Origin of the sequence: Sediminibacterium sp. (genome assembly GCF_019264485.1) — a bacterium.
Taxonomy (GTDB): Bacteria; Bacteroidota; Bacteroidia; order Chitinophagales; family Chitinophagaceae; genus Sediminibacterium.
On record NZ_JAHVAA010000010.1, the window covers coordinates 1 to 55,516 of the forward strand.

The 55,516-nt window shown below is 41.9% G+C and carries 50 protein-coding genes; 32 read left to right on the top strand and 18 right to left on the bottom strand.

The window, feature by feature from the left end; translation table 11 throughout:
• Window positions 1-85 precede the first annotated feature (85 nt).
• Both KXJ59_RS06005 and KXJ59_RS06010 read left to right on the top strand, forming a co-directional pair.
• On the top strand, window positions 86-1,033 hold the full coding sequence (locus KXJ59_RS06005; RefSeq protein WP_295202136.1) for a pectinesterase family protein: 948 nt from the start codon (window positions 86-88) through the stop codon (window positions 1,031-1,033).
• Window positions 1,034-1,206: 173 nt separating this feature from the next.
• Entirely contained in the window at window positions 1,207-2,832 is a 1,626-nt protein-coding gene (locus KXJ59_RS06010) for a glycoside hydrolase 43 family protein (protein ID WP_295202137.1), read from the top strand.
• Window positions 2,833-2,964: 132 nt separating this feature from the next.
• On the opposite strand, the gene KXJ59_RS06015 is transcribed toward KXJ59_RS06010, so the two are convergent.
• On the bottom strand, window positions 2,965-3,999 hold the full coding sequence (locus tag KXJ59_RS06015; protein WP_295202138.1) for a LacI family DNA-binding transcriptional regulator: 1,035 nt from the start codon (window positions 3,997-3,999) through the stop codon (window positions 2,965-2,967).
• A gap of 326 nt (window positions 4,000-4,325) precedes the next feature.
• On the opposite strand from KXJ59_RS06015, the gene KXJ59_RS06020 reads away from it, so the two are divergent.
• The 13 genes from KXJ59_RS06020 to KXJ59_RS06080 all read left to right on the top strand — a co-directional run bounded on the left by KXJ59_RS06020 (window position 4,326) and on the right by KXJ59_RS06080 (window position 21,964).
• Entirely contained in the window at window positions 4,326-4,487 is a 162-nt protein-coding gene (locus tag KXJ59_RS06020) for a hypothetical protein (RefSeq protein WP_295202140.1), read from the top strand.
• A gap of 42 nt (window positions 4,488-4,529) precedes the next feature.
• On the top strand, window positions 4,530-6,866 hold the full coding sequence (locus tag KXJ59_RS06025; protein ID WP_295202142.1) for a glycosyl hydrolase family 28 protein: 2,337 nt from the start codon (window positions 4,530-4,532) through the stop codon (window positions 6,864-6,866).
• Window positions 6,867-6,870: 4 nt separating this feature from the next.
• The gene (locus KXJ59_RS06030) at window positions 6,871-8,784 is read left to right on the top strand and encodes a glycoside hydrolase family 88 protein (RefSeq protein WP_295202144.1); all 1,914 of its coding nucleotides are present in this window, start codon (window positions 6,871-6,873) and stop codon (window positions 8,782-8,784) included.
• Window position 8,785: 1 nt separating this feature from the next.
• A complete protein-coding gene (gene pelA, locus KXJ59_RS06035) occupies window positions 8,786-10,867 on the top strand; it encodes a pectate lyase (RefSeq protein ID WP_295202146.1) in 2,082 nt (693 codons plus the stop codon).
• 10 nt (window positions 10,868-10,877) lie between these two features.
• A complete protein-coding gene (locus KXJ59_RS06040) occupies window positions 10,878-12,395 on the top strand; it encodes a tagaturonate reductase (RefSeq protein ID WP_295202148.1) in 1,518 nt (505 codons plus the stop codon).
• On the top strand, window positions 12,392-14,050 hold the full coding sequence (locus KXJ59_RS06045; RefSeq protein ID WP_295202149.1) for an altronate dehydratase family protein: 1,659 nt from the start codon (window positions 12,392-12,394) through the stop codon (window positions 14,048-14,050). The genes KXJ59_RS06040 and KXJ59_RS06045 overlap by 4 nt, the downstream gene beginning before the upstream one ends.
• Before the next feature lie 25 nt (window positions 14,051-14,075).
• Window positions 14,076-15,500 carry a glucuronate isomerase gene (gene uxaC / locus KXJ59_RS06050; protein ID WP_295202150.1) on the top strand — a complete coding sequence of 475 codons (1,425 nt, stop codon included), beginning with the start codon at window positions 14,076-14,078 and terminating at the stop codon, window positions 15,498-15,500.
• Window positions 15,501-15,637: 137 nt separating this feature from the next.
• The gene (locus KXJ59_RS06055; protein WP_295202152.1) at window positions 15,638-17,263 is read left to right on the top strand and encodes an NADP-dependent glyceraldehyde-3-phosphate dehydrogenase; all 1,626 of its coding nucleotides are present in this window, start codon (window positions 15,638-15,640) and stop codon (window positions 17,261-17,263) included.
• 1 nt (window position 17,264) lies between these two features.
• Window positions 17,265-18,026: an SDR family oxidoreductase gene (locus KXJ59_RS06060; protein WP_295202154.1), complete on the top strand. Its 762-nt coding sequence runs from the start codon at window positions 17,265-17,267 to the stop codon at window positions 18,024-18,026.
• Window positions 18,027-18,154: 128 nt separating this feature from the next.
• The gene (gene kduI / locus KXJ59_RS06065) at window positions 18,155-18,985 is read left to right on the top strand and encodes a 5-dehydro-4-deoxy-D-glucuronate isomerase (RefSeq protein ID WP_295202156.1); all 831 of its coding nucleotides are present in this window, start codon (window positions 18,155-18,157) and stop codon (window positions 18,983-18,985) included.
• Window positions 18,986-18,997: 12 nt separating this feature from the next.
• On the top strand, window positions 18,998-20,005 hold the full coding sequence (locus KXJ59_RS06070) for a sugar kinase (RefSeq protein WP_295202158.1): 1,008 nt from the start codon (window positions 18,998-19,000) through the stop codon (window positions 20,003-20,005).
• A complete protein-coding gene (locus tag KXJ59_RS06075) occupies window positions 19,998-20,657 on the top strand; it encodes a bifunctional 4-hydroxy-2-oxoglutarate aldolase/2-dehydro-3-deoxy-phosphogluconate aldolase (protein WP_295202159.1) in 660 nt (219 codons plus the stop codon). The genes KXJ59_RS06070 and KXJ59_RS06075 overlap by 8 nt, the downstream gene beginning before the upstream one ends.
• Before the next feature lie 2 nt (window positions 20,658-20,659).
• Window positions 20,660-21,964 carry an MFS transporter gene (locus KXJ59_RS06080; RefSeq protein WP_295202161.1) on the top strand — a complete coding sequence of 435 codons (1,305 nt, stop codon included), beginning with the start codon at window positions 20,660-20,662 and terminating at the stop codon, window positions 21,962-21,964.
• Window positions 21,965-22,056: 92 nt separating this feature from the next.
• Here the strand turns inward: KXJ59_RS06080 and KXJ59_RS06085 are convergent, their stop codons facing one another.
• From KXJ59_RS06085 to KXJ59_RS06105, 5 genes are all read right to left on the bottom strand, one after another.
• Complete coding sequence (locus KXJ59_RS06085; protein ID WP_295202162.1) at window positions 22,057-22,941, bottom strand: hypothetical protein; 885 nt, start codon at window positions 22,939-22,941, stop codon at window positions 22,057-22,059.
• A gap of 90 nt (window positions 22,942-23,031) precedes the next feature.
• Window positions 23,032-23,352 carry a hypothetical protein gene (locus KXJ59_RS06090; RefSeq protein WP_295202164.1) on the bottom strand — a complete coding sequence of 107 codons (321 nt, stop codon included), beginning with the start codon at window positions 23,350-23,352 and terminating at the stop codon, window positions 23,032-23,034.
• Entirely contained in the window at window positions 23,330-23,665 is a 336-nt protein-coding gene (locus KXJ59_RS06095; protein WP_295202166.1) for a hypothetical protein, read from the bottom strand. Before KXJ59_RS06095 ends, KXJ59_RS06090 begins: the two co-directional genes overlap by 23 nt.
• 205 nt (window positions 23,666-23,870) lie before the next feature.
• Window positions 23,871-24,284, bottom strand: coding sequence for a PIN domain-containing protein (locus KXJ59_RS06100; RefSeq protein WP_295202168.1), 414 nt, complete (start codon window positions 24,282-24,284; stop codon window positions 23,871-23,873).
• Window positions 24,281-24,523 (bottom strand): DUF6364 family protein, encoded by a 243-nt coding sequence (locus KXJ59_RS06105; protein WP_295202169.1) that lies wholly within the window; start codon window positions 24,521-24,523, stop codon window positions 24,281-24,283. The genes KXJ59_RS06100 and KXJ59_RS06105 overlap by 4 nt, the downstream gene beginning before the upstream one ends.
• Window positions 24,524-24,692: 169 nt before the next feature.
• Between KXJ59_RS06105 and KXJ59_RS06110 the strand changes: the two genes are divergently transcribed.
• On the top strand, window positions 24,693-25,166 hold the full coding sequence (locus KXJ59_RS06110; protein WP_295202170.1) for a YcxB family protein: 474 nt from the start codon (window positions 24,693-24,695) through the stop codon (window positions 25,164-25,166).
• An 88-nt stretch (window positions 25,167-25,254) separates the two neighbouring features.
• Here KXJ59_RS06110 and KXJ59_RS06115 read toward each other — a convergent pair whose 3' ends face one another.
• Window positions 25,255-25,683, bottom strand: coding sequence for a GNAT family N-acetyltransferase (locus KXJ59_RS06115; protein ID WP_295202172.1), 429 nt, complete (start codon window positions 25,681-25,683; stop codon window positions 25,255-25,257).
• A 297-nt stretch (window positions 25,684-25,980) separates the two neighbouring features.
• On the opposite strand from KXJ59_RS06115, the gene KXJ59_RS06120 reads away from it, so the two are divergent.
• The 3 genes from KXJ59_RS06120 (at window position 25,981) to rnc (ending at window position 28,279) form a co-directional block, all read left to right on the top strand.
• Window positions 25,981-26,217 (top strand): acyl carrier protein, encoded by a 237-nt coding sequence (locus tag KXJ59_RS06120; protein WP_026751146.1) that lies wholly within the window; start codon window positions 25,981-25,983, stop codon window positions 26,215-26,217.
• A gap of 91 nt (window positions 26,218-26,308) precedes the next feature.
• A complete protein-coding gene (gene fabF, locus KXJ59_RS06125) occupies window positions 26,309-27,562 on the top strand; it encodes a beta-ketoacyl-ACP synthase II (RefSeq protein ID WP_295202173.1) in 1,254 nt (417 codons plus the stop codon).
• A gap of 3 nt (window positions 27,563-27,565) precedes the next feature.
• On the top strand, window positions 27,566-28,279 hold the full coding sequence (rnc, locus tag KXJ59_RS06130; protein WP_295202174.1) for a ribonuclease III: 714 nt from the start codon (window positions 27,566-27,568) through the stop codon (window positions 28,277-28,279).
• Between the two features lie 90 nt (window positions 28,280-28,369).
• On the opposite strand, the gene mce is transcribed toward rnc, so the two are convergent.
• Window positions 28,370-28,774, bottom strand: coding sequence for a methylmalonyl-CoA epimerase (mce, locus tag KXJ59_RS06135; RefSeq protein ID WP_295202176.1), 405 nt, complete (start codon window positions 28,772-28,774; stop codon window positions 28,370-28,372).
• 128 nt (window positions 28,775-28,902) lie between these two features.
• Between mce and KXJ59_RS06140 the strand changes: the two genes are divergently transcribed.
• The 4 genes from KXJ59_RS06140 (at window position 28,903) to tnpA (ending at window position 32,037) form a co-directional block, all read left to right on the top strand.
• Window positions 28,903-30,117: an IscS subfamily cysteine desulfurase gene (locus KXJ59_RS06140; protein ID WP_363265749.1), complete on the top strand. Its 1,215-nt coding sequence runs from the start codon at window positions 28,903-28,905 to the stop codon at window positions 30,115-30,117.
• A 128-nt stretch (window positions 30,118-30,245) separates the two neighbouring features.
• Window positions 30,246-30,665 (top strand): Fe-S cluster assembly scaffold IscU, encoded by a 420-nt coding sequence (gene iscU, locus KXJ59_RS06145; protein ID WP_295202179.1) that lies wholly within the window; start codon window positions 30,246-30,248, stop codon window positions 30,663-30,665.
• 48 nt (window positions 30,666-30,713) lie between these two features.
• Window positions 30,714-31,064: an iron-sulfur cluster assembly accessory protein gene (locus KXJ59_RS06150; protein WP_295202181.1), complete on the top strand. Its 351-nt coding sequence runs from the start codon at window positions 30,714-30,716 to the stop codon at window positions 31,062-31,064.
• Between the two features lie 535 nt (window positions 31,065-31,599).
• Window positions 31,600-32,037, top strand: a complete 438-nt coding sequence (tnpA, locus tag KXJ59_RS06155; RefSeq protein ID WP_295202183.1) for an IS200/IS605 family transposase — start codon at window positions 31,600-31,602, stop codon at window positions 32,035-32,037.
• Window positions 32,038-32,094: 57 nt separating this feature from the next.
• Here the strand turns inward: tnpA and KXJ59_RS06160 are convergent, their stop codons facing one another.
• On the bottom strand, window positions 32,095-32,457 hold the full coding sequence (locus tag KXJ59_RS06160; RefSeq protein WP_295202184.1) for a hypothetical protein: 363 nt from the start codon (window positions 32,455-32,457) through the stop codon (window positions 32,095-32,097).
• Between the two features lie 105 nt (window positions 32,458-32,562).
• Between KXJ59_RS06160 and KXJ59_RS06165 the strand changes: the two genes are divergently transcribed.
• The 5 genes from KXJ59_RS06165 (at window position 32,563) to KXJ59_RS06185 (ending at window position 39,330) form a co-directional block, all read left to right on the top strand.
• Complete coding sequence (locus tag KXJ59_RS06165; RefSeq protein WP_295202186.1) at window positions 32,563-33,285, top strand: ABC transporter permease subunit; 723 nt, start codon at window positions 32,563-32,565, stop codon at window positions 33,283-33,285.
• The gene (gene gldG, locus KXJ59_RS06170; RefSeq protein WP_295202188.1) at window positions 33,285-35,033 is read left to right on the top strand and encodes a gliding motility-associated ABC transporter substrate-binding protein GldG; all 1,749 of its coding nucleotides are present in this window, start codon (window positions 33,285-33,287) and stop codon (window positions 35,031-35,033) included. The genes KXJ59_RS06165 and gldG overlap by 1 nt, the downstream gene beginning before the upstream one ends.
• A gap of 48 nt (window positions 35,034-35,081) precedes the next feature.
• Window positions 35,082-36,047 carry a TerC/Alx family metal homeostasis membrane protein gene (locus tag KXJ59_RS06175; RefSeq protein ID WP_295202190.1) on the top strand — a complete coding sequence of 322 codons (966 nt, stop codon included), beginning with the start codon at window positions 35,082-35,084 and terminating at the stop codon, window positions 36,045-36,047.
• 24 nt (window positions 36,048-36,071) lie between these two features.
• The gene (locus KXJ59_RS06180) at window positions 36,072-38,567 is read left to right on the top strand and encodes a bifunctional UDP-N-acetylmuramoyl-tripeptide:D-alanyl-D-alanine ligase/alanine racemase (protein WP_295202192.1); all 2,496 of its coding nucleotides are present in this window, start codon (window positions 36,072-36,074) and stop codon (window positions 38,565-38,567) included.
• An 85-nt stretch (window positions 38,568-38,652) separates the two neighbouring features.
• Window positions 38,653-39,330 (top strand): lipoprotein signal peptidase, encoded by a 678-nt coding sequence (locus tag KXJ59_RS06185; protein ID WP_295202194.1) that lies wholly within the window; start codon window positions 38,653-38,655, stop codon window positions 39,328-39,330.
• Between the two features lie 104 nt (window positions 39,331-39,434).
• Here the strand turns inward: KXJ59_RS06185 and KXJ59_RS06190 are convergent, their stop codons facing one another.
• The 9 genes from KXJ59_RS06190 to hemA form a co-directional block, all read right to left on the bottom strand.
• Window positions 39,435-40,463, bottom strand: a complete 1,029-nt coding sequence (locus KXJ59_RS06190; protein WP_295202196.1) for a hypothetical protein — start codon at window positions 40,461-40,463, stop codon at window positions 39,435-39,437.
• A 36-nt stretch (window positions 40,464-40,499) separates the two neighbouring features.
• Window positions 40,500-41,495 carry a 2-hydroxyacid dehydrogenase gene (locus KXJ59_RS06195; protein ID WP_295202197.1) on the bottom strand — a complete coding sequence of 332 codons (996 nt, stop codon included), beginning with the start codon at window positions 41,493-41,495 and terminating at the stop codon, window positions 40,500-40,502.
• 76 nt (window positions 41,496-41,571) lie between these two features.
• Window positions 41,572-42,858 (bottom strand): glutamate-1-semialdehyde 2,1-aminomutase, encoded by a 1,287-nt coding sequence (gene hemL, locus KXJ59_RS06200; protein WP_295202198.1) that lies wholly within the window; start codon window positions 42,856-42,858, stop codon window positions 41,572-41,574.
• A gap of 111 nt (window positions 42,859-42,969) precedes the next feature.
• A complete protein-coding gene (gene hemB, locus KXJ59_RS06205) occupies window positions 42,970-43,947 on the bottom strand; it encodes a porphobilinogen synthase (RefSeq protein WP_295202200.1) in 978 nt (325 codons plus the stop codon).
• Between the two features lie 72 nt (window positions 43,948-44,019).
• A complete protein-coding gene (hemF, locus tag KXJ59_RS06210; RefSeq protein WP_295202201.1) occupies window positions 44,020-44,928 on the bottom strand; it encodes an oxygen-dependent coproporphyrinogen oxidase in 909 nt (302 codons plus the stop codon).
• Window positions 44,929-44,993: 65 nt separating this feature from the next.
• The gene (gene hemE, locus KXJ59_RS06215) at window positions 44,994-46,022 is read right to left on the bottom strand and encodes a uroporphyrinogen decarboxylase (RefSeq protein ID WP_295202203.1); all 1,029 of its coding nucleotides are present in this window, start codon (window positions 46,020-46,022) and stop codon (window positions 44,994-44,996) included.
• A 49-nt stretch (window positions 46,023-46,071) separates the two neighbouring features.
• Entirely contained in the window at window positions 46,072-46,773 is a 702-nt protein-coding gene (locus KXJ59_RS06220; RefSeq protein ID WP_295202205.1) for a uroporphyrinogen-III synthase, read from the bottom strand.
• A complete protein-coding gene (gene hemC, locus KXJ59_RS06225) occupies window positions 46,763-47,728 on the bottom strand; it encodes a hydroxymethylbilane synthase (RefSeq protein WP_295202207.1) in 966 nt (321 codons plus the stop codon). Before hemC ends, KXJ59_RS06220 begins: the two co-directional genes overlap by 11 nt.
• 6 nt (window positions 47,729-47,734) lie before the next feature.
• Complete coding sequence (gene hemA / locus KXJ59_RS06230) at window positions 47,735-48,943, bottom strand: glutamyl-tRNA reductase (protein WP_295202209.1); 1,209 nt, start codon at window positions 48,941-48,943, stop codon at window positions 47,735-47,737.
• A gap of 245 nt (window positions 48,944-49,188) precedes the next feature.
• On the opposite strand from hemA, the gene hemH reads away from it, so the two are divergent.
• The 4 genes from hemH (at window position 49,189) to KXJ59_RS06250 (ending at window position 55,443) form a co-directional block, all read left to right on the top strand.
• Complete coding sequence (hemH, locus tag KXJ59_RS06235) at window positions 49,189-50,220, top strand: ferrochelatase (RefSeq protein ID WP_295202211.1); 1,032 nt, start codon at window positions 49,189-49,191, stop codon at window positions 50,218-50,220.
• A gap of 109 nt (window positions 50,221-50,329) precedes the next feature.
• Complete coding sequence (locus tag KXJ59_RS06240; RefSeq protein ID WP_295202213.1) at window positions 50,330-50,875, top strand: CopD family protein; 546 nt, start codon at window positions 50,330-50,332, stop codon at window positions 50,873-50,875.
• Window positions 50,876-51,111: 236 nt separating this feature from the next.
• Complete coding sequence (ileS, locus tag KXJ59_RS06245) at window positions 51,112-54,465, top strand: isoleucine--tRNA ligase (RefSeq protein WP_295202215.1); 3,354 nt, start codon at window positions 51,112-51,114, stop codon at window positions 54,463-54,465.
• Window positions 54,466-54,471: 6 nt separating this feature from the next.
• On the top strand, window positions 54,472-55,443 hold the full coding sequence (locus KXJ59_RS06250; protein WP_295202216.1) for a TraR/DksA C4-type zinc finger protein: 972 nt from the start codon (window positions 54,472-54,474) through the stop codon (window positions 55,441-55,443).
• Window positions 55,444-55,516 lie beyond the last annotated feature (73 nt).

A 55,516-nucleotide genomic window follows, 5' to 3' on the forward strand; every position in this document is an offset into this window, starting at 1 on the left:
GCGTTCCCTCGTTCTCTGCGGTGAAAATTCGAGTAAATTCACCGCAGAGAACGAGGGAACGCAGAGATGACCGCAGGGTTTTTTTATGAAGAAGTTTTTATTGATACCATTTTTACTCTTTTGTGTATTTGTACATGCACAACGCATTACTGTAGCCAAAGATGGCACAGGTCAATACACAACTGTGCAGGCTGCTTTTGATGCTATACCCTCCGGCAATACAAAACCTGTAACCATTTTTGTAAAGAAAGGCATCTACAAGGAAAGACTTGTACTCGATACACGCAAAGATTTTATCCGGCTCATCGGCGAGGATAAAATGAATACCATTCTCACTTACGATAACCACGCCGGTAAAAAACTACCCAATGGCGATACCATCAACACCTGGTCATCGGCCAGTTTCTTTTTATATGCCAATGATTTTTATGCAGAGAATATCAGCTTTGAAAACAATGCAGGTTTTACTGCGGGGCAGGCTGTAGCTGTATTTGCCAATGGCGACAGACTCAGTTTTAATAACTGTCGTTTTCTGGGTTTTCAGGATGTATTGTTTTGTAGTGGTGCGGGCAGTAGACAGTATTATAAAGACTGTTACATAGAAGGTAGTACCGATTTTATTTTTGGTCCGGCAACGGCTGTGTTTCAAAACTGTACCATTCACAGCAAAAAGAACTCGCATGTAACAGCAGCGTCAACACCGAGAGAAGTGCCTTATGGTTTTGTTTTTTTTGATTGCAGACTCACGGCAGATGCAGCATTTAAAAAAGTATCGCTGGGTCGTCCATGGCAGCCACATGCGAGTGTAACGTATATACGCTGCGAAATAGGCGATCATATTATTGCTGAAGGATGGAACAATTGGCGCAACCCTGCCAATGAAGCCACCGTTCGTTATGCAGAATATAAAAACACCGGCCCCGGTGCACAAGTATCAGCAAGACCTGCATGGATTAAGCAGTTGAGTGACGAAGAGGTGAAAAAATATACGCTCAAAAATATTTTCGGAGATTGGGTGCCGATTATTAATTGATGTTTTTTTTACCACAGAGTTACACGGAGTGAGGAACAGAGTTTCACAGAGGGTTGCGAAGTAATGGTGGTATGCCAAAAAGAAAGTGCAGTATAATTTTCTAAACACACCTCCGTGCTACTCCGTGCCTCACTCCGTGTAACTCTGTGGTTAACTACAATCAAGCAACTAAAATGATAAACCCTCAACTGATATTCTTCTCGCTTCTGTTCATCACGCTGCAAGCATCTGCTCAGCAATCATTTATTTCAAAAGCATGGGTAGCAGATCAAAAAAACGGGACTTATAAAAATCCAATTTTACACGCCGATTATTCCGATCCGGATGCGATAAGGGTGGGGGATGATTTTTATATGACGGCATCATCATTTAATGCAGCACCCGGTTTACCCATTCTTCATTCCAAAGATTTAGTGAACTGGAATCTTATTGCTTATGCATTACCTCAACAGATTCCGGTTGATCATTTTTCAACCGTACAACATGGCAATGGCGTATGGGCGCCTTCTATCCGCTATCATAAAGGCGAATTTTATATTTATTATCCCGATCCCGATTTTGGTATCTATCTCACCAAAGCCAAAGACCCGCGCGGTCCCTGGTCTGCACCAATGATGGTAGAAGCAGGTAAAGGGTTGATTGATCCTTGTCCGCTCTGGGATAAAGATGGGAAAGTCTATCTCGTTCATGCTTATGCCGGAAGCAGGGCAGGTATCAAAAGCATTATAGTGGTAAAACCCATGAATACAGCTGGTACTAAAACAACAGGTGCAGGCCGATTGGTATACGACGGTCATGCAACAGACCCCACCATTGAAGGCCCTAAGTTTTACCAGCGAAACGGATACTATTACATTTTTGCACCGGCAGGTGGTGTATCAACCGGCTGGCAATTGGTATTGCGTTCCAAAAATATTTATGGCCCTTATGAAAGAAAAGTAGTGATGGATCAGGGAACAACAATCATCAATGGTCCACACCAGGGTGCCTGGGTAAATACAACAACAGGTGAAAACTGGTTTTTGCATTTTCAGGATAAGGAAGCTTATGGTCGCGTAGTACACCTGCAACCCATGTTATGGAAAAATGACTGGCCTGTTATTGGTATTGACAAGGATGGAGATGGTAAAGGAGAACCGGTATCAGTTTATAAAAAACCCAACGTGGGTAAAACCTATCCTGTTCAGACAGTAGCAGACAGTGATGAGTTTAATGAAAACAAATTAGGACTGCAATGGCAATGGCAGGCCAATGCAAAAGCCACCTTGCATTTTATGCAACCTGCGGAAGGAATGCTACGTTTGTTTTCAGACAGGCAACCTGATGCTGCTAAAAATTTATGGGATGTGCCTAATCTTCTCCTGCAAAAATTTCCTGCAGAAACATTTACTGCCACTACTAAACTGAAGTTTTCTCCCAACACAAAAATTGAAAACGAAAGGGCAGGGCTGGTAGTAATGGGTCTCAGTTATGCAGGGCTTGTCATCAAACAAAATAAAGAAAACCTGATACTGTCTTATGTTGAAACCAAAGCAGCAGACAAAGGAACAGTTGAAACAGAAAAACCAATCGCAGCCATTTCAAAAAACTGGTTGTATTTGCGCGTGAAAGTAGAGAAAGGTGCTGTTTGTAGTTTTAGTTATAGTATCGATAATATCAACTTCACTGATGCAGGCATTTCATTTACTGCTATGCCGGGTAAATGGGTGGGTGCCAAACTGGGTTTGTTCTGTACAAGAACCACCTCTACCAACGATGCCGGATTTCTCGATATCGATTGGTGGCGTATAACCGAGTAAACTCTCCGCGTAACCTCTGCGTCCTCTCGTTCTCTGCGGTGAACTTACTCGAATATTCACCGCAGAGAACGAGAGAACACAGAGATGACCGCAGGGGCCTTGCCCGGGATTTTAATCCCGGGTTGGATGAAATTATTTTTTTCTTGAAGTGGATTCTCTGATAAAAAGATCGGGTTGCAACATTTTTGTTTCGAAATCTTTAACCGGTCTTTTACTTTCAATCAGGTTAAGCAATAATTCAGTGGCCACCTGGCCCATTTCAAATGCGGGCTGACGTACCACCGATAAAGAAGGCGATAATAATTCCGTCAGGTCAATATTGGAGAAACCAATCACAGCAATATCTTGGGGTACACGAATACCTCTTGCCTTAAAATAGCGCAGACAATTGGTGGTTAACTTATCTGCTGCTGCAAAAATGGCATCTGGTTTCTTTTTCTGTTTGAATAAACTGTCTAATGCCTGCTCCACTTCATCGTAGACCAGTCCGCCATGCAAACAAAATTTCACCAACGATTCATCATACTTGATCTTATGGTCTTCGAGTGCTGCCTGGTAACCACCCAAACGATCGCGTGTGATTGATAAGTATTCAGCATTTGCCAAAGCCGCAATATGTTTATACCCGCTTTCAATTAAGTGTTTGGTGGCATCATAGCCACCTTTTTTATTGTCAACAATTACTTTATGGGTATCTATTTCATCTACAATACGGTCGAAAAAAACGATAGGATAACCACGTTCGTGTAAATGCTTGAGGTGACTCAGGTCTCTTGTTTCAGAAGCCAGTGAAATAAGTAAACCATCAATGGAGCGGGAAGCCAGGTATTGAACATTGATCAGTTCACGCTCAAAAGATTCATGGCTTTGGGTGATGATTACATTATAACCCTTGTCATAGGCAATAGATTCAATACCATTAATGATCTGCGAAAAAAAGCTATTGGCAATTTCTGCTACCACAATACCAATAGAACGGGTTCTTTTTTCTTTTAGGCTGAGTGCAATAGGATTGGGTCGGTAATTGATCTTTTCTGCATATTCCAGTACCATCTTCTTGGTTTCCGGACTAATCTCATAACTATCACGCAATGCCCTCGACACTGTGGAGGTAGAAAGTCCCAGTTCTTTGGCAATGTCTTTGATGGTTACAGCTTCGTATTTCATATTATCATACTTAACCTCTGCGTTGATCTCCCCGTTCTCCCGTTCTCTGCGGTGAACTACTCGAATACTCACCGCAGAGAACGGGGGGTATACGCAGAGATGGGGTTAAAAGTACGTTTTTTCCGATTGGGGGTACTGAGTGCAGAAAGACAGACTTAACTGGCTGATTTTGATAGTAGTTATCATTCCGTAAAATGACCTTCGTTACCGGGAACGATTGCGTAAAAAAACTGCCCCCAGAACTTTCCTGCTAGTGAATATGTGAGTAGACTTGTTGACTGATTGATTGCAGCCTTTGAGGTATGTAATACAATCAAATGCTTGCCATGAGGTTCATCAGCAGAACATACCAGGATTATGCAACAAAAACCATGTTTATAACTGGTAAAGGCAGCTGTGATGACAGGCAGCAAATACTAACGCTTGTTTTGTTTATTGGTATATCGGCGAAAGCCAAATTTTACAGCTATACAGGTTATCCTGTATAGCTTTTTTATATGCATTATTTTGTAGTGTTGAAAATGAATAGTATGAAACGCATTGTTTATTTCACCTTGTTACTCGCTTTGCTGGGTTTTGAATTACCGGAAAAGAAAGTCCGCTTTTTTATGATTGGTGATTCAACCATGGCCGATAAACCATTGGCCGGTAATCCGGAGCGTGGCTGGGGACAATTGTTTCCGCAGTTGTTAACCAGTGAAGTAGAAGTACGTAATCATGCAGTTAATGGACGCAGTACCAAAAGTTTTGTAAAAGAAGGCCGATGGGATTCTGTGATGAAACAACTGCGTTCAGGTGATTATGTATTTATTCAGTTTGGACATAATGATTCCAAAATAACAGACAGTAACCGCTATGCGGCCCCTCAAACCACCTACAGAAACAGTCTGATCCGTTTTGTAAATGATGCCAGATCGAAAGGTGCCAATCCAATTTTGGTAACACCTGTTATGCGCAGAAAATTTGATAGCAAAGGTGCTTTTGTAGACCAGCACGGAGAATACCCCGGTGTAGTGAGGGAGATTGCCAAACAAATGAATGTTCAGTTGATTGACTTACACCAGAGCAGTCAGAAACTGATTGAACAACATGGTGTGGAAGGATCAAAGAAAATGTTTTTGTGGATTGATCCACGCCATTATACGGCGATGTTTGAAGGCAAAAAAGACGATACCCATTTTTCTGATTATGGTGCCATATCTGTAGCATCGCTGGTTTGTGCGGAGATGAAACAAAAAAATATAGCAGCTCAGTATTTAAAAGTTTCTGTACATCCTGAGAAATATGAGTATGAGTTACCCAAAATATATTCCCCCCATTTTAAAAAAGATACTTTCTCTGTAGTTAACTACGGCGCAAAAAACGATGGCATTACGCTGAATACCATCGCTATCAATAAAACCATAGAAGCCTGTGCGGCCAATGGAGGAGGTGTTGTACTGATACCTGCCGGTTTATGGTTAACGGGTCCTATTACGCTGAAGAGTAATGTGGAACTGCATACTGCCATCAATTCAGTTATTCTGTTTACAGATGACAGGAAAGAGTATCCACTGGTAAAATCATCTTTTGAAGGTGTTAATGCAGCACGTTGTCAGTCGCCCATTACTGCGGAAGGTCTGGAGAATATTGCCATTACGGGTCATGGTATTTTTCATGGATCAGGTGATGCATGGCGCCCATTGAAGAGAAATAAACTCACTGAATCTGAATGGAAGAAACATATTGCACGTGGCGGTGTGGTAACAGAAGATAAAACCACCTGGTACTCATCGGCCGGCGCATTGAAAGGTTCGCTTACCAACAATATCGGTAAACTGTTACCGGGTCTGGAGTTAAAAGACTTTGAAGAGATCAGAGATTTTCTTCGCCCCAATATGCTGCGTATACTCGATTGTAAAAATGTACTGCTGGAAGGCGTAACTTTTGAAAACTCCCCTGCATGGACTATGCACCTGGTTACGAGTCAGCACATCACGATCAAAAATGTATCCGTAAAAAATCCATGGTATGGACAGAACACAGATGCCCTCGATCTGGAAGCCTGTGCCAATGTACTGGTTGATGGATGTAAGTTTGATACAGGCGATGATGGTATCTGTATTAAATCGGGCAGGGATGAAGAAGGAAGAAAAAGAGGCATTCCAACAGAAAATGTCATTGCAAAAAACACTACGGTATATCATGCGCATGGTGGTTTTGTAATTGGCAGTGAAATGAGTGGTGGTGCCAAAAACCTGTTTGTATCTGACTGTAGTTTTATTGGAACCGATATAGGTCTGCGTTTTAAAACGGTACGTGGCCGTGGTGGTGTGGTGGAAAATATTTATGCGGCCAATATCAACATGAAAGACATTCCCGGTGAAGCCATTTCCTTCGATATGTATTATGCCGCAAAAGATCCTGTACCATTGGCCGGAGAGGAAAGAGCATTACCCAAAGTAGAAATATTGCCGGTAACAGAAGCTACACCGATATTCAGAAATTTTTATATCAACAATATTGTTTGCAATGGTGCAGCCAAAGCTGTATTTGTAAGAGGTATTCCTGAAATGCGGGTGAGTAATGTGGTATTCAATAACCTTAAGATGAAAACCGATAAGGGTATTGAATGTACAGAAGCGCAGGGCATCAGCTTTAACAATGTGTACCTGCAACCTACAGATACCAACCCTCTCGTGCATATACAGAATAGTGCAGACATTAGTTTTAATGAACTACGTTATGCGCCCAATCCGGCAATGATCATGAGCATTAACGGCGACCGTAATGGCAAAGTAAAAGTAACAGGTGCCGATCTTTCATCTTTCAAAAACAAAACAGAGTTCCGCTATGGTGCCAATACAGCATTACTGGAACTGAAATAAACTGATGAAGAAATTTATATACACGATAGCGATCTTTTTTTTGTTACAGGCCACTACAGTAACAGCACAACAGCCATGGTCTGAACGCATGACGGAAACGGTGATGCAGTTATGGCCCGATAGTATGGCACTAAAAGCACCACAACCCGCCAAATGGATTTATGACCAGGGGTTGATATTAAAAGCAATAGAAAAAGTATGGCTACGTAGCGGAAACGGGAAATATTTTGAGTACATCAAAAAGGGAATGGATTTCTTCGTCAATAAAGACGGCACCATCAGAACCTATAAACAGGGCGATTATAATATAGACAATATTACACCCGGCAGAAATCTCCTGTTATTATACGATGTACTTGAAGATGAGAAGTACAGAAAAGCAGCAGCTATACTTCGTGAGCAACTGAAGAACCACCCACGTACCAAAGAAGGTGGTTTCTGGCACAAGAAAATATATCCATGGCAAATGTGGCTGGATGGTTTGTATATGGGCGAACCTTTTTATGCAGAATATGCCAATCGTTTCAATGAACCGGCCGCATTCGATGATATTGCCAATCAGTTTATCTGGATGGAACAACATGCCAGAGATGCTAAAACAGGGTTACTCTATCATGCATGGGATGAAAGCAAAGAGCAGCGATGGGCCAATAAAACAACCGGACAATCTCCTCATTTCTGGGGCCGCGCCATGGGTTGGTATGGCATGGCACTGGTAGATGTATTGGAAATATTTCCTGCATCACATCCTAAAAGAATTGAGCTGATCAATATACTAAAACGTTATATCGCTGCTATAAAAAAAGTACAGGATCCGCAGTCGGGTGTATGGTGGCAGATATTAGATAAAGGAAAAACAAAGGGTAATTATTTAGAAGCATCTGCCTCATCCATGTTCGTATACGCAATGGCAAAAGGTATTCGACTGGGGCATTTACCTGTTACAGAAATGGCAACGGTTCAGAAAGCCTATGCAGGTGTATTAAAAACATTTGTTACAGTAGACAATGAAATCGCCAACCTGAATCGTGTTTGTCAGGTAGCTGGTTTGGGTGGTAATCCTTACAGAGACGGAAGTTTTGACTACTATGTTAGTGAACCCATCATTACCAACGACCCCAAAGGATTGGGCGCATTTATTCTGGCAGCTACTGAAATGGAAACATTGACAGAAGCAAAACCCGGCGCTGGTAAAACAGTAATGCTGGACCAGTATTTTAATAATGAAACAAGAAAGAATAAACAGGGCAACACAGTTTCGTTTCATTATACCTGGGAAGACAGGATGAACAGTGGTTTTGCTTTATGGGGAAACCTGTTCAGCAACCGGGGAGCAGCCACTCTTTCTTTAAAGGAAGCACCTACAACTGCTAACCTGAAAAAGGCATCGGTGTATATTATTGTTGACCCCGATACTAAGAAAGAAACTGAAAATCCGCAATTTATTCAACCCGAACATATAAAAGTTATCAGCGAATGGGTGAAAGCAGGTGGGGTACTGGTTTTAATGGCCAATGATTCAGCCAATACAGAACTTGATCATTTCAATCAGCTGGCTGCTTCTTTTGGTATGCAGTTCAATAAAGACAACCGTAATGCTGTAAAAAACAACGCCTACGAAACAGGGTTGATTACCGTTGAAAAAGGGAATCCGGTATTTAAAAATGCGGAACGTCTTTTTATTAAAGAGATAGCCACACTTAGTTTAAAAGCACCTGCAAAAGCTTTAATAAAAGATAAAGAACATATAATAATGGCAGTGGCAAATATTGGTAAAGGAAAAGTATTTGCAGTAGGTGATCCATGGCTGTACAACGAATATGTTGACGGAAGAAAACTGCCTGCCGGTTTTGATAATTATACAGCAGCAAAAGAATTAGCCAGCTGGTTATTACAAACTGCACGACCAGGAAAATAAAATGTTGGTAAAACAATTTACGATACGAATAACGGGGCTATTATGGCTGATACTGCTGGCAAATTGTCTGCAGGCCCAACAGGTATTGCTGGTGGTTGATAAAGAAGGTAAGGGAGATTTCAGGAGTATACAGGACGCTGTAAACAGTTTACCTGATACAGCCAATGAACAACGGGTTATTTATATAAAAAATGGAACCTACTCAGAAAAAGTATTCATCAGCAAACATAAAATAACACTGACAGGGGAAGACAAGCATAAAACCATACTCAGTATTTCATTATCGAGAGATGTATGGCGTTGTGAAAGTGCTGATGACTGGGGTGTGGCTGCCATAAACCTGAATGGAAATGACATTGTACTGGAGAACCTGAGCATCATCAATAGCTATGGATTCGACAATGTAAATGATACCTATGTTGATTGTAAAACAGATACAGGAACCATCACCAAACAGGTACGCAGGTCAAGCCACCAAATGGCACTGAGAAGTTTTGCTACAACAAGATTAATTGTACGCAATTGCATCCTCCGCGCTTATGGAGGAGATACGGTAAGTCCATGGAACGTAGAAGAAGGCATGTATTATTTCAAAGATTGTCTGATGGAAGGTGGTGTTGATTTTTATTGTCCGAGAGGATGGGCCTGGGCAGAGAACTGTGAGTTTGTGGCACATGGTAATGTGGCAGCCATCTGGCATGATGGGTCTAAATATGAAGATTCAAAAACGGTATTGGTGAATTGCACATTCAGAGGGGATGATGGTTTTAAATTAGGACGTTATCATCGCGATGCACAATTCTATCTGTTGAACTGCAGCTTTGCGGCAAATATGGCAGATGCACCTGTGTACCTGAATCCAAGTAATCCGCAGAATACGATCTTATGGGGTAAGCGTGTTTATTTCTTCAACTCACACAGAAAAGGTGGTGATTATAGCTGGCATAAAGACAATCTGCATGAAGCCAAAGGTTCACCCAAAGCTGAAATGATTACACCCCAGTGGACGTTTGGAGGGAGGTGGAATCCACAGGCAATAGTTCCATTTGTATTCAAGCAAAAAGATACAAGAGACAAGGGAATAAGTGGCAGACAGGATACACGAACAGTGAACGATATTGTATTACAGGCAGAGAATATGCTGCTTTACCAGAGAGCTGTTGGCGGATGGCCAAAAGCGGTGGGTGAGGTTAAAGTGGATTATACAAAGCAATTATCGGAAGCAGAAAAAAAACGTACACTGGCCGACTCATTACGTAAAGACGCCACAATCGACAACAGTGCTACCACAAAGGAAATAAGGTTCCTCATCAATGCATATAAACAAACAGGAGATGCCCGTTACCTCAAAGCTGCAGAAAAAGGTATCCGTTATTGTCTGAAAGCACAATATGCCAATGGTGGATGGCCACAGTATTATCCTGATTCCAGTTCCTATCGTGCGCAGATCACCTACAACGACAATGCGATGGTGAATGTGCTGAATGTAATGCAGGATATTGTTGAGCAGAAAAATAATTTCAACCTTGTTGATGCGTCTTTGATTCCACCGGCAACAGAAGCAGTTGCAAAGGGGATCAGTTGTATCCTTAAAACGCAACTGATTGTAAACGGAAAATTATCCGCATGGTGCGCGCAATACAATCGTAAAACCCTGCAACCTGAAATGGCAAGGAAGTTCGAACTGGTATCGCTGAGCGGTATGGAGTCTGCAGGTATTGTTTCTTTTCTTTTACGTATACCCCATCCAACACAGGAAATGAAACAGGCAATACAGGCTGCTGTGGAATGGTTTGAAACGGTAAAAATAAATGGGTATGTATACAAGGATATCGTTGATGCAGCCATGCCTGATGGTAAAGACAGGGTGATTGTTGAACAGGCAAATGCGGCATTATGGGCCCGCTTTTATGAAATACCCAATAACAGACCATTCTTTACGGGCAGAGACAGTATCAGGAAATATAAACTGACTGAAATTGAACATGAAAGAAGGGTAGGTTATGCGTGGTATGGAACATGGCCGGAAAAAATACTCGTAAAAGATTATCCGGCATGGAAGAAAAAGAATCTTATTAATTAAAGAATATCGAATGCGACTGAGTGCTGAAAATATGGAACAGTTAAGATCTGCCAATGCTGAGTGGCCGGATCAGTCATTATTACACCTGCCTGAAAAAGTATTACAATTTGGAACAGGTGTTTTATTGAGAGGCTTACCCGATTATTTTATTGATAAGGCAAACAAACAAGGCCTGTTTAACGGCAGGATTGTAGTAATAAAATCAACAGATCGTGGTGGTACGGATGCATTTGATGTACAGAATGGTTTATACAGTTTACTGGAAAGAGGTTATGAAGCGGGAGCCAAAACAGAGAAAGTAATTGTGAATGCCGCCATCAGCCGTGTATTATCTGCTGCAACCCAATGGAACGAAATACTGGCGTGTGCAGAGAATAAGGATTTGCAGATCATTATTTCAAACACAACAGAAGTAGGTATTACACTGGTTACAACAGATGCAACAGCTTTATTGCCTGTTTCATATCCGGGTAAACTGCTGGCTTTTTTACTAAAAAGATACCACTACTTTAATGGAGCACAGGAAGCTGGTATGGTGATTATTCCTACAGAATTGATTACTGATAATGGAGCCAAGTTAAAAGCCATTGTAACTGAACTGGCCAGGTTGAAAGAAACCGGCGATGAGTTTATTTACTGGCTCCATACAGCCAATGATTTCTGTAGCTCATTGGTTGACAGGATTGTTCCGGGTAAACCTGCTAAAGCCGATCAGGAACAGACAGAAGCAATATTGGGTTTTGAAGATGAATTAATGATCATGTCCGAAACTTATCGCCTCTGGGCCATAGAGACCGACAGGGAGCGAACAAGAAATATCCTTTCATTTGCGCTTGCCGATAAAGGAGTGGTGTTGGCAAAAGATATCAACCGATTCAGAGAGTTAAAGCTGCGATTGCTGAATGGTACCCATAGTTTCAGTTGCGGACTCGCCGGTTTATCTGGTTTCAGACTGGTAAAAGAGGCCATGCAGGATGAAACTTTTACGGCTTTTATATCAGCGTTGATGCTGGAGGAGATTGCACCCATTGTGGCAAGAGGAGATATAGATAAAAAAGAAGCAGAAGCTTTTGCCTTAGAAGTAATGGATCGTTTTCGTAATCCCTATATCGATCACCAATGGGAGCATATTGCAGTACAATACACTTCTAAAATGGCCATGCGCAATGTGCCGTTGATACAGGCGCTCTACCAGTCGGGAGAAAAACCTAACAGTTATATGGCATTGGGTTTTGCTGCCTATCTTCATTTTATGAAACCATTATTGGGAAGAGACGGGAAAAATTATGTGAATCAACAGGGTATGATCCTGAATGATGATAAAGCAGACAGCCTGTTCAAACACTGGAACCTGGGTTTGTCTGTTGAAGCAACCATTACCCAGATTCTATCCGATCAACATATTTGGGGTGCTAACCTCTCGTCATGCAAAGGTTTTGCAGAGGCAGTAATAACAAATTATTTTCAGTTACTCGAACAGCAGCCATTGGCATTGCTTAAAACCAACAGACAAAAATCGGTAGCATGAGTGAAGCAAGAAAAATAATACAGGTTCATTCGGCAGATAATGTGTTGGTGGCTTTACAGGATTTAGCCGCAGGAGATACAGTAGTCTGGAAAGAACAATCTTATACATTACTGGAACCCATACCTGCCAAACATAAATTCACTACAGTAAATATTGCAGCAGGCAATGCCATTACCATGTATGGTGTATTGGTAGGAAAGGCTAAACAGGATTTGCCAGTTGGTGTTCGAATCAGCACAGAAAATATAACACACGCATCAGGCACATTCAGCTTGCATGAAAGAAGAACAGGCTGGCATATTCCCGATACCAGCCAATGGCAGCAAAAAACATTTAACGGCTATCACCGTGCAGACGGTTCTGTAGGTACTGCCAATTATTGGTTGGTAATACCGCTTGTATTCTGCGAGAACAGGAATATAGAAGTAATACGCGAAGCATTACTGGAAGAACTGGGCTATGCACGTGTAAAAAAATACAACCAGTTTACACAGCATCTTGCCAAACTCTATCAGTCGGGCGCTGATACAGCTGCCATACTGGAAACAGATTATGTAGCAACTGAAATAACGAATGGCAAATCGCCCTTATTTCCCAATATTGATGGTATTAAATTTCTTACACATGATGGTGGCTGTGGGGGCATCAGACAGGATGCACAAACCTTATGTGGCTTACTGGCGGGCTATATCACCCATCCCAATGTAGCAGGTGCCACTATTCTCAGTCTTGGATGTCAGAATGCACAGGTAACCATGTTGCAGGAAGAAATAAATAAGCGCGACAAGGAATTTGCAAAACCATTGTTTATACTCGAACAACAAAAGCTGGGTACAGAAACAACTTTAGTATCAACAGCCATCAAACAAACATTTGCAGGCTTGGTAGAAGCAAATAAGAACAAAAGAAAGCCTGCACCACTCAGCAAACTCTGTATTGGTCTTGAATGTGGTGGCTCCGATGGCTTTTCCGGTATATCGGCCAACCCGGCCATTGGTTATACTTCTGATTTACTGGTGGCATTGGGAGGTAGTGTTATCTTATCTGAGTTTCCGGAACTCTGTGGGGTTGAACAGGAATTGAGTGATCGTTGTGTAGATGAAAATAAGGCAAAGCGGTTTATGCATTTGATGCAAACCTATAATGCAAAAGCAGAGGAAGCCGGTAGTGGTTTTTATATGAACCCTTCGCCCGGTAATATCAAAGACGGACTGATTACCGATGCAATTAAATCGGCCGGAGCCGCAAAAAAAGGGGGAACCTCACCCGTGGCGGATGTACTTGATTATCCTGAAAAAGTACATAAACCCGGACTCAATTTATTATGTACACCCGGTAACGATGTGGAATCTACAACCGCAGAAGTAGGTTCGGGTGCTACGGTTGTGTTATTTACCACCGGACTTGGAACACCTACAGGTAACCCGATTGCACCGGTAGTAAAACTTTCAACAAATACGGTGTTGTATGAGCGTATGAAAGATATTATCGACATCAATACCGGAACCATTATTGAAGGAAAAGAAACCATTGAAGAAGCAGGAGAAAGAATACTCAACTATGTAATAGAAGTGGCAAGTGGTAATATACAGGTAAGCGCCGTAAGAAACGGGCAAGACGATTTTATACCATGGAAAAGAGGAGTAAGCCTCTGATCTTAACTAATAAGGAAGCAAGTTTATGAAACAATTTTTAGATGAAAATTTTTTGCTGAACAACAAAACGGCACAGGAATTATACCACGGCTATGCCAAACATATGCCTGTTATCGATTATCACTGTCATCTCTCTCCACAACAGATTGCAGAAGACAAACAGTTTAAAAATATTACGGAAGCGTGGTTGTATGGCGATCATTATAAATGGCGTGCCATGCGTACCAACGGCGTAGAAGAAAAATTCTGCACAGGTAATGCAGGCGACAGAGAAAAATTTCAACAATGGGCTGGTACGGTTCCTTATACCTTACGTAACCCCCTGTATCATTGGACGCACCTTGAACTGCAGCGTTATTTTGGTGTGAAAGAGGTGTTGAATGAAAAGAATGCAGATGCCGTTTACGATCAGTGTACCGCACTACTGCAGACAAAAGATTTTACTGTTCGTAATCTGTTGCGGAAAATGAATGTAGCCATTGTTTGCACCACTGACGATCCTGTTGACTCTTTGGAACACCATGCCAGGTTAAAGGCAGATGGCTTTGAAATACCTATCCTGCCTGCATTTCGTCCAGATCAGGCAATGAATGTGGCTGATGCCGACAGATTTAATCATTATATCAGCCAGCTTGAAGCAGTAACAGGTATTTCTGTTTCTTCCTTCGATGATTTTCTCTATGCCTTACAAAACAGGCATGATTATTTTGCAGCAGCCGGTTGTAATGTATCGGATCATGGACTCGAAGAAATATATGCGGAAGATTTTACCGGTTCAGAGATCAACAGCATCTTTAATAAAATACACAGTGGTAAACAATTGAATGAGTCGGAACAGCGAAAATTTAAATCGGCCATGCTGGTACATTTTGCAGAATGGGACTGGGAGAAAGGCTGGGTACAACAGTTTCACCTGGGTGCTTTGAGAAACAATAATTCCCGGATGCTACAGCAGCTTGGGCCCGACACAGGTTGGGATTCTATCGGCGATTTTTCACAGGGTCGCCCACTCGCATCTTTCCTGAATAAACTCGATAGCGATAACAAACTGGCCAAAACCATCATCTATAACCTGAACCCAGCCGATAACGAACTGATGGCTACCATGATTGGTAATTTCAATGATGGTTCAGCAGCAGGTAAAATACAGTTTGGTGCAGCATGGTGGTTCCTTGACCAGAAAGATGGAATGGTAAAACAAATGAATGCGCTGTCGAATATGGGGCTGTTGAGTCGTTTTGTGGGTATGCTGACTGATTCGCGTAGTTTCCTTTCGTTTCCAAGACATGAATACTTCAGGAGATTACTCTGTAATTTATTTGGAGAAGAAATAGAGAATGGTGAGATACCCGCTGATATGGACTGGGTAGGAAAAGTGATTAAAGACATCTGTTACCGTAATGCACAACAATATTTTGGCTGGCAGGGTATTACTCCGCAAGCCATCTAAACAAAATCTTCTGTGTTCTTCTCCATAGGAGTCCCTTCGGATTGTGTTTTCAGTGGCAATATTATCTTTTATTGATTGCCCCTGAAGACACAGAGAAACACAGAAGTATTTTTTTCCTTAAAGCAAGCAACAATCGAATGGATTTTCAGACAAGACTACATCAACTATTTGTTGAGGAGAAAGACATCCCTCAACAATACATCCTCCCTGATGAAATACACCAGCGTGAATATTTATCAGACGGTGAAATGAAACAATGGAATGGAAGTGTACATGAAGTATATTCTCCGATTTGTATTCAAACTCCGAATGGATTACAACGTAAACTCATCGGCACTTATCCCGTATGTGGCGAAGAGCAAGCCAATGAAGCATTAGCAGCTGCCGTTCATGCCTATAATAATGGTCGTGGTCAATGGCCAACCATGAGTGTAGCACAACGTATTGAATGTGTTGAGCATTTCTTACAACGCATGATGGAGCAGAAAGATATAGTAGTAAAGCTCATCATGTGGGAAATCGGTAAATCCTGGAGCGACTCGGTAAAAGAATTTGATCGCACTGTTGAGTATGTGTATGCAACAATAGATGCACTAAAAGACCTTGACAGAGATTCATCCCGTTTTACCATTGAACAGGGCATTGCGGCACAGATCCGCCGCTCACCTCTGGGTGTGGTGTTGTGTATGGGCCCATTCAATTACCCATTGAATGAAACTTTTACTACGCTCATTCCCGCCATCATCATGGGGAATACTTTATTATTCAAACCTCCGAAACACGGAACTTTATTGCATTATCCATTACTTCAGGCATTTAAAGAGTGTTTCCCCAAGGGAGTGGTAAATACCATTTACGGACGTGGCCATACCATTGTGCCAGGCCTGATGCAGTCGGGTAAAGTAAACGTACTTACATTAATTGGTTCAAGTAAAGTAGCCAATGAATTAAAGAAGCTGCATCCTAAAGTAAACAGGTTGAGAGCCATATTAGGACTGGATGCTAAAAATGCAGCCGTAATTACTAAAAATGCCGATTTAAAACTGGCAGTGCAGGAAACTTTGCTGGGAAGTCTTAGCTTTAACGGACAGCGATGTACCGCTTTGAAAATTGTATTTGTACATCATAGTCTGGCAGAGGAATTCATCAGACAATTAAGTGAAGCAGTGGGCAAACTGAAATTTGGTATGCCCTGGGAAAGCGGTGTAATGTTAACACCTTTACCCGAGCCACATAAACCTGCTTATTTACGGGTTTGTATAGAAGATGCTTTGCAACACGGCGCAAAAGTGATGAATGAAAATGGAGGAGCCCAATATGAGTCATTTGTGTATCCGGCCGTTTTGTATCCGGTAAATGAAAAAATGAAACTCTACCGGGAAGAACAGTTTGGCCCATTGATTCCTGTGATACCTTTTGATGATATTGATGAGCCTATACAATACCTGATAGATTCAACACATGGCCAGCAAGTAAGTTTGTTTAGTAATGATAAAACAGAACTGGCTTCACTGATTGATCCATTGGTGAATCAGGTGAGCAGGGTAAATATAAATTGTCAGTGTCAGCGTGGTCCTGATGTGTTTCCTTTTACAGGAAGAAAAGACAGTGCGGAAGGAACTTTATCGGTGGTGGATGCATTGCGATCATTCTCTATCCGGTCATTGGTAGCTGCCAAGTTAACGGAAGAAAACAGGCAACTCATCAATGATATTGTTACCACACATGAATCTAATTTTCTGAGTACGAAATATATTTTCTGATATGAATGTATTTGATCTTACCGGCAAACTGGCACTGGTTACCGGATGCAATAAAGGCATCGGTAAGGGGATGGCATTGGGCTTGGCAGAAGCCGGAGCAGATATTATTGGTGTATCAGGTTCCATCGAATTGGAAGGAAGTGAAATTGAAAAAGAAGTAAAAGCATTAGGCAGAACATTCACAGCCTATCAGGCCGATCTATCTAACCGGGAGAGTATCTATGCCTTTTTAGCAACCATCCAGTCCATTCATCCAAGCATCGACATCCTGATCAATAATGCAGGCACAATTATGCGAAAACCTGCTGCAGAACATCCGGATGAATATTGGGATAAAGTAATGTCTATTAACCTGGATGCGCCTTTTATTCTTGCCAGAGAAATTGGTAAACAGATGCTGACAAGAGGGAGTGGTAAAATTATTTTTACCTGCTCATTGCTGAGTTTCCAGGGAGGTATTAATGTACCCGGTTATGCAGCGAGCAAAGGAGCATTGAGTAGTTTGATTAAAGCGCTGGCCAATGAATGGGCGGCTAAAGGCATACAGGTAAATGGTATAGCACCTGGTTATATTGCAACAGATAATACGGAGGCATTGAGAGAAGATGCAGAAAGAAGTGCTTCTATCATGGCAAGAATACCGGCAGGAAGATGGGGGCAACCCGAAGATTTTAAAGGACCTGCAGTGTTTTTGGCATCATCTGCATCTGACTATGTAAACGGAACGATTGTAACAGTAGACGGCGGATGGATGGGGAGGTGATTTTTTGATGTCTGATGTCTGATTTGTAGGGTGAATGGTTAATAATAAGAAGGATGGGTCAAAAGAATATTCACTATTCACGATTGACCATTCACGCGAATTTTTTCGCAACACTAAATTAAAGAACAATGGAAATACGGTTTCAGAACAGTCCGAATGAAGTGAAAAGCATGGATACTGCTTCACTGCGGACCAATTTTCATGTGGGGGAATTGATGCAGGATGACCAGCTTAAATTGGTGTACTCGCATTATGACCGCGTAATTATTGGTGGTGTAAAGCCAATTCATCAGCCTGTGTTGCTGCATAATGAAGCAGAATTACGGGCAGAATATTTTCTGGAAAGAAGAGAACTGGGTATCATCAATACCGGCGGTCCGGGATCGGTTATAGCTGATGGTGTAACTTATACGTTGAATAAACTCGATGCGTTGTATCTTGGCAAGGGTACCAGCGCAGTAAGTTTTGCCAGCAATAATGCGACAGCACCCGCCATCTTCTTTTTATTATCGGCACCAGCGCATCATACATATCCTAACCGAAGTATGACCAAAGAAGAAGCATCGCCGGTGAATTTGGGAGAAGTGGCTACATCCAATCAAAGAACTATTTATAAATACATACACCAGGGAGGTATTCAAAGTTGCCAGCTGGTGATGGGACTAACAGTATTGAATAATGGAAGTGTATGGAACTCTGTTCCGCCACATACCCATACCCGTAGAATGGAAGTGTATTTTTATTTTGATGTGCCTGAACAGCACCGGGTTTTTCATTTTATGGGACAACCAACAGAGACGAGACATATACTGATGGCTAACCATGAAGCAGTCATCTCACCACCCTGGTCAATGCATTTTGGAGCGGGTTCATCCAATTATGGATTTATTTGGGGGATGGCAGGAGAGAATTATACATTTACTGATATGGATCCGGTGGCTATTGCTGAGATCAGGTAAGAAGATAACTCTATGAAGAAAGTATTGTGTTTTGGGGAAATATTACTTCGTTTATCACCCGCTGCAAACGGGCAGTGGCTAGAGCAAAACCAGTTGCCTGTTTTTATGGGTGGCGCAGAGCTCAATGCCGCCACAGCACTGGCTGTATGGCAGCATCCGGTAAAATATTTTACGGCAATGCCCGACAATGTTTTATCGAAAGATATTGCTGCATATCTCTCCAAAAAAAATATTGATACATCAGCCATACATTATTCAGGTAACAGGATCGGATTGTATTACCTGCAGCAGGGAACAGATATGAAGAACGCGGGAACTGTTTTTGACAGGGCAGGTTCTTCATTTGCCACACTGGAAACAGGAGTAGTGAATTGGAATGAGGTATTGCAGGATGTTCAATGGTTACATTTCAGTGCTATAGCGCCGGCAGTAAGTGAATCAGGAGCGGCTCTTTGTTTGGAAGCATTAAAGGCGGCGAGCTCGAAAGGGATAAAAATTTCTGTTGATCTCAACTATCGTGCTTTGTTATGGAAGTATGGAAAAGACCCAAAAGAAGTAATGAAGACTTTACTGCCTTATTGTAATCTGGTAATGGGTAATATCTGGGCAGCCAATACCTTATTGGGGATAGAGCTGGATAAAGACCTGATTGAATCGGAGCAATATGCTGAACATGCAATGAAAACAGCCAATAACATTATGCAACAATACCCGGCCTGCACCGCCGTAGCCAATACTTTTCGGTTTGATGAAGGGAAAGGCATCAGGTATTTTGCGGTATTTAATGATACAACCACACAGACAGTGTCAAAAACATTCAGAACAGCTACTGTTATAGACAAAGTGGGTAGCGGTGATTGTTTTATGGCGGGATTGATTCATTCTGCATTGAGTGGTTATTCAAATGAAGAAACAATAAATTATGCTGCTGCGGCTGCATTCGGTAAGTTGCAGGAGAAGGGAGATACTACTTCAAACACTGTTGCTGCTATTAAAAATATAATTACACAAAATGGATAACCAGGCAATTATACAGTCTATTACCACACAAGGCATGTTGCCTTTGTATTATCATGAAGAGGCAACGGTTACACTCGAAGTAGCCAAAGCATTATATGCAGCCGGTATTCGGGTAATTGAATACACCAATCGTGGCGAAAATGCACTGGCTAATTTTAAACACCTGCTTGCACAAAGAGATACAGTAATGCCGGGTATGCTCCTGGGTATTGGTACTATAAAAACAGTGGCACACGCTCAGGCATTCTTAGATGCAGGGGCCGATTTTATTATATGTCCGGGTATGATACCTGAAGTAGCTCATTATGTTCATGGCAGGGGCAAATTGTGGGTGCCGGGTTGTATGACTTCTACAGAGATTATGATGGCAGAACAACTGGGTGCAAAATTTGTAAAACTGTTTCCGGGTAATTTATTAGGCCCGGGTTTCGTATCAGCGATAAAAGAATTGTTTCCGGCAATTGCATTCATGCCAACAGGTGGGGTAGAGTTAGAAGAAGCCAATATACAGGCATGGTTTAGTGCGGGAGTGAAAGCAGTGGGTATGGGAAGCAAACTCATTACAAAAAATTTACTGGAACAGAAAGATTATACTACGATTTGCGAACAAACAAAAACGGTACTGAATATCATTCAACGCATTAAACGATAACCATGAATGCAGCCATAGGAAAGTACAGGTGGACAATCTGTTCACTCATCTTCTTTGCCACCACCATCAACTACCTCGATAGGCAGGTCATCAGTCTGTTAAAATCGACCCTGTCAGCAGAATTAAAATGGGATGATGCCGACTACGCCAATATTGAAATAGCTTTTAAGCTGTTTTATGCTTTTGGTATGCTGGGTGCGGGAAGATTGATTGATAAACTGGGCACTAAAATTGGTTATGCGTTGGCGACTGGTTTGTGGAGCCTCGCTGCGGTATGTCATGCTTTTGCATCAAGCGTATTCAGTTTTGCAGTAGTGCGTTCATTTCTGGGAGTTACGGAAGCGGGTAATTTTCCTGCAGCCATTAAAAGTGTGGCAGAATGGTTTCCTAAAAAAGAAAGAGCCCTGGCAACCGGAATATTTAATTCAGGCGCCAATTTTGGTGCCATTATTGCACCATTGACTGTTCCCTTTATTGCGGCAGAATGGGGTTGGAAATGGGCATTTATTTTAACCGGTATGATCGGATTCATCTGGCTTATTTTCTGGTTCCTCCTGTATGAAGTGCCACGCAGGCATAAGAAATTGTCAAAAGCAGAGTTCGATTATATTCATAGCGATAAAGATGAAGTACAGGAAACAGATGATACGCCTGCTGAAAAAATATCCTGGTTTAAACTCCTTGGCTTCAGACAAACCTGGGCTTTTGCCATTGGTAAACTCTTAACTGATCCTATCTGGTGGTTTTATTTATTCTGGTTACCCGATTTTCTGGAAGGAGAGTATGGTTTAACCAAAACAGCAATAGCCATACCCGTAGCATTGGTATATACCATTTCTACAGTGGGAAGTATACTGGGAGGCTGGATACCCCTTAAATTCATCAAAAACGGATGGACCGTTCACAAGGCCAGAAAAACATCCATGCTCATTTTTGCCTTCTGTGTATTGCCAATCGTATTTGCACAATTGCTGGGCAGCATAAATATGTGGCTGGCAGTAATGATTATTGGGTTAGCTGCTGCTGCACACCAGGCCTGGAGCGCCAATATTTTTACCACAGTAAGTGATGTGTTTCCTAAAAAAGCCATTGCATCCATTACCGGTATTGGTGGTATGTTTGGATCGCTTGGCGGTATTCTCTTATCGCTGTTTGTACAGAAAAATATGTTTGTCTATTACCGCAGTATTGATAAAATTGAAATAGCCTATTACATCATGTTTTTCATCTGCGGATTTGCCTATCTGGCCGGTTGGTTAGTGATGCATTTTCTGATTGGGAAGAGAAGAGAGATGGTGAAAGTGTAGGGAGGACGTGAGAGGTGAGACGTGAAAAGTGAAAGGTGAAAAGTGAAAGGAGGTGTCGCCTCTTTGTGCAGCAGAGAGGGCGTAGTAGTATTTTATGCTGAATTAGTTAACGATGGAGGAGCTTCAGCGTTTAAATATTCAATATGGATACAATCTGAAAAACTTTCAACCTTTTTGTAAGCAACCACTGGCTGGTGATCAGGGTTAATGTAAATAACAATGGTTGAATTGTCTTTCCAGTAAGCCTGTATATCATAGATGCCTTTAACGCAGTAAGCAGTTCCCTCTGTCTTCGGAAAATCAATATTCACTGAGGTAGATGCATGCTTGCTGAAAGCTAATTGGATAATGCGCAGTTTTAGTTTTTTATCTGGTGATACAATCTCCCATTCTTTCTCATGCTTAGGTTTAGGACCCGTTGATATCCTCATGTTCACTACTTCTATGTCTTCCGAAAGTGCCGTCCTGCTGATCACTTCTGTTCGCTCATTTCTTTTATTGCGGGTAAGTTCGTTAAGGTGGTTCTCAATATAACTTTGAATGTGCTGATTGAGTTTTTGGGTAATGGCTTTATCTGCATGGGTCTTTTCACAGAAATCCTTCATTCTGATAGCGTGCTCCCATTCTTCTCTGGTAAGTATTTCATCCTGATGGATAAGCAGAGGAATATTTTTTTCGAGTTGCTCGAATAAGTCAATGATATGTCCAGTTTGCTCTTTTATAAAAACAGCATAGTTAAAATCCATGCATAACTCCAGTGATCTGGTGAGTTTTTTCAGCTGTTGTTGCAATCTGCTGCGTCTTCGTTCCTCGTAATATTTTTCAGCCTTCAGCTTCTCCTGTCTGTAATAGTAACCGATCATATCATCGCCATCATAAACAATGGTACGGCCATGCAGACTAATCAGGTAATCAAGGGTAGCCTGTACGATGCTATATTCCTTCTCAAGGGCTGCTTTTCTTTCTTCAGATGTCATGGAAATGGTTTACATGATGTAGTCTAGTCATTGGGGATGCTGACTTACGACTAAATATATCTGAAATCAAAATCATTGACTCACTACTGACTATTCACTACTCACTATCTCTGCACTTACAATAATGCCAGACCCAATAGCCTTGCTTCCTTCATTCAATGTAAAAGCATCGTTAGACTTGAGATTTTTACGGATATGTTTGGCAGGAATCAAACGGATGAATACTGTGCCGGAATCTCCGGGGTTTAATTGTTTTTGATCGAGCAATTCAATCTCGCCGGAAAAATGTTGAGCGGTATTAAATGCCAAAGCAGGTCTGTAACCTGTAGCAACAGGGTTTTGTCTTCCACCCAAATCTGTTGGTAAAAGAGAAATTTTTGCTTTGATATTATATGTAATTCTCGATAACATTTACTTCCATGAAGGTAACAAATTTATTGAAATGTGGTAAATGTTGCTGGTCAATACTGATAGCGTCATGGCCATCTAATTCTTGTTGGTGATGTGTTACATGCAGAAAGCACTGATCATCAATTGATACAGATAATATATGAGTGTATGGCGGTATAAAACAACGTTTAATAGAAGCTATAACGTATTCTACTACAGCTATTTCGCTGCTAAAGAATTGCTTCGCCTCAAGCGTATTGATTTGGGTGCGGAAATGGTTATGGGTTTGTATATCATCTTTTTCAGCAGTGGAAACAGCTCGGTATAAAACCATAAACGCATTTAAAAATCAGGCAGGCAAGATTCACATTCAAATCGACTTTTTTTACCGTATTTATACCTGATTTTTGGAAATGTTAGGCCATTCGATCCGCGACATGTGAAGTGCTAACACAAAAGTAGAATGATCTGTAATTTTGTAACAGGTAACGCAGAAGGCTCCTGTAGAAAAGGAAGAGATTGTCTTTTATAGAAGCTATTTAAATTTTGGCACAAAGTTCTTCCGGTGCAAGAACCGGTAGCTCACTGCCTTTAAAATCTTTCACGTTTCGCGTAACGATACAATCTATCTTTTCGACAGTCGTTGCACAAAAAATTTGAATTGAGTCTTCAAAGTCTTTATGTTTCGAACGAAGACCCTTTGTTAATATGGCTGAATCAACAGGAATGATTGTTATGTACTCAATCAACCCTAAAAGCACTTCTCGCAGTGTTTTATCATCAACATATTTTTTTAGCAGATAATAAGTTGTTGCCAGGGAATGAGATGAGGTAAACAATCTGATTTTCTTTGTTTCTGCTGTGTTGAAAATTTCGATGGCATATTTACTGAATGGTTTCCGATCTGCTATAAGGTCTACCAGTATATTAGTATCTACAAAAATTTTCCTCATAAGTGTTTTTTAGACAGGTAGGACTGTAGTTCCTTTTTCTCATCAAAATCCTTGGGCAGCTTAACTGCACCAATCAGCTTCTTCAGTTTTGGAGAAACTTTCTCACTGGTTTTTTCCTGCGTTATGGTATCCAGATATTGTTCAATAAGTTCTGAGAGGCTACGCCCCGAAAGTTTAGCATATGACTTGGCCCTTTCTATAACCTCTTTTTCAACCGTAAGGGTGAGTTTTGTTGTCATAATACGTGTGTTTATATCAAAGATACGTATTATGCTTACAATAAACAAAATGCCTAAGCCTGGTAATGGAATTAAAGATTTTGTTAAGCGAGGTCGAAAATAAAAATCCCGCCCAACTAAATCCGACATCAGCAATCCGACATCCGACATTGCCTCCTATCTTTGCTCCATGCAAGTCAGCTTCTCCTACGAAAAAAAGAAAGTAATACAGGCACTCCGCTATCACTTTGTACAGAAACCGGAAATCAGGGTATTGATGGTACTGGTGAATGTATTTGCCATTGCGGCGGCAGTTCTTTTTTATATGAAGAAAATAAGACCTGAACCATTTCTGTTAGGCTCATTTATCTGGATTATGCTCATGGCCTCTTTCTGGTATTTTCTTCCCAATAGTATTTATAAAAAGGCGGCTACTTTTAAAGACAGTTTTATCATGGATTTTACAGAATCGGCCATTCGCCTGGAAAATGAGCGTGGTTATGTAGACTGGAACTGGAATAAATTCTCACGTTATTTTGAGAGCCCTCATTTTTTTCACCTCTATTTCGACAGCAAATCATTCTTCCTTGTTCCCAAAGAAAATATGGGAGACGAATTCCGTCACGATTTGAGAGGGTTGTTGAGAAAGAAGATAGGAGGGTAGTAAACAGAGGAACAGAGAAATATCGAATGTCCAACTTCGAAGTAGGTATTTGGAAATTGGATATTTCTCTGTTTCTCTGTTCTTCTGTTCAAAGCGTTTTTTCCATCACATAATGCGGAATCGTTACTTCAAAGAATTCATCACTACAGATATTATATCCCAGCTTTTCGTAGAAACCCACTGCTGAGCCACGGGCATGCATGGTGAGTCGTTTGTAGCCACGGTCGCGGGCTATGTTTTCGGCAAAAATCATCAGTACCCGGCCAATCCCCTTGCCCTGCAGACCCGATAATACAGCCATTTGTCTTAGTCTGACGGTTTTCACCCCTTCTTCCATCAGCATACAGCAACCTTCGAGCTTTTCTTCATCAAAACACCCGATAAGGATATCGTTTTTCTCTTTCTCCAGTTCTTCCATGGTAAAACTGAGTCCGAGAGGTTTACGGAGTATCTGATAGCGTAATTCTACCATCTGCTGGTACTCTTTGGAGCCGTGATCGATGAGTTTTAGTGCCATAATTGAGGGGAAGGATGTACAAGATAGGAATGATTTTTAATATTTGGTATAAGACCGAAAGTCGGAAAGACCGGAAGTCGGAAAGCAGGAAATGGGCTGTTATTACCCAAAAAGATGAAAAACCAAGCCATAAACAACCATCTTTCGGACTTTCGGTCTTTCCGTCTTTCGGACATATCAGTCATATCCCGTTTGGGCATCAATAGCTCAATTTCGCCTGTGGAAACAAATATGCCCGAAAAGATTGCTTATTTAACAAAAAGTATATTTTTGCGGCTGTAACAAAAACTTTTTACAATGTCAGACATCGCAACAAGAGTAAAGAAAATCATAGTTGACAAGTTAGGGGTTGACGAGGCCGAGGTTACCAATGAGGCTTCATTTACCAACGATCTCGGTGCCGATTCACTGGATACCGTGGAGTTGATTATGGAATTCGAAAAAGAATTCAATATCTCTATTCCTGATGAGCAGGCAGAAACCATCACCACTGTTGGTCAGGCTGTTGCTTACCTGGAAGAACATGCCAAGTAAGAACTAATTTTATTTAAGGAATAATTTATGCATCCGCCTTTCTGCGGCCTCGGCCACAAAAGGCGGATGCTCACTTAAACAGGTTTTGATCATGGAATTAAAGCGCGTTGTTGTAACCGGAATTGGCACCCTCACACCGTTAGGAAATAACCTCTCAGATTATTGGACGGCGTTGATCAATGGTGTACCCGGGGCAGATAACATTACTTTATTTGATGCTTCTAAATTCAAAACCCGTTTTGCATGTGAGATCAAAGGCTTCGATCCTACCCAATTCATGGATCGTAAAGAAGCCCGTAAAACCGATCGCTTTGCGCAACTGGCCATTGCTGCCAGTGAAATGGCAGTAGCCGATGCCGGTATCTCCAAAGACAATGTTGATATTGACCGTGTAGGTGTAATCTTCGCCAGTGGTATTGGTGGACTCACTACTTTCCAGGAAGAAGTGATCAACTTTGCCAAAGGGGATGGAACGCCGCGTTTCAATCCATTCTTTATTCCCAAAATGATCCTGGATATTGCTGCTGGTCTTATCTCCATGCGCCACGGTTTTCGTGGCCCGAACTACGCAGTGGTTAGTGCCTGTGCATCGAGTACCAATGCTATCATCAGTGCTGTGGATACCATCCGTTTGGGAAAAGCCGATGTCATTGTTTCCGGCGGTGCCGAAGCGGTAATCAGTGAAGCTGGTTTGGGTGGTTTTAATGCCATGAAAGCCATGAGCGAACGTAACGATGATCCCAAAACGGCCAGTCGCCCTTACGATAAGGACCGCGATGGTTTTGTAATGGGGGAAGCAGCAGGAGCTTTAATACTGGAAGATTATGAACATGCCATCAGGCGTGGCGCGAAAATTTATTGCGAAATAGCAGGCGGTGGCGCTACTGCCGATGCTTATCACCTTACAGCACCACATCCTGAAGGATTGGGTGCACGTAATGTAATGCTGGCTGCATTGAAAGATGCAGGCATGCGTGCCGACGAAATTGATTACATCAATACACATGGTACTTCAACACCTTTGGGCGATGGCGCCGAGGCAAAAGCCATTACAGAAGTGTTTGGCGACCATGCTTATAACCTCAATATCAGTGCCACTAAATCAATGACAGGTCATTGCCTGGGAGCTGCGGGTGTTATTGAAGCCATTGCCTGTATCCAGAGTGTTATTCACGATATTATTCCGCCTACCATCAACCATTTTACCGATGATCCTGAACTGGATCCGAAATTGAATTTCACTTTCAATCAGGCACAAAAAAGAACGGTACGTGCTGCATTGAGCAATACCTTTGGTTTTGGAGGGCATAACGCCTGTGTGATTGTAAAAAAATATTCAGCCTAATCTGTGCAGTTTTTCAAACGACTTTTTTCATCCAGCTCACCCGACGCCTCTTTTGAAGCCCAACTGAAAAATGTGCTGGGCCTGAAGCCGGGTAACCTGCTTATCTACCGGACTGCACTTAGCCACCGTTCCGTAAAAGACACTCCAGAAGAAAATAATGAACGCCTCGAATACCTCGGCGATGCAGTTTTAAGTGCTGTTGTGGCCGATTATCTTTTCAAACGTTATCCATACAAAGGCGAGGGTTTTCTTACCGAAATGCGCAGCAAAATGGTGAACCGCCAGCAACTCAATGATATTGCCCTGAAAATGGGATTGCGCAAACTTACTTTCTACAACAAATTCGACAGTTCGCTGAAAGGAAGCCAGATTTTTGGTAATACACTCGAAGCTGTAGTAGGTGCCGTGTATCTCGATAAAGGATACGAAAAAACCCAGCATTGGGTACTCAAGCAGATCGTGATACCCCATATGTTTGTAGACGATCTGGAATCGGTAGATATTAACCTCAAGAACAAACTGATTGGCTGGGCCAGTAAACATGGCAAAACCCTTTCATTTGACCTCGCCGATGAAAAAATGGAAGGCTCCCGCCGGCTTTTTACCATCCACATTATGCTCGACGGCGAATTATTATCAATAGGGAAAGGATACAATAAAAAAGATGCTTCTCAGGTTGCTGCTCAGGTAGCAGTTGAGAAACTGGGGTTGCAATAGAGAACAGAAGAACAGAGAAATATCCAATTTTCAATGTTAAGGGAGAAAATCTCCCCTGTTTGAAAATTGGATATTCCTCTGTTTCTCTGTTTATTCCCGCCTTTCCTGACACAGCTCCACCAACACCCCATTCGTTCCTTTTGGGTGAAGAAAGCATACCAGTTTATTATCGGCGCCTTTTTTGGGTGTTTCATTCAGCAATTGGAAGCCAAGTGCTTGTAAACGTGTCATTTCTGCCTCAATATCAGCTACTTCGAAGGCAATATGGTGCATACCTTCCCCTTTTTTCTCGATGAACCTGGCAATTACGCCCTCGGGATCGGTACTTTCCAGCAACTCTATTTTAGTGTCGCCCACCTGAAAAAAAGCGGTATTCACCTTTTCAGACGCAACGGTCTCGGTTTTATAGCAGGGTGTAGACAATAACTGCTCAAATAATGGGATGGCTTCTGCAAAATTTTTGACGGCAAGGCCAATATGCTCAACTTTTAACATAATTCTTTGTTTTAAATAAGGCTTTCGATTTGTGAAAAAAAGCCGTGGGAAGCGGTTTTCAGTTCCGCAAGTATAAACCGATTGACGTATTTTTGTACTTATAAGCAAGCAAATTTCTGTGTACTATGTTGAAATTACCGATTTACCTTGATAACAATGCCACCACACCGATGGATCCGCGTGTGCTGGAAGCGATGATACCCTATTTTACCGAGCATTTTGGTAATGCAGCAAGTCGTAACCACCCATTCGGATGGCAGGCAGAAGAAGCAGTTGATTATGCCCGTGAACAGGTGGCCAAACTGATTGGTGCCGATCCGAAAGAAATTATTTTCACCTCTGGCGCCACAGAAGGCGATAACCTGGGTATTAAGGGGGTATATGAAATGTATGCCAGTAAGGGTAATCATATCATTACCTGTACCACAGAACATAAAGCAGTACTCGATACCTGTAAACATATTGAGCGTTCAGGTGGTGAAGTAACTTACCTGGAAGTAAATCCTGAAGGATTGGTTGACCTGAAAGAACTGGAAGCAGCCATCAAACCCACTACCATACTTATTGCGCTCATGTATGCCAATAATGAAATTGGGGTAATTCAGCCTGTAAAAGAAATCAGCGCTATTGCCCGTAAACATGGCGTACTGTTTTTTACCGATGGCACACAGGCAGTAGGTAAGATACCCGTGGATGTGAACAAAGATGGAATTGATATCATGGCCTTCACAGGTCATAAAATGTATGGCCCTAAAGGGGTAGGTGCCTTGTATGTACGCAGAAAAAATCCACGTGTAAAAGTAACGGCACAGATGGACGGTGGTGGACATGAAAGAGGTATGCGTAGTGGTACATTGAATGTTCCCGGTATTGTAGGTTTTGGTAAAGCCTGTGAACTGGCCCGTTTAGAAATGGCCGATGATGCTGCCAGACTGAGTAAACTGCGTGATAAACTGGAAACAGCTTTATTACAACTTGAAGAAGCATATGTAAATGGAAGCCGTGAACATCGTTTACCACATGTAAGTAATATTTCATTCAAATATGTGGAAGGTGAAGGTTTGATGATGGGCTTTAACAAAAACATTGCCCTTTCATCTGGTTCAGCCTGTACCTCTGCTTCACTCGAGCCAAGTTATGTATTAAAAGCATTGGGATTGGGAGATGATCTGGCACACAGTTCGCTGCGTTTCGGATTGGGCAGGTTTACCACAGAAGAACAGATTGACTATACCATTAAAGCGGTAAGTGAAACTGTTTTAAAACTGAGAGAAATGAGTCCGCTCTGGGAAATGTTCAAAGAAGGTATTGACCTCAACAGCATTGAGTGGGCACACCACTGATAATTTGAAAATGAGGTGATTTGGAAATTTGGAAATGAGAAGCAGGTTATATGCTTTTCATTTTCAAATTTCCAAATTTCCAAATTTCCAAATTGATAAGATTTTCAAATTTTTAAATTGATTCAACCATGGCATATTCAGAAAAAGTAATCGATCATTACAATAACCCCAAGAATGTGGGTACGCTAGACAAAGCGAAAACAAATGTAGGAACCGGTCTGGTGGGTGCACCAGAATGTGGAGATGTAATGCGTCTTCAGATTGAAGTAGACGATGCAACAGGTGTTATTACCGATGCTAAATTCAAAACCTTTGGTTGCGGATCAGCTATTGCATCTTCATCACTGGCTACAGAATGGCTGAAAGGTAAAACGGTTGACCAGGCAGTAGAAATTGATAATATGGATCTGGTGGAAGAACTGAATCTTCCTCCGGTGAAAATTCACTGTTCTGTACTGGCCGAAGATGCCATTAAAGCCGCTATCAACGACTACCGTAAAAAGAACGGCCTGGAAGAGTTGGTATTTGAAGAGAAAGGCGTACACTAATCAGCATAAGGTTATCTTATGTCATGAACCATTTTAACTATTAGCCAAATGGTAGCAACAGAAAACAGCATATACGTAAGCGATAAGGCAAAAAAGAAAGTGCAGCAATTGATGGAAGATGCAGGTGTAACAGGAGATGCTTCATATTTTCTGAGAGTGGGTGTTGTAGGTGGTGGCTGTTCCGGATTGAGTTATAAACTCGATTTTGATAACGAGATCAAACCAATGGATCAGGTATTTGAGGATAATGGCGTTAAAGTGGTAACCGATCTGAAAAGCTTTTTATACCTCGTGAATACTGAACTTGATTTCTCTGACGGATTGAATGGCAAAGGGTTTTATTTTAATAATCCCAATGCCAGCAGAAGTTGTGGATGCGGGGAGAGTTTTGCGGTGTAAATGAAATTAAAAATGAAATTTTTTAGACCTGGACGAAAGTCCGGGTCTTTTTTTATCCCGGATTGAAATCCGGGGCAGGGATGGTGAGTGGTTTGTGTTTGTGGAGCACCCTTTCAATTTATGGGTTCCAATAACCCATTTTTTATCCCGGATTGAAATCCGGGGCAGGGATGGAAAGGTTGCTTGTGTTTAGGAGGAGTCCTAATAACGAATCAATTCAATTACCCTTGGATTTCAATCTTTCTTTTTATCCGGGATTGAAATCCGGGGCAGGGATGATGGTGAGCGGTTTGTGTTTGTCGAGCATCCTTGCAATTAGATGGGTTCAAATAATCCATTTTACCCCGGATTGAAATCCGAGGCAGAGATAGATAAGCGGGCTATGTTTACGAAGAACCCTCCTAATGAATCAATTCAAAATAACCCTGCCCCGGACTTTAGTCCGGGAGAAATAAAGCGCAGGAGATGCTCCGCAACAAGATTCCGTAGAAATACGCAGTGAAAAAGTTTGAAATTGTATGCAATTTTTTTCTTTATGCCACATTCAACTGTTTATCTGCATTATGTCTGGAGTACAAAGTATCGAAATCCTATTTTACTGCCATCTGTAAAAGAAGTTTTGGTAAAGCATATTAAAAGCAACGCATTCAAACATAAGATACATATTGTATCGATTAATGGGCATTTGGATCATTTACATTGTCTAGTACGTTTAAAAGCGGGACAAACGATAGATGGCGTAATTAAGTTGATAAAGGGAGAATCTGCCAGATGGTTCAATGAATATTACAAAAATTTACAACTGGTATGGCAGGCAGATTATTTTGTGGCATCAGTCAACAGATCAGGACTTGAGCGGGTGACCCGATATATTGAGCAACAGGAAAAACATCATGCAAGGGTATCTTTTGAGGAGGAATACCAGGCAATTATCAAACATCATAAAGATTTTGAGGAACGAGTGGAAGATTAAGAGACCCGGCATAACCGGGCCTCTTTTCCAAAAACCAGCATTTGTAGAAACAGATGCTTAAACTCTATCGGGTGCTGTTGGAGCATCCGGTGGAGTTGATTTTGCCGGAGTTTTTGGTTTCGCCGGCGGTGGAGGAGGTGGAATATTTTTATTCATCTTGATCTTTATTTTTTCAGGAGGTGGCGGCGGAGCTGGCTGCTCTGGCTTGCGAATTACTGTGGGCGGCTCAACCAGGGGTGGTGGCGGTGGTTTGGGTACTTTTGATTTTTTGTTACTTTTTACGGTAACAGGTAAAGCATCTCTACCATCTACTACCTCAATTTTTTCAGCTTTAGCGGGTTTCGACGGCTTATGCTGTGCCTGGGTAAATAAACCTACACCCAATAAGCATATCAACAGGAGTGTCAATTTTAATTTCATACGGGTATTTTTAAATGGGATGCGTTTTGTGGATGATTCCATAAAGAACACATAAAATATACAGGAACGGTATTCGTATGCGATAGAACATTTAGTTTTGACCCTATGTGGATCATTTGCAAGAAAGAATGGAACCAGTTTTTCAGTAGCCTGACTGGCTATATTGCCATTGCTGTATTTCTGCTTATTACCGGGCTCGTGTTATTTGTGTTTCCCGACACCAGTATACTCGAATTCGGATATGCAAGTCTGGCCGGCTTTTTCAGCCTTGCACCGTGGATACTTTTATTCATGGTACCCACCGTTACCATGCGTAGTTTTTCGGATGAATACCGTCAGGGTAATTTTGAAATATTGAGAACACTTCCGCTTACATCGGGTCAACTGGTTTGGGGTAAATTTTTTGGCGCCATGCTGATTGTTTGCTGCGCCATATTACCAACAGTTATATATGCTTTCTCCATCCATGCATTGAGTGTAACCGGTGGAATTGATATAGGTGCAACCGTAGGTAGTTATATCGGACTTTTACTTTTAGGAGCTGTATTTACTGCTATTGGTATTTGCACGAGCAGTTATACCAATAATACAGTAGTAGCATTTATTGCAGGAGCGTTTATTTGTTTCCTTCTGTATAACGGGTTTGATGCGATAAGCAAACTTTCTGTATTTAGTGGCGGCTCAGACTATTACCTCGAAATGCTGGGAATCAATTTTCATTACCGCAGCATCAGCAGGGGAGTGATCCGGATCAATGACCTGATTTATTTCGCAGGTCTTATTGGCTTCTTTTTATTCCTCACCCAAAGAAACCTGTTGAACAGATAATGATGCAGAAATTATTACAACATAAATATGGCTGGCTGGGTATACTTACTGTATTGCTGGTACTCATTTATCTTTCTGCAGGTATAGGTTTCAGAACCGATCTTACTGCTGATAAAAGATACAGCCTTACAAATGCCACAAAACAACTGCTGACGAATATAGACTCAGCAATTGAAATACACGTATTTCTTACCGGTGAGCTACCAGCGGATTACAAAAAATTATCTGTTGCTACGGAGGAACTGCTCGACGATTTTAAATCGCTCTCAGGTAACCTGGTTCGGGTAAAATTTGAAAAACCCGGCGAAGATTTTCCCAACGATACGGCCCGGGCCATATTATACGATAGTCTTGCACGGCTCGGTGTGGTTTTTGAACGGAATGAAATAACAAGTACCGATAAATCTACCGCGCAGCTAATAATGCCATCTGCACTGGTGGTATATGGCAACAGAAAGCCCGTTGCTGTAGATCTCCGCAGCAGCCGAAAAGTATTCAGGCAATACAATATTATGAATGATGTAGAGCCATTGGAGGATAAAGAAGCAACAAGAAATGCTGCAGAAGCTTTGCTGGAATACAAATTTGCCAATGCCATTGATAAACTCACAAGAAAAACCATACCCACCATTGCCTACCTCGTGGGAAACGGCGAACCGGTTGATCTGAAAGTAAACGATTTGGGCGAAAGCCTTCGTAATGAATACAGACTTGCCGTGTTTGACCTGAAACAGGCTTATCCCGATCCTGCATTAATAGATGCAATGATTATTGTAAAACCTACAGAAACATTTACAGAAGAAGATAAACTGAAACTCGATCAATACGTCATGAATGGCGGTAAACTGCTCTGGTTTGTTGATAAACTGCATGCAGAACTCGACAGCCTGATGAGAAGTCAGGCCGAATACACTGCTTTCGACCGTGGACTTGATATCGATGACCTGTTATTTAAATATGGGGTACGAATTAACGGCGACCTGCTGCAAGACCTGAACTGCTCTAAAATACCCATTGTGGTTGGACGTAATCCAGACGGGTCTCCGAATATGCAGAGGGTACCATGGCCTTATTATCCATTCCTTTCGTCGCAGACTGATAACCCTATTTCAAAAAATATAGACAGGGTATTACCCATTTTCCCGTCGAGTATTGATACGGTGAAAGCACCGGGTATACAGAAAACAATTTTACTGGCATCTGATACAAACAGCCGTCGCATTTCTTCTCCGGCAATGGTATCGATTAACAGTGTTAAAAATGAAGAGGACCTGCTTAGTTTCAATAATAGTTTTGTACCGGTAGCTGTTTTGCTGGAAGGTGCTTTTCAATCTCTGTTTGCCAACAGAGCCAGTGCCGCTTTGATGGATGCTGTTCAGAAAACCACCAACCGCCCTTTTTTAAGACAGGCTGTAAAACCGGGAAAACAGATAGTAGTATCAGATGCAGATATTGTTACCAATTCGGTAAGTAATACAACAGGTCCTTTACCAATGGGTGAGCTGCCTTTTGAGGGATACCGATTTGCCAACCGTGAATTTTTCCTGAACTGTGTAGATTATCTGGTAAGTAATAACGGCTTATTTGAAAGCAGGAATAAAACAATTGTTCTCAGGTTGCTTGATAAAGAAAAAATTTCTTTGCAGAAAAACACCTGGCAGTTTATTAATATTGTTGCCCCTCTTTTGTTACTGGCCATAGCCGGTGCCATACTTCAGTGGCGAAGAAAAAAGAAATATGGTCTTTGAGTGTCTGCCATTGTGCGGAACGCTATCTTTACGCCATAATTCTGTTACATGACAACTCATCAGCTCGTTTACCTGGTTTTTGGAATTGTATTGGTACTGGCATTGGTATTTGATCTTGGCTTATTAAGTAAAAAGAACGCACAAATCACCATTAAACAGGCCCTCAAACAAACTTTCTTTTGGGTAACACTGGCGCTTGGCTTTTTTGTATTTATGTGGGTAGAAGAAGGCCAGAAACTGGCACTGGAATACCTCAGCGCCTACCTTATGGAATGGAGCCTGAGTATCGATAATATTTTTGTATTCATACTTATTTTTAATTCTTTCAAAGTAAAAGAAAAATTTTATTCAAGGGTATTACTGATCGGCATCCTGATGGCAATCGTATTCAGGATCATCTTTATTACAATTGGTGTGGCACTGGTTGAACAATTTCACTGGGTACTGTATATTTTTGGTGTTTTCCTGGTGTATACCGGCTATAAAATGTTCACCGCCAACGAGGATAAAGAGTTTGAACCACACGATACAAAAATATACCGCTTCCTCAAAACCTATCTACCACTGGCGCCACATGACGGCGATGGCAAATACGTAGTAAGAGAAAATGGCAAACCATTATATACCACTTTATTTGTGGTAGTGGTATTGTTGGCTTCTATTGACCTGGTATTTGCACTGGATTCTATACCCGCTGTTATGGGTATTTCAAGAGATAAACTGGTGATCTATACTTCTAATATTTTCGCTGTTTTAGGACTTCGTTCCCTTTTCTTTTTATTAAGAGGTGCAGTTTCAAAATTCGACTATCTCCAACAGGGTATTGCTATCGTGTTGGTGATTATTGGTATAAAAATGCTCGGAGAACACTATATCAATATGTGGATTGATAAAAGCACGCAGGTATTTATTTCATTAGGACTGATTGTACTTTGTATCGCGGGGTCTATTTTTTATTCCATGTTTGCGAGTAAGAAAGGAGCACCACAAGATGTACACGACGGCTCTATCTGATCTGTAAAATGATATTTTGTTGTATTGTCGTATTCACTTCAACATATAGCCCGCATTATTCATGCTGACCAAATTCCGTCAGTCGAAACAACTATTTCACATTTGCTCATAGACAGCCGTAAACTGATTTTTGCAGATGTTACTTTATTTTTTGCCATAGCTGGTCCCCGCAGAAACGGGCATGATTTTATTCCTGAATTATATGAAAGAGGCTTACGCGCTTTTGTTGTAGAAAAGGGAATGGTGGAAAAAGAAAAATTTCCACAGGCTGTTTTTCTGGAAGTGCCCCATGTATTAGCCTCTTTGCAAGTATTAACTGCATATCATCGCAGCCGTTTTCATATTCCGGTAATTGGTATCACTGGCAGTAACGGTAAGACTATTGTAAAAGAGTGGCTGTATCAATTATTGCATACTGAAGAACAAATTGTTCGTAGTCCCCGGAGCTATAACTCGCAAATAGGAGTACCCTTAAGTGTTTGGCAATTAAATAACACCCACAGTATAGGCCTATTTGAAGCGGGTATTTCACAGCAAGGTGAGATGGGTGCGTTGCAAAAAATTATACAGCCAACGATTGGTGTATGGACGAATATTGGCGCCGCCCATACTGAAGGGTTTAGTAATGAAGCAGAGAAAGCAGCAGAAAAGGCCAGACTCTTTGCAGATTCGGAGAGTTTGGTATACTGTAAAGATGCCATTGAAGCTTCTTTCGATCCTGCGGGTAAAAACAGGGATTCGTTCAGGAAAGATATTCGCCTGTTTGCATGGAGCCGGATGGGTGATGCCGATCTGGTTATTCATTCAGAAGAACATACACAACAGCAAACATTAATCAATGCTGTATGGCAATCGCAAAACATACAGATTACGATTCCTTTTGCAGACAGGATATCTGTTGATAATGCCATTACCTGTTGGTGTGTGCTGCTGCTGAATGGCTATAAGAATGAATGGATTCAACAACGTATGTTATTGCTTGAAGCAGTAGATATGCGTATGCAGTTGAAAAAAGCCGTAAATAACTGCTACCTGCTGAACGACAGTTACAGCAACGATACAGCTTCACTTGAACTGGCCCTGGATTTTTTGGTACAACAGGCAGGAAAAAACAAAACAACACTAATACTTTCCGATATTCTGCAGAGTGGACAAAGTGCTGAAGTATTGTACAAAGGTATTTTGCAGCAGTTAAGTAAAAGAGGCATAAGCAGACTGATTGGTATTGGACCTGCTATAAAGGCCCTGCAACCGGAACTGGAAAAAATGGCTTACGGATTGCAGATTGATTGCTGCGAATCAACACAAATATTTCTTCAAACTGCTTCTTTAAACCAGTTCAGGGATGAATATGTTTTATTGAAGGGGGCACGTATTTTTTCTTTTGAAAGAATAAGCCAGTGGCTGGAACAGAAAGTACATCAAACCGTAATGGAAGTAAACCTTACGGCGATGGCTCAGAACCTGAAAGCGTATCAGCAGCTTTTACAACCCAGTACGAGGGTAATGGCGATGGTAAAAGCTTTTAGTTATGGAAGTGGTACAGCAGAAGTGGCAAGAATATTACAGTTTCATAAAATAGATTACCTGGCCGTGGCTTATGCCGATGAAGGTGTTGAATTACGCAAAGCAGGTATAAGTTTACCTATCATGGTCATGAATGTAGACGAAGCCGGTTTTGATGCCATGATTCAATATAACCTGGAACCGGAGATTTATTCCTTTGGTATTTACTCCTTGTTTCACCAGTTCCTCGACAAACAGGCCATCCGGCAATACCCGGTGCATATTAAATTCAATACGGGTATGAACAGACTGGGTTTTGAAATCAATGAAGCCGGTGAATTGGCCAGCCTGATTCATCAACACGGCAGTATGGTGGTAAAATCATTATTAAGTCACCTGGCAGCCAGTGAAAATCCTATGCTCGATGATTTTACACATCATCAGGTGAGCAGGTTTGAAGAAGCAGCCAGCACTTTGCAACAGGTATTGGGCTACTCATTTATTAAACATATTGCAAATTCTGCCGGAATATTTCGTCACCCTGAATACCAGTTTGATATGGTGAGATTGGGTATAGGTTTATATGGTGTTGATAGCGCTAATGAGCAGCAGCTGTCGTTACAAACAGTGATCACTCTTAAATCAACCATTGCTCAGATACGCAGCGTGCAGAAAGGCGAAACAGTAGGGTATAACCGTAAAGGCATTGTCGGCAGAAACAGCCGTATTGCCACGGTAAGGATTGGGTATGCCGATGGTTATAGCCGGGCCCTTGGCAATGGCAATGGTTACATGTGGCTGAAAGGTGAAAAAGCGCCTGTAATAGGCAATGTGTGTATGGATATGACAATGATCGACGTAACTGATATACCCGAAGCCATGGAAGGTGATGAAGTGGAAGTATTTGGCAAACAGGTTCCCGTGCAGGAGTTGGCGGCTGTTACGGGTACCATTGCTTATGAAATCATGACCGGCATCAGCCAGCGGGTGAAGCGGATATATGTAGAGGAGTAAACCTGTTTTAACATAGCTCTCCGGGGAGCATCATTATAGTTGTTTGTTCAGCCCCTATCTTTGCCCAGTATAAATTTATCAGGAAGTGAAAGGAAAACAGTTGTTTTTATTGATTCTCATCATCATTGTTGCCGATCAGGCATTAAAATTCTATATCAAACTGAATTATTATGCCGGTGAAGAGCATAAGGTATTGGGTGACTGGTTCAGACTGCATTTTGTTGAGAATGAAGGGATGGCCTGGGGCTGGAAATTTGGGGGCGGCTTTGGTAAAATTGCACTCACTTTGTTCAGATTAGTAGCCGTTATCTGGGGAACTTTTCTCCTGCGTGATTTCCTGAAGAAAAATTACCATAAAGGTTTTATGATCTGTGCAGGTCTGATTTATGCAGGTGCACTGGGTAACCTGATCGACAGTTTATTTTATGGGCTCCTCTTTGAACAGAGTAATCCCTTTACACAGAATGTAGCAACACTGTTTCCATCCGGAGGAGGATATGCCGGTTTGTTACATGGTAAAGTGGTAGATATGTTTTATTTCCCCATCATCACCGATGCTAAATACCCTGCCTGGGTGCCTTTTTTTGGTGGAGATGATTTTGAATTTTTTCGCCCGGTATTCAATCTGGCCGATGCCGCCATCTCTACCGGTGTAATTGCTATCCTGCTTTTCCAGAATAAATTTTTCAAACAGCATAAAGAAGAAAAACATTCAACGGTGGAGACGAAGTCTGTAGTAGATGATAAGACTCAGATATTTTAATCACAAAACATACTGTAAAAATAGTAGCCACCTATTCGCAGAAATAAGTTTTGATTTGCGAATAGGTGGCTAAAAATATCTGTTAGCTGACAGGATTATATTTTTTAAAACACCTGCTTTCTTTTTAGTGAAACTGATTGGTTAGCTGCAGGAATCACCTGATCAACCATACCCACTCCTTTTGCATAGTAAGTAGTTCCTTCTATGAGTGAACGATAACTACCGCCATCGGGTTTAAATTGAATATCTCTTTTTACACTGATTACATCAGAATAAGTGGTGCCCAAAACTGAATAGCTGATGCTCTTACCCATGATGGTAAAAACAGCTTTACTCACACCTACTTCAGAACCAAATTTCACTTTTCCATACTCTGCACTTTCCCAGGTTACACCCACTGCTACATTGTCTTTGAGGAATGGGTATGAAATAAATGTACCTGGTATGGAATCGAAAATAAACAGGTAATCAAAATCTGTGGTACTCAATGCATAGTAATTTCCTGCATTGTCTTTAGAAAAGTAATATGCTTCGCCAAGCGGGTTGGTGTCGTACTGCTTGAATACTTTATTATCAAACAAAACAGTCTGGTTTGTTACTGTTACCCTGAAAGTATCAAGTGTACCCAGCTTAGGCAGGTATTCGTAGGTCCAGTTAGAGTTTAAAGTATTGGGGAAATAGTCTGTGCCTGTTCCACCGCCCGATGATCCGCCGGTTGTACTCGATACTACAGAGAAAGCGCAAAAACTTCCGTTGAAAGTGAGCACAAAATCGGCACGGTTAGGCAGGATGGGTTTACCATAACCTTTCAGTTTTACTGTTGCCGGACCGGTTGTTAAAGCAAAACCGGAATCAATAAACCACATACCATTAACCGTATCAGAATATATCTTGTATTTACCCTGGAGTGTAAAGTTCACTTTGATAATCACATAGTTACTGTCGGTCAATGATTGATCGATCACATAATCTCCCCTTACATCTGCATCTTTACAGGAACCCGAACTATCGGTTAATGAACCCTGAGCAGTACCGCCCAGTCCTGTTCCTTCCTTGCTCACCTCTTTCTGGCAAGCCCAAAAGAACAAAACAACGGATAAAAACAGCACCCATCTGGAAGTGAACTTATTCATAATGCCTTTTCTTTAGTATACTCTTATAGACTAAAATTAAACCAATAACGCAGCCTGATCCTTCAAATTACTATTTTTTAGTAATTGCAACACATTATTTAACGTAGTAATAGCAATTTGAGACAGGGCTTCATCGGTGAAAAAGGCCTGGTGAGCGGTGATCAGCACATTGGGAAAGCTCATCAGGCGCTGGATATCATCATCCTGGATGATATTGGTTGATAAGTCCCTGAAAAACAACTTTTCTTCCTGTTCATATACATCCAGTCCGAGTGCGCCTACATACCCTTTTTTGAGTGCCTGAATCATGATTTTGGTATCGATCAGTGCCCCCCGACCTGTGTTGATGAGCATGGCTCCTTTTTTTATATAGTCTATCGTTTCCGGACCAATTAGGTGTCGGGTCTGTTCATTTAATGGGCAATGAAGTGAGATGACATCGGATTGTAATACTTCTATCAGGGGATGATAAGTTACCCCGATGGATTCCATCTCCCTGTTGGCAATCAAATCGAAAGCTTTCACCCTGCAACCAAACCCTAGCATGATTCTGCAAAATGCCTGACCAATATTTCCTGTTCCGATAACACCCACTGTTTTGCCATGTAGGTTAAATCCCAATAATCCATTTAATGAGAAATTCTGTTCACGAACACGGTTATAGGCTTTATGTGTTTTACGATTGAGGGTAAGTATCATGGCTACTGCGTGTTCAGCAACAGCTTCGGGTGAATAGGCAGGCACCCTGCAAACACGGATTCCGTGTTTGCGGCAGGCTTCTATATCAACATTATTGAAGCCTGCACAACGGAGCGCGATCACTTTAATACCATAATCTTTCAATAAAGCAATAACAGGAGCTGTTACTTTATCATTCACAAACACACAAACGGAATCTGATCCTTTAGCAAGAGAAGATGTGTTTTCATCTAATGCCATATCAAGAAGATTCAACTCAAATCCCAGTGAGTCATTGAACCGCTCAAAGAAAGTACGGTCGTATGGTTGCGAGGAGAAGAAGGTGATTTTCATGGGGTAAAGATAGTGAGTAGTGAGTAGTGAGTGTGTGGTAGAAAAATACTCACTACTGACTATTCACTACTCACTATCAAAGAATCTCTGCAAGACTTTCAGCCGTTGCCTGAATGGTTGCATCTAAATCGGCATAGCTTAACGCATTATTCAAAAACCAGCTTTCATAGGCAGAAGGTGGTAAGTAGATACCACGTTTCAGCATGGCATGGAAATATTTATTGAATAAGCTGTTATTGGCAGCAGCGGCCGATGCAAAATCAGTAACAGGTTGTTCACTGAAATGAATACTGATCATGGATCCCTGTCTGTTAATAACAAAAGCTGTACCTGATGCAGCCAGTACTTTATTCAATCCATCATGCAGGTAGGCCGTTTTGTCGTTTAATTCCTGGTAGATAGACGGATTGTTTTTTAGTTCATGTAACAAAGTATAACCGGCAATCATGGCAATGGGGTTACCACTCAGTGTGCCGGCCTGGTATACATTACCGAGCGGTGCAATTTTTTCCATAATGGCGCGCTTGCCACCAAAAGCACCAACGGGCATACCGGCACCAATCACTTTTCCGTAAGTAATCAGGTCGGCATCTATCTTCAACACTTCCTGTGCACCTCCTGCTGCTAAACGAAAACCGGTCATCACTTCATCAAAAATGAAAACAATGCCTTCTTCATTACAGATCTGTCTTAGTCCTTCCAGAAAACCGGGTTGTGGGAGGATACAGCCCATATTGCCCGCAACGGGTTCAATAATAATGGCAGCGATTTCATTTTTATGTGTAGACACCAATGAACGAACTGCTTCGAGGTCGTTATAGGCACAGGTGAGTGTATCATTAGAAACACCACCAGTAATACCCGGCACCGTTTGAATATCAAATGTAGCCAGGCCACTTCCGGCTTTTACCAGAAAAGCATCGGCATGGCCATGATAACAGCCTTCAAATTTGATGAATTTATTTCTGCCGGTATATCCTCTCGCCAAACGCAAAGCACTCATACAGGCTTCAGTTCCGCTACTTACCATGCGAATGAGATCGACATTAGGCGCCATGCTTTTAATGAGCTCGGCCATTTCAATCTCTAACTGAGTAGGTGCACCATAAGAGGTTGATAAAACCGCTTTTTCCTGGATGGCTTTTACAACAGGTTCATAAGCATGACCGAGAATCATTGGTCCCCAGGAAGCGATATAATCGATGAAACGATTGCCATCAGCATCATAGAGATAAGCACCTTTTGCTTTTTCAATGAATATCGGTGTGCCACCTACACTTTTGAAGGCACGTACAGGAGAATTTACGCCACCGGGAATAGATTGTTGTGCGCGTTGGAAGAGGGAAATACTTTTATCGTACATACTATTTTTTTACCACAGAGTTACACAGAGTTTACCACGGAGTTACACAGAGGGAGATAACCGTGCAACTCTGTGCCATACTCCGTGTTACTCAGTGGTAAAAATTTACTATCAGGAATTAATCAACTTAATAACATCTTTCGCGAAATAGGTTGCAATTAAATCTGCGCCAGCCCTTTTAATAGATGTAAGGCTTTCAATAATTGCTTTTTCTTCATTCAGCCAGCCCATTTTTGCTGCTGCTTTTATCATGGCATATTCACCACTTACCTGATAGGCACTCACCGGTACCTCCACTGCGTTTTTTACTTCACGAATTATATCGAGATAAGCCATGGCTGGTTTTACCATTACAATATCAGCACCTTCTTCTACATCCATAATGGTTTCTTTGATGGCTTCTGTTCTGTTCGCAAAATCCATCTGGTATGTTTTCTTATCACCGAATCCTGGCGCACTATCCAGTGCATCTCTGAACGGGCCATAAAAGCAGGATGCATATTTGGCACTGTAACTCATAATCCCCACTTTGGTAAAACCTGTTTCTTCCAGCCCGGTTCTGATGGCGCCTATACGTCCATCCATCATATCACTGGGCGCTACAAAATCGCAACCGGCTTCTGCATGGCTGATGCTCATCTTCACCAAAGCTTCAACGGTTTCATCATTCACAATTTCACCATCTTTTACAATGCCATCATGTCCATACGAAGAGAAGGGATCCAATGCCACATCAGTCATTACCACAATGCCCGGAACAGCCTCTTTGATGGCTTTGATGCTTCGTTGCATTAATCCATTTTTGTTCCAGGCTTCTTTGCCAGTATTGTCTTTGAGTTCGTCTTTACATTTAATAAAAAGCAAAATGCAACGAATACCCATATCCCATAGAGATTTCACTTCTTTTACAGTTAAATCAAGCGACATCCGGTAATAACCGGGCATGGAAGCAATTTCTGTTTTTACATTTTGGCCCTCATCAATAAATAAAGGAGCAATAAAGTTTGCCGGATTAAGAATAGTTTCAGCAACCATAGATCTTATGACAGGTGACTGGCGAAGGATTCGATTGCGTCTCTGTAAAAACATAGTTGATGTATTTATTGATGTCAGATGTCAGATCGCAGATATATTACATCAGACATCTGCGATCTGACATTATTAAATCCATTCTTTCGGGTACAAACAAGCCTGTAACAATTTCCATTCCTCCGAACCTTCCTGCGGCTGGTAGTTGTAATCAAACCGTACCGTTGGCGGAAGACTCATCAGGATGCTTTCAATTCGTCCGTTGGTTTTGAGGCCAAAGATAGTTCCTCTGTCGTGTACCAGATTAAACTCTGTGTATCTGCCTCTTCGTATTTCCTGCCAGTATTTATTTTCAGGACTAAAATTGCTGTGTTTTCTTTTCTCTATAATGGGAATATAACTCTCTATAAATGCATAACCGCATACTTTAGCAAAATCCATCCAGAAATGAACATCTTTTGTTTCATCCGGACGCTGGTAGTCGTAGAAAATACCTCCCAGCCCTCTTCTCTCTTTATTGCGATGCCAGTTTACAAAGTACTCATCACACTCATGCTTGAATGTTGGGTAAAAATAACTATCAAACTGATCGCATGCATCTTTGTAAGTCTGATGAAAATGTTTTACATCTTCTTCAAACAAATAATAAGGAGTTAAGTCGGTTCCACCGCCAAACCATCTGTCGATCACTGAGCCTGTTTCATCATATAGTTCAAACATCCGGTAATTACAATGTACGGTAGGTACAAAAGGGTTACAAGGATGAATGACAAGACTCAGTCCACAGGCAAACCAGCTATGCCCATTGATCTTTAGTTGAGTGCGCATCAGATCAGTTACTTCTCCATATACTACAGAAGTATTTACACCGCCTTTTTCCAATACATCACCATTGCTTATAACACGCGTACGTCCACCACCACCTTCGGGGCGATCCCATTTGTCTTCCTGAAATTTTGCTTTCCCATCCGTTTTCTCCAGTGCGGTACAAATATCATCCTGTAACTGGTGAATGAAGGATATCCATTGTTCTTTTATCATACACGTGTATTAGTGAGTAGTGAGTGGTGAGTAGTCAGTAGTTTTTACTCACTACTGACTGCTCACTAAGCATGTCTAAATTCTTTCACCGCATCTACAAATGCCCTTGCATGGTCAACGGGTACGTTGGGGAGAATGCCGTGTCCGAGATTGGCAATATGTCTGCCCGGACCAAATGCACGGAGCATATCTTTTACTTCTTTTTGTATCACAGGAATGGGCGACAATAATTTCGCCGGATCAAAATTTCCTTGCAGTGTTACATTATTGCCTGCAAACTGACGAGCCATTTCCGGCTTGATACACCAATCGATTCCCAAACCATGCGCTCCTGTTGCAGCCATGCTGTCGAGGCTGTGCCATGCGCCTTTTGCAAAAATGATGGTGGGTACTTCCTCTTTTACAGCGGCAACAATCTGGCGAATATATTTGAGAGAAAAAGTCTCAAAATCGTGTGGACTCAGTAGTCCACCCCAGCTGTCAAAAATCTGAACGGTATCTGCACCTGCTTTTACCTGTGCTTTCAGGTAGGCGATCGTGGTGTCAGTAATCATTTGTAATAACTGATGTGCCAGTTCCGGTTGGGTATAACAAAATGCTTTGGCCTCATCAAATGTTTTGGAACCTTTACCCTGTACCATATAACAGAGTAAGGTCCACGGAGCGCCGGCGAAACCGATCAATGGTACTCTTCCATTCAGCTCTTGTTTAATCAGTTTGATGGCATCCATTACATAGCCCAATGTTTCATGAACATCCGGTACACGAACACGGGTAAGATCTTTTGCGGTTTTGACCGGATCAGGCAGAAAAGGTCCTTTACTTTCTATCAGTTGCACTTCCAGTCCCATAGCCTGCGGCACCACCAGGATATCTGAAAATAAAATGGCTGCATCCACACCCACAATATCTACGGGTTGTAAAGTAATCTCACAGGCGAGTTCAGGTGTCTGGCAACGTTCAAAGAATCCGTATTTCTCACGTAATACCATATACTCGGGGAGGTAACGCCCGGCCTGACGCATCATCCACACAGGGGTTCTTTCAGTTGTTTCACCACGAAGGGTTCGGAGGAGGAGATCGTTTTGTAGCATAGAGATTTGAGTGAATAGTGAGTAGTGAGCAGTGAGTAAAAAATCCTCACTACTCACTAAAATGATTAATCGCCTTTCTTACCAGTTCATCTTTTCCCGGCATTGTGGCAGTGATTATTTTATTGTTTGAATATTGTTTGATGGCAGTTGCTGTTGTATGGCCAATGGCAAATAAAACAGTATGATCCGCAGGTTTGTTTAACCTAAAGTAACTATCTACAGCGCTGGGACTAAAAAACAGGATAGCATGGTATTCCTGTTCAATTTTTTTGTGTAATGGAATGGTTCTGTATACTACCACTTCATTTACATCCATACCTGCTTCAACAAGTTTACCGGGTAATTCATCTCTTCGCTGGTCGCCGCAAAAGAAAACTACTTCATCTGTTTCGCCAGCTTCTAAGATTGCATCTGCAAGATCAGCAGCGTTATTACCCGTTCCTGCAATGGCCTGGTCGCCGAAATATTCCCGTATAATTTGGGCGGTGGTATTACCCATGCAGTAAATATTCCATTCAGGTACCTGCTGATCAAGCATAGTGATGACCGATTCAACTGCATTCATGCTGGTGAATACTACCGTAGCGTATTGCAAAGCTACTTGTTCCACTTCCTGCTGAATGTCGACTTCGAGCACAGGCTCTGTATCTATCAATGGAATAAGCGCTAACTGAATACCATTTTCTGCTGCTTCATCTACCAATGCCTGCTTAACCGGTCTGGTGCATAATATGGATATATTAGTTGCCATTGTTCCTGATCGCTTTTATGATTTCAGCACCCCCTTTTTCTGTTATCTCCTTTGCTGCTTCAGTTCCTATTTGTTTGGCATTGATAAGGCTTGTTTTTTTGTTTACTTCTATTTTCTGTTTTCCATCCAGTGATAAAATATTTCCTTTGAAAACAATTTCATCACCCACTATTTCTGCCAGTGCACTTATAGGTGTGGCACATCCTCCCATTAAAACACGCAAAAACTGTCGCTCTGCAGTAGCGCAAACAGCGGTATTGTAATGATTAAGCTGATGGCATTGCTGAAACAGGTCTTCCTCCTCCTCTCTGCATACCACCATTACGGCCCCTTGTGCAGGTGCAGGCAACATCCAGTCTAATTCAATCGATTTTTCCGGACGCAGATTAATTCTTTCCAAACCCGCTGCCGCAAAAATGGCGCCCTGCCAGTTACTCTCTGCTAATTTGCGTAAACGCGTATTTACATTACCCCGCAGGTTCTCGAACTGGTGATGAGGATACCTGTTGAGCCACTGGGCTTTGCGGCGTACACTGCTGGTGGCAAATAGTCCATGGCCTATGGTGAATGGTCCATGGTCCATTGACCATTCACCATTCACGAACCCGATGGCTTCAGGCGTTGCCTCATCTTTATACACCAACAGGTCTTTATGCGAGGCTCTTTTCAGCACTGCTGCTTCTCTGATGCCTTTTGCCAGTTGTGTGGGCACGTCTTTCATGGAATGAACGGCGATATCAATTTTATTACTCAACAATGCAGCATCCAGTGTTTTGGTGAAAATACCCTGTACACCTATTTCATACAATGGGGTAACCAGGTCAATATCGCCTTCACTTTTAATGTACACGAGTTCGGAAGCTATTTCTTTTTCTTTCAATAGCTTCTGTACCCATGTAGCCTGCCACACGGCTAACTGACTGTCGCGTGTGCCAATTCTGATTACCTTATTCATCGTTGCTTAATGACTGCTGGTCATGAAATCGTTGATCGCTTCAATGTAGTAACAACCTGGCTGGTGCCTGTTGCGCATTTTAACGGCTACATTGTTTACCACTTTCTGAATGGCTTCCGTATTAATATCTTCTGATGCCCTGCGTGAAGTTAAAAATAATCCGCAGGAATGCATATCATGTAATTTCTGTTTCACCGCCTTTAGTACCGGAACATGACGGCGTTGGCTGCTCCATACCATAAACTCTTGCATATGGTGCTTAATAATGGCCAATGCTCTTGGTACTTCAGCCCTGCGTTTGCGGATCGTCTGATCGTTGATTCTGGAAAGATCATCCACATTGGCAAGTACAATACCGGGCTGCTGTGCAAGCGAAGGTTCAATATTATTGGGGATGGAGAGATCAATCAATATTTTTGGCCTGTCTGATTTAACATTTACTGTGTTCAATACAGGTTTTTCTGCATTGGTAGCCACAATTACAATATCGGCATGATGAACTTCGGTTTCAAGCTCGTTCCAGTTAGCATGCATGAGGCTCATACCTGCTGCCAGTTCTATCGCTCTTTCTTCGGTTCTGTTGATAAGTGTAATATTACGGGTATCTAAATAATCGACCAGGTTCTTACAGGTATTACGACCAATTTTTCCGGTACCAAGCAGTACAATTTTTTTGTTACTTGTATCTGCTAATTGCTCGCGGATAAACTGAATGGCTGCAAATGATACAGAAATAGTACCACCACTTAAAGCGGTTTCATTTTTTATTTGTTTGGACGATTGTAAAACAGTGTTGAATAGGCGCTCCATAAATGAGCCGATCATTCCTTTTTCTTTGGCAAATTTTACTGCCAGTTTCATCTGACCCACTATTTCATAGTCACCCAGTATTTGTGAATCAAGTCCAGCTCCTACAGAAAAAATATGTTCTAATGCTGCGGCATCCTTTTTTATATAACATAACTGGAGAAATGTTTCAGCATCACCAACGGTTACTTCGCAGAGTAAGTGGATGAGGGTATCGGCATCGGGAGCAAGGCCATAAATTTCCGTTCTGTTACAGGTACTTAAGACAAAGAGTTCCTTAAGACCAAGTTTGGCGGCATTACTCAGAATGCTGCTGTATTGGTCAGGATTGATCGCAAAATCTCCACGGATGGCTGCATCCGTCTTCTTATAGTTGATTCCTGCTACAAAAAATTGTCCTTTCTCCATAAACTACTACGATCCTTTATGTCTCGCTTCAAATAAGTACGCAAAGGTATCCCGCATGGTTTCTTTAAAAACATGACAAACGTCATTACATTGTCATTTCTCTGTCAGGATTTTATACAAACGGTAGTTTTCTTACTTAAATTAAATCTGGTTGGGCCCTGCTCTCGTTGGTTTTACGAAACAATCGTCGCAGAACTTTTTGCAATGCAGATTGTTCATCTACTTTTGCAAACTTAAACCGGTCTATGGCAACAAACGCGAAGAGAGCACTTTTACTGATGAACCTGGGATCACCCGATTCAACATCGGTAAAAGATGTAAGAAGATACCTGAATGAATTTTTAATGGATGGTCGTGTGATTGATATTCCTTATATAGTTCGCAGTTTACTGGTAAGGGGTATCATTGTTCCTTTTCGCGCACCAAAATCAGCCGCCGCCTACCGCAGTATCTGGACCGATGAAGGCTCTCCTTTAATTGTACTTACCAAGCAGTTGCAGGAAGCGGTTCAGCAACAAATAGCAGAACCGGTTGCCATTGCCATGCGTTATGGAAACCCTTCGCCTAAACAGGCTTACGATCAATTGTTGAAAGAACATCCGGGTCTGGAAGAAGTGGTTTTATTGCCATTGTACCCACACTATGCCATGAGCAGTTATGAAACGGCGGTTGAGTATGCCAAAGAACATCATGCAAAGGGTAATTATCCTTTTAAATTGAACATTATTCAGCCTTTTTATGATGATGCAGATTATATAGATGCATTGGCGCAGTCTATGAAGCCTTACACCGAACTGGAATACGATCATTTTCTATTCAGTTACCATGGTGTTCCGCAAAGACATATCCGTAAAAGTGATACTACAGGGTGCCATTGTTTGCAGGTAAGTAATTGTTGTGAAACAGCTTCAGCAGCTCATGCTACCTGTTACAGACACCAACTGGTAGTTACAACAAAACTGGTTGCAGAAAAATTAGGTATACCCAAAGAGAAATACAGTATTTCATTTCAATCCCGATTAGGCAAAGGCTGGCTGGAACCCTTTACCGACAAGCGTTTGGAAGCCATGCCGGGAGAAGGCATCAAAAAATTACTTATAGCCTGTCCTGCATTTATCAGCGATTGTCTGGAAACCATTGAGGAAATAGGGGAAGAGGGTAAGGAAACTTTTATGCATGCTGGCGGAGAATCTTTTACACTGATACCATGTTTAAATACGCATCCGGCCTGGGTGAGGACCATTATTAAGCAATTTGGAAATTTGGAGATGAGCTGATTTGGAAATGATAAGTACTTTTATATAAGTAACAAAAGTAAAAGGATAATGAAGTCAGCATATTGAATGCTGCCTCATTTCCAAATTTCCAAATTTCCAAATTTCCAAATTGTACAATTATTTAAAAGCCCTCCACATCATCTTCATCGTAACCTGGTTTGCGGGGATGTTTTATATGCCCAGGCTTTTTATTTATGCCACAGAAGCCGGGGAGAAGAGTGAAACCGAGAAGAAAATTTTACGCGAGCAGTTTGCAGTTATGATGAAAAGACTCTGGTATGGAATTACCTGGCCTTCAGCTGTGCTTACATTGATACTGGGATTATCTGTTTTATTTCATGGCGGCTGGCATAAAACCCTGTTCGATGCTGCCGGAACCTGGTTACTGGTGAAATTGATCTTTGTTGTCTTTTTATACCTCTATCATTTTTCACTACACCGCATTTTTAAACAGGAAATGGCGGGTATTTATAAGTATAGTTCCAATCAGCTCAGGATATGGAATGAACTGGCCACTATTTTCCTGGTGGCCATTGTTATGCTCGTAGTGGTAAAACAAAGCCTCAGTTTTGTATGGGGACTGGCTGGACTTTTACTTTTTGTACTGCTTCTCATGAGTGCCATCCGCATTTATAAGCGGGTAAGAAGGGGTTGATTAAAAATGCAAAAGCCAAAAGGCAAAAGTCAAAAAAGAAATCTGCTTCACAGTTTAATGTGTAATTAATTGATTTACAATAAAATAAGTCATAACTTATCCTTCCTTTTTTGACTTTTGGCTTTTCAATTTTGACTTTTGACTTTTCACTTTTCCTCCCCTATATTTCTTACCTTCGCAGCCTTTAAAACCTGCCTGAGAGGGCATTTCAGGTAAAGCAAGACGATCAGAAGACTATGAGCGCTAAATACACGGAATTTTCAGGATTGAACCTCCCGGCCATAGAAAAAGAAATACTGGCCAAATGGAAGGATGGACAGGCATTTGAACAAAGTGTTTCATTGCGTGAGGGTAAAACACCATTTGTGTTTTATGAAGGTCCACCCAGTGCCAATGGTATGCCGGGTATTCACCACGTTATTTCCCGTACGTTGAAGGATATGGTTTGTCGCTATAAAACCATGCAGGGCTTCCAGGTAAAGCGCAAAGGCGGATGGGATACACATGGTTTACCTGTAGAATTAGGGGTGGAGAAAGAACTGGGTATTACCAAAGAAGATATCGGTAAGAAAATTTCAGTGGAAGAATACAACCAGAAATGTCGCGAAGCAGTAATGCGTTATAAAGACATCTGGGATGATATTACTACCAAAATGGGTTATTGGGTTGATTTAAATGACCCTTACATCACATTCGATAATAAATACATTGAATCGCTCTGGTGGATTTTAAGTCAGTTGTATAAAAAAAGCTATCTCTATGAAAGCGTTTCTATACAGCCCTATTCTCCTGCTGCAGGAACAGGATTGAGTTCACATGAACTGAACCAGCCCGGAACGTACAAGGATGTGAAGGATACCAGTGCAGTGGCGATGTTTAAAGCGATAAAGGATAACAAGACGCAGTTTCTTTTTGATGCGGCAGGTTCTGATGAAGTGTTCTTCATGGCCTGGACTACTACTCCGTGGACACTTCCTTCGAATTTGGGTTTGACGGTTGGGCCGAATATCGACTATGTTCTGGTAAATACATTTAATCCGTATACACATCTTTCAGTAAATGTTGTTGTAGCAAAAAACTTACTGGGTAAATATTTCAAGCCGGAAGGAGAGAATGGAGATTTTGCAGGCTACAATGCCGAAATAAAATTACTACCCTGGAAAATTCTTACTGAATTCAAAGGTGCAGCTATTGAAGACGCTACTTATGAGCAACTGCTTCCATACGAAGCTAACTCACCATCAGTAGTAGAAGAAATTACTCCCGGTGCAAAACCGTTCCGTGTATTGTGTGGCGATTTTGTAACAACTGAAGACGGTACCGGTATTGTACACACAGCTCCTGCATTTGGAGCAGATGACTATAAGGTGGGACAGAAATACAATATCGGTATACTCACCATGGTTGACCGGGAAGGAAAATTTGTGGATGGACTGGGTGAATTCAGTGGTCGGTATGTAAAGAATTACAAAGACGATAAAGATTATGTGGATGTAAATGTTGACATCTGCGTAAAACTGAAAAAAGAAAACCGCGCTTTCAAGGTGGAGAAGTATGAGCACAGTTATCCGCATTGCTGGAGAACAGATAAGCCAATTCTCTATTATCCTTTGGATGCCTGGTTTATTAAAACCACTGCAGTAAAAGACAGGATGGTAGAACTGAATAAAACCATTAACTGGAAACCAAAAAGCACCGGTGAGGGACGTTTTGGTAACTGGCTGGAAAATATGGTGGACTGGAACCTGAGTCGTAGCCGTTATTGGGGAACACCTTTACCGGTATGGCGCACAGAGGATGGTACAGAGGAAATTTGTATTGGTTCTATTGAGGAATTAAATGAAGGTATTCGCAAAGCCAGTGAAGTATTGGGTGGCGATGTCAACAAAAATTATTTACATGAAGGAATACTCGATCTGCATAAACCTTATGTAGATGAGATTGTGCTGGTAAGCGCTTCTGGCAAACCCATGCACCGTGTACCCGATTTGATTGATGTGTGGTTCGATAGCGGTGCCATGCCTTATGCACAGTGGCATTATCCGTTTGAGAATAAAACATTGGTTGATAAAGGTGAAGCGTTTCCCGCCGACTTTATTGCAGAAGGGGTAGACCAGACCCGTGGTTGGTTTTACACTTTACACGCTATTGGTGTGATGTTGTTTGACAGCGTGGCTTACAAAACCGTAGTGAGTAACGGATTGGTGTTAGACAAGAACGGAAACAAAATGAGCAAACGCCTGGGCAATGTGGTGAATCCGTTTGAAACCATTGAAAAATATGGTGCCGACGCCACCCGCTGGTACCTTATTACCAATGCATCGCCCTGGGATAACCTGAAATTTGATCTTGCCGGTATTCAGGAAGTACAACGTAAATTTTTTGGTACACTCTATAATACTTACCAGTTCTTTGTGCTTTATGCCAATGTAGATGGGTTTGCTTTTAAAGAAGCACCTGTTTCCCTGGCCGAAAGACCGGAGATTGACCGATGGATTCTTTCTTCGCTCAATACATTGGTGAAAAAAGTAACAGCCGCTTTAGACGATTATGAACCCACACTGGCGGGTCGTGCCATCGAAGAATTTGTAGACGAGCACCTGAGTAACTGGTATGTTCGTTTATGTCGCCGTCGTTTCTGGAAAGGAGAATATGAGTTGGATAAGATCAGTGCTTACCAGACTTTATACGAATGCCTGGAAACCGTTGTAAGACTGATGGCCCCCATTTCACCTTTCTTTAGTGATGCGGTGTTCCGTAACCTGAATGCGGTAACCGGAAGGTTTACTGCAGTTTCTGTACATCATGCAGATTTTGCTGTAGCCAATGAAACAGTCATCGACCCGGCTTTGGAAGAAAGGATGCAACTGGCACAGGATGTTTGTTCGCTGGTATTGTCGCTGCGTAAGAAAGTAAATATTAAAGTACGTCAGCCATTGCAGAAAGTGTTGATACCGGTGCTTAATCCAACCATGAAACAACAACTGGAGCTGATTGAAGACCTGATTAAGGCGGAAGTGAATGTAAAGGAGATGGAATACATCACCGATACAGAAGGAATCATCAAGAAAAAAATCAAACCCAATTTCAAAGCACTGGGTACCAAACTGGGGGCAAAGATGAAGGCCGCAGGTGCGTTAATCACAGCTTTTGGTCAGCATGAGATTGCTACGATTGAAAAAGAAGGTTCAATAAACCTCGATCTGGATGGCGAAAGCGTGAATATCCTGCTTTTTGAGGTGGAAATAGCTGCTGAAGATATTCCGGGATGGAGCGTGGCAAGTAAGGGTAGCCTTACTGTGGCCCTGGATATTACCCTTACAGATGAGTTGAAACAGGAGGGAGATGCCCGCGAATTCGTGAATCGGATACAAAATATTCGGAAAGAAAGCGGTTTTGAACTCACAGACCGTATATTCGTGACCGTGCTTGAGGCTGAAAGTCTTAAGCCGTCCATTGTTAAGTATAACGATTATATTTGCCGCGAAATTTTGGCAGATGTCATACAATGGGTACCTGAAATAACTGAGGGTACTGAAATTGAAGTAAATGACAGCCTGTTGAAAGTGGTAGTAAACAAAAAAGGATAAAAGCGTATGGCTACTAAAAAACCAGCCCCTAAGGCAGCAAAAAAACCGGCTCCAAAGGCGGCACCAGCCAAGAAAACAGCTTCAAAACCAGCACCTAAGAAGGTTGCTGCCAAACCTGCGCCTAAAAAAGCGGCTAAACCCGCCCCAAAGCCAGCCCCTAAAAAAGAGGCTCCGGCCAAAAAAGCAGCTCCTGTAAAGAAAGTTGTTAAGCCAGCTCCTAAACCGGCCCCCAAAGCGGCACCCGCCAAAGCGCCAGTGAAAGCAGCCAAGCCAGCCCCTAAACAGGCTCCAAAAACGGCAGCGCCGGCTCCTGGTATAAAAAGAGTGGTAACCGTACTTAAACATGGTGCAAAAGCCCCTGTTCCTGCTGCCAAACCAGCTCCGCCGGCAAAACCGGTATCGGTTCCTTTACCTCCGATGAAAAAACCGGAGCCAAAAGGTCCACCCACACCACCCGTAAAACCAGTTAGAAAGGCTCCTGAGCCACTGAAAGAAGTAAAAGTTCCAAAAATCAATACTAAAAGCAGTGTGTCTTACCAGCCCGGATATACACCATTAGAAAAAAGAATAGAAACTGTGAGAAACAACGAGACTTTAGTGAAATACAGCGATGCGGATTTAAATGAGTTCCGTGAACTGATCAATAAAAAATTGGAAGCTGCGAAAAAAGAACTGACCTATTTACAAGGCCTGATTACGCGTAAAGATGAAATGGGTGGCGATAATGACGATGCCCGTTACATGACGATGGAAGATGGCAGTATGAGTATGGAAAGGGAGCAACTGAGCCAGATGGCCAGCAGGCAGATCACTTATATTGATCACCTGGAAAAAGCCATCATGCGTATTGAAAACAAAACCTATGGTATTTGCCGTGTTACCGGTAAGCTGATCGACAAAGCCCGCTTACGTGCTGTACCACACGCAACTTTAAGTTTAGAAGCAAAACTGGGATTGGTGAAGCCGAGTGCGGAATAATCTTTCCCCCCGCCCCTGAAGGGGATTAACTATAATAACAGAGCCGCTTAGATTTTCTAAGCGGCTCTGTTAT

What these genes read in the sequence shown, in the direction of transcription:
- KXJ59_RS06005 (WP_295202136.1), top strand. Translation starts at nt 86, where the DNA reads ATGAAGAAGTTTTTATTGATACCATTTTTACTCTTTTGTGTATTTGTA.
- KXJ59_RS06010 (WP_295202137.1), top strand. Translation starts at nt 1,207, where the DNA reads ATGATAAACCCTCAACTGATATTCTTCTCGCTTCTGTTCATCACGCTG.
- KXJ59_RS06015 (WP_295202138.1), bottom strand. Translation starts at nt 3,999, where the DNA reads ATGAAATACGAAGCTGTAACCATCAAAGACATTGCCAAAGAACTGGGA.
- KXJ59_RS06020 (WP_295202140.1), top strand. Translation starts at nt 4,326, where the DNA reads ATGAGGTTCATCAGCAGAACATACCAGGATTATGCAACAAAAACCATG.
- KXJ59_RS06025 (WP_295202142.1), top strand. Translation starts at nt 4,530, where the DNA reads ATGAAACGCATTGTTTATTTCACCTTGTTACTCGCTTTGCTGGGTTTT.
- KXJ59_RS06030 (WP_295202144.1), top strand. Translation starts at nt 6,871, where the DNA reads ATGAAGAAATTTATATACACGATAGCGATCTTTTTTTTGTTACAGGCC.
- pelA (WP_295202146.1), top strand. Translation starts at nt 8,786, where the DNA reads ATGTTGGTAAAACAATTTACGATACGAATAACGGGGCTATTATGGCTG.
- KXJ59_RS06040 (WP_295202148.1), top strand. Translation starts at nt 10,878, where the DNA reads ATGCGACTGAGTGCTGAAAATATGGAACAGTTAAGATCTGCCAATGCT.
- KXJ59_RS06045 (WP_295202149.1), top strand. Translation starts at nt 12,392, where the DNA reads ATGAGTGAAGCAAGAAAAATAATACAGGTTCATTCGGCAGATAATGTG.
- uxaC (WP_295202150.1), top strand. Translation starts at nt 14,076, where the DNA reads ATGAAACAATTTTTAGATGAAAATTTTTTGCTGAACAACAAAACGGCA.
- KXJ59_RS06055 (WP_295202152.1), top strand. Translation starts at nt 15,638, where the DNA reads ATGGATTTTCAGACAAGACTACATCAACTATTTGTTGAGGAGAAAGAC.
- KXJ59_RS06060 (WP_295202154.1), top strand. Translation starts at nt 17,265, where the DNA reads ATGAATGTATTTGATCTTACCGGCAAACTGGCACTGGTTACCGGATGC.
- kduI (WP_295202156.1), top strand. Translation starts at nt 18,155, where the DNA reads ATGGAAATACGGTTTCAGAACAGTCCGAATGAAGTGAAAAGCATGGAT.
- KXJ59_RS06070 (WP_295202158.1), top strand. Translation starts at nt 18,998, where the DNA reads ATGAAGAAAGTATTGTGTTTTGGGGAAATATTACTTCGTTTATCACCC.
- KXJ59_RS06075 (WP_295202159.1), top strand. Translation starts at nt 19,998, where the DNA reads ATGGATAACCAGGCAATTATACAGTCTATTACCACACAAGGCATGTTG.
- KXJ59_RS06080 (WP_295202161.1), top strand. Translation starts at nt 20,660, where the DNA reads ATGAATGCAGCCATAGGAAAGTACAGGTGGACAATCTGTTCACTCATC.
- KXJ59_RS06085 (WP_295202162.1), bottom strand. Translation starts at nt 22,941, where the DNA reads ATGACATCTGAAGAAAGAAAAGCAGCCCTTGAGAAGGAATATAGCATC.
- KXJ59_RS06090 (WP_295202164.1), bottom strand. Translation starts at nt 23,352, where the DNA reads ATGTTATCGAGAATTACATATAATATCAAAGCAAAAATTTCTCTTTTA.
- KXJ59_RS06095 (WP_295202166.1), bottom strand. Translation starts at nt 23,665, where the DNA reads ATGGTTTTATACCGAGCTGTTTCCACTGCTGAAAAAGATGATATACAA.
- KXJ59_RS06100 (WP_295202168.1), bottom strand. Translation starts at nt 24,284, where the DNA reads ATGAGGAAAATTTTTGTAGATACTAATATACTGGTAGACCTTATAGCA.
- KXJ59_RS06105 (WP_295202169.1), bottom strand. Translation starts at nt 24,523, where the DNA reads ATGACAACAAAACTCACCCTTACGGTTGAAAAAGAGGTTATAGAAAGG.
- KXJ59_RS06110 (WP_295202170.1), top strand. Translation starts at nt 24,693, where the DNA reads ATGCAAGTCAGCTTCTCCTACGAAAAAAAGAAAGTAATACAGGCACTC.
- KXJ59_RS06115 (WP_295202172.1), bottom strand. Translation starts at nt 25,683, where the DNA reads ATGGCACTAAAACTCATCGATCACGGCTCCAAAGAGTACCAGCAGATG.
- KXJ59_RS06120 (WP_026751146.1), top strand. Translation starts at nt 25,981, where the DNA reads ATGTCAGACATCGCAACAAGAGTAAAGAAAATCATAGTTGACAAGTTA.
- fabF (WP_295202173.1), top strand. Translation starts at nt 26,309, where the DNA reads ATGGAATTAAAGCGCGTTGTTGTAACCGGAATTGGCACCCTCACACCG.
- mce (WP_295202176.1), bottom strand. Translation starts at nt 28,774, where the DNA reads ATGTTAAAAGTTGAGCATATTGGCCTTGCCGTCAAAAATTTTGCAGAA.
- iscU (WP_295202179.1), top strand. Translation starts at nt 30,246, where the DNA reads ATGGCATATTCAGAAAAAGTAATCGATCATTACAATAACCCCAAGAAT.
- KXJ59_RS06150 (WP_295202181.1), top strand. Translation starts at nt 30,714, where the DNA reads ATGGTAGCAACAGAAAACAGCATATACGTAAGCGATAAGGCAAAAAAG.
- tnpA (WP_295202183.1), top strand. Translation starts at nt 31,600, where the DNA reads ATGCCACATTCAACTGTTTATCTGCATTATGTCTGGAGTACAAAGTAT.
- KXJ59_RS06160 (WP_295202184.1), bottom strand. Translation starts at nt 32,457, where the DNA reads ATGAAATTAAAATTGACACTCCTGTTGATATGCTTATTGGGTGTAGGT.
- KXJ59_RS06165 (WP_295202186.1), top strand. Translation starts at nt 32,563, where the DNA reads ATGTGGATCATTTGCAAGAAAGAATGGAACCAGTTTTTCAGTAGCCTG.
- gldG (WP_295202188.1), top strand. Translation starts at nt 33,285, where the DNA reads ATGATGCAGAAATTATTACAACATAAATATGGCTGGCTGGGTATACTT.
- KXJ59_RS06175 (WP_295202190.1), top strand. Translation starts at nt 35,082, where the DNA reads ATGACAACTCATCAGCTCGTTTACCTGGTTTTTGGAATTGTATTGGTA.
- KXJ59_RS06190 (WP_295202196.1), bottom strand. Translation starts at nt 40,463, where the DNA reads ATGAATAAGTTCACTTCCAGATGGGTGCTGTTTTTATCCGTTGTTTTG.
- KXJ59_RS06195 (WP_295202197.1), bottom strand. Translation starts at nt 41,495, where the DNA reads ATGAAAATCACCTTCTTCTCCTCGCAACCATACGACCGTACTTTCTTT.
- hemL (WP_295202198.1), bottom strand. Translation starts at nt 42,858, where the DNA reads ATGTACGATAAAAGTATTTCCCTCTTCCAACGCGCACAACAATCTATT.
- hemB (WP_295202200.1), bottom strand. Translation starts at nt 43,947, where the DNA reads ATGTTTTTACAGAGACGCAATCGAATCCTTCGCCAGTCACCTGTCATA.
- hemF (WP_295202201.1), bottom strand. Translation starts at nt 44,928, where the DNA reads ATGATAAAAGAACAATGGATATCCTTCATTCACCAGTTACAGGATGAT.
- hemE (WP_295202203.1), bottom strand. Translation starts at nt 46,022, where the DNA reads ATGCTACAAAACGATCTCCTCCTCCGAACCCTTCGTGGTGAAACAACT.
- KXJ59_RS06220 (WP_295202205.1), bottom strand. Translation starts at nt 46,773, where the DNA reads ATGGCAACTAATATATCCATATTATGCACCAGACCGGTTAAGCAGGCA.
- hemC (WP_295202207.1), bottom strand. Translation starts at nt 47,728, where the DNA reads ATGAATAAGGTAATCAGAATTGGCACACGCGACAGTCAGTTAGCCGTG.
- hemA (WP_295202209.1), bottom strand. Translation starts at nt 48,943, where the DNA reads ATGGAGAAAGGACAATTTTTTGTAGCAGGAATCAACTATAAGAAGACG.
- hemH (WP_295202211.1), top strand. Translation starts at nt 49,189, where the DNA reads ATGGCAACAAACGCGAAGAGAGCACTTTTACTGATGAACCTGGGATCA.
- ileS (WP_295202215.1), top strand. Translation starts at nt 51,112, where the DNA reads ATGAGCGCTAAATACACGGAATTTTCAGGATTGAACCTCCCGGCCATA.
- KXJ59_RS06250 (WP_295202216.1), top strand. Translation starts at nt 54,472, where the DNA reads ATGGCTACTAAAAAACCAGCCCCTAAGGCAGCAAAAAAACCGGCTCCA.